This is a genomic window from Bacteroides sp. PHL 2737 (genome assembly GCF_004115325.2).
Classification (GTDB): domain Bacteria; phylum Bacteroidota; class Bacteroidia; order Bacteroidales; family Bacteroidaceae; genus Bacteroides; species Bacteroides hominis.
Genome location: NZ_CP040630.1, coordinates 4671389 through 4729059, shown reverse-complemented (window position 1 = coordinate 4729059; position 57671 = coordinate 4671389). Strand labels below are relative to the sequence as shown.

The 57671-nt window shown below is 46.2% G+C and carries 48 protein-coding genes and 1 tRNA gene (2 of these 49 running past the window's edge); 18 read left to right on the top strand and 31 right to left on the bottom strand.

Translation table 11 applies throughout. From position 1 onward, the window contains the following. On the bottom strand, positions 1-1243 hold the 5' portion of the coding sequence (locus DBK98_RS19615) for an SLC45 family MFS transporter (protein WP_032535718.1). 74 nt of this gene lie to the left of the window's left edge; only the first 1243 of its 1317 coding nucleotides appear in the window; the start codon lies at positions 1241-1243; its stop codon lies beyond the left edge, outside the window. Between the two features lie 142 nt (positions 1244-1385). Next, positions 1386-2396 (bottom strand): LacI family DNA-binding transcriptional regulator, encoded by a 1011-nt coding sequence (locus DBK98_RS19610; protein ID WP_005780657.1) that lies wholly within the window; start codon positions 2394-2396, stop codon positions 1386-1388. Positions 2397-2883: 487 nt separating this feature from the next. On the opposite strand from DBK98_RS19610, the gene DBK98_RS19605 reads away from it, so the two are divergent. The 4 genes from DBK98_RS19605 (at position 2884) to DBK98_RS19590 (ending at position 12189) form a co-directional block, all read left to right on the top strand. Further along, entirely contained in the window at positions 2884-5892 is a 3009-nt protein-coding gene (locus DBK98_RS19605) for a TonB-dependent receptor (RefSeq protein WP_032535719.1), read from the top strand. Positions 5893-5903: 11 nt separating this feature from the next. Continuing rightward, the gene (locus DBK98_RS19600) at positions 5904-7523 is read left to right on the top strand and encodes a RagB/SusD family nutrient uptake outer membrane protein (protein ID WP_032535720.1); all 1620 of its coding nucleotides are present in this window, start codon (positions 5904-5906) and stop codon (positions 7521-7523) included. A 34-nt stretch (positions 7524-7557) separates the two neighbouring features. Next, a complete protein-coding gene (locus DBK98_RS19595; protein ID WP_032535721.1) occupies positions 7558-9156 on the top strand; it encodes a SusF/SusE family outer membrane protein in 1599 nt (532 codons plus the stop codon). Positions 9157-9330: 174 nt separating this feature from the next. Continuing rightward, positions 9331-12189 (top strand): alpha-amylase family glycosyl hydrolase, encoded by a 2859-nt coding sequence (locus tag DBK98_RS19590; protein ID WP_032535722.1) that lies wholly within the window; start codon positions 9331-9333, stop codon positions 12187-12189. Positions 12190-12298: 109 nt separating this feature from the next. On the opposite strand, the gene DBK98_RS19585 is transcribed toward DBK98_RS19590, so the two are convergent. After that, the gene (locus DBK98_RS19585; protein WP_005780648.1) at positions 12299-13825 is read right to left on the bottom strand and encodes a M48 family metallopeptidase; all 1527 of its coding nucleotides are present in this window, start codon (positions 13823-13825) and stop codon (positions 12299-12301) included. A gap of 202 nt (positions 13826-14027) precedes the next feature. On the opposite strand from DBK98_RS19585, the gene DBK98_RS19580 reads away from it, so the two are divergent. Continuing rightward, positions 14028-16388: a HAMP domain-containing sensor histidine kinase gene (locus tag DBK98_RS19580; protein WP_032535723.1), complete on the top strand. Its 2361-nt coding sequence runs from the start codon at positions 14028-14030 to the stop codon at positions 16386-16388. Positions 16389-16478: 90 nt separating this feature from the next. Here DBK98_RS19580 and DBK98_RS19575 read toward each other — a convergent pair whose 3' ends face one another. Next, the gene (locus DBK98_RS19575) at positions 16479-16730 is read right to left on the bottom strand and encodes a type B 50S ribosomal protein L31 (protein WP_005780644.1); all 252 of its coding nucleotides are present in this window, start codon (positions 16728-16730) and stop codon (positions 16479-16481) included. A gap of 362 nt (positions 16731-17092) precedes the next feature. On the opposite strand from DBK98_RS19575, the gene DBK98_RS19570 reads away from it, so the two are divergent. Both DBK98_RS19570 and DBK98_RS19565 read left to right on the top strand, forming a co-directional pair. Continuing rightward, a complete protein-coding gene (locus DBK98_RS19570; protein WP_005780642.1) occupies positions 17093-18112 on the top strand; it encodes an endonuclease in 1020 nt (339 codons plus the stop codon). Between the two features lie 179 nt (positions 18113-18291). After that, on the top strand, positions 18292-19296 hold the full coding sequence (locus DBK98_RS19565; RefSeq protein WP_005807673.1) for a class II fructose-bisphosphate aldolase: 1005 nt from the start codon (positions 18292-18294) through the stop codon (positions 19294-19296). Between the two features lie 483 nt (positions 19297-19779). On the opposite strand, the gene DBK98_RS19560 is transcribed toward DBK98_RS19565, so the two are convergent. The 12 genes from DBK98_RS19560 to DBK98_RS19505 all read right to left on the bottom strand — a co-directional run bounded on the left by DBK98_RS19560 (position 19780) and on the right by DBK98_RS19505 (position 33681). Continuing rightward, the gene (locus tag DBK98_RS19560; protein ID WP_022012322.1) at positions 19780-21375 is read right to left on the bottom strand and encodes an MFS transporter; all 1596 of its coding nucleotides are present in this window, start codon (positions 21373-21375) and stop codon (positions 19780-19782) included. Between the two features lie 4 nt (positions 21376-21379). Next, positions 21380-22447, bottom strand: a complete 1068-nt coding sequence (locus DBK98_RS19555) for an HlyD family secretion protein (protein WP_005807672.1) — start codon at positions 22445-22447, stop codon at positions 21380-21382. A gap of 14 nt (positions 22448-22461) precedes the next feature. Further along, the gene (locus DBK98_RS19550; protein ID WP_005780636.1) at positions 22462-22902 is read right to left on the bottom strand and encodes a MarR family winged helix-turn-helix transcriptional regulator; all 441 of its coding nucleotides are present in this window, start codon (positions 22900-22902) and stop codon (positions 22462-22464) included. A 123-nt stretch (positions 22903-23025) separates the two neighbouring features. Beyond that, positions 23026-24876 carry a glycoside hydrolase family 13 protein gene (locus DBK98_RS19545; protein ID WP_032535724.1) on the bottom strand — a complete coding sequence of 617 codons (1851 nt, stop codon included), beginning with the start codon at positions 24874-24876 and terminating at the stop codon, positions 23026-23028. 166 nt (positions 24877-25042) lie between these two features. Beyond that, positions 25043-26341 carry a tetratricopeptide repeat protein gene (locus tag DBK98_RS19540; protein WP_005807669.1) on the bottom strand — a complete coding sequence of 433 codons (1299 nt, stop codon included), beginning with the start codon at positions 26339-26341 and terminating at the stop codon, positions 25043-25045. Between the two features lie 20 nt (positions 26342-26361). After that, on the bottom strand, positions 26362-27696 hold the full coding sequence (locus tag DBK98_RS19535) for a lipopolysaccharide assembly protein LapB (RefSeq protein ID WP_005807668.1): 1335 nt from the start codon (positions 27694-27696) through the stop codon (positions 26362-26364). A gap of 152 nt (positions 27697-27848) precedes the next feature. Then, positions 27849-29009: a sodium ion-translocating decarboxylase subunit beta gene (locus DBK98_RS19530; protein WP_005780630.1), complete on the bottom strand. Its 1161-nt coding sequence runs from the start codon at positions 29007-29009 to the stop codon at positions 27849-27851. Between the two features lie 2 nt (positions 29010-29011). Then, entirely contained in the window at positions 29012-29443 is a 432-nt protein-coding gene (locus tag DBK98_RS19525) for a biotin/lipoyl-containing protein (protein WP_005780629.1), read from the bottom strand. Positions 29444-29468: 25 nt separating this feature from the next. Beyond that, positions 29469-30383, bottom strand: coding sequence for an OadG family transporter subunit (locus tag DBK98_RS19520; protein ID WP_005780627.1), 915 nt, complete (start codon positions 30381-30383; stop codon positions 29469-29471). A gap of 19 nt (positions 30384-30402) precedes the next feature. After that, positions 30403-31956, bottom strand: a complete 1554-nt coding sequence (locus DBK98_RS19515; RefSeq protein ID WP_005780626.1) for an acyl-CoA carboxylase subunit beta — start codon at positions 31954-31956, stop codon at positions 30403-30405. 125 nt (positions 31957-32081) lie between these two features. Then, positions 32082-32486 (bottom strand): methylmalonyl-CoA epimerase, encoded by a 405-nt coding sequence (gene mce, locus DBK98_RS19510; RefSeq protein ID WP_005780623.1) that lies wholly within the window; start codon positions 32484-32486, stop codon positions 32082-32084. A gap of 211 nt (positions 32487-32697) precedes the next feature. Continuing rightward, the gene (locus tag DBK98_RS19505; protein WP_032535725.1) at positions 32698-33681 is read right to left on the bottom strand and encodes a GNAT family N-acetyltransferase; all 984 of its coding nucleotides are present in this window, start codon (positions 33679-33681) and stop codon (positions 32698-32700) included. A gap of 116 nt (positions 33682-33797) precedes the next feature. Here DBK98_RS19505 and DBK98_RS19500 point away from each other — a divergent pair, with 116 nt between their 5' ends. The 6 genes from DBK98_RS19500 (at position 33798) to DBK98_RS19475 (ending at position 37278) form a co-directional block, all read left to right on the top strand. Beyond that, a complete protein-coding gene (locus tag DBK98_RS19500) occupies positions 33798-34340 on the top strand; it encodes a carbonic anhydrase (protein WP_005780619.1) in 543 nt (180 codons plus the stop codon). Positions 34341-34465: 125 nt separating this feature from the next. Then, positions 34466-35002, top strand: a complete 537-nt coding sequence (locus DBK98_RS19495; protein WP_005780618.1) for a nitroreductase family protein — start codon at positions 34466-34468, stop codon at positions 35000-35002. A gap of 2 nt (positions 35003-35004) precedes the next feature. Continuing rightward, a complete protein-coding gene (locus DBK98_RS19490) occupies positions 35005-35337 on the top strand; it encodes a hypothetical protein (protein WP_005807662.1) in 333 nt (110 codons plus the stop codon). Beyond that, the gene (locus tag DBK98_RS19485; protein ID WP_005780614.1) at positions 35334-36125 is read left to right on the top strand and encodes a Rossmann-like and DUF2520 domain-containing protein; all 792 of its coding nucleotides are present in this window, start codon (positions 35334-35336) and stop codon (positions 36123-36125) included. Before DBK98_RS19490 ends, DBK98_RS19485 begins: the two co-directional genes overlap by 4 nt. Positions 36126-36143: 18 nt before the next feature. Further along, positions 36144-36665 carry an HAD family hydrolase gene (locus DBK98_RS19480; protein ID WP_005807661.1) on the top strand — a complete coding sequence of 174 codons (522 nt, stop codon included), beginning with the start codon at positions 36144-36146 and terminating at the stop codon, positions 36663-36665. 31 nt (positions 36666-36696) lie between these two features. After that, entirely contained in the window at positions 36697-37278 is a 582-nt protein-coding gene (locus tag DBK98_RS19475; RefSeq protein WP_005807660.1) for a Maf-like protein, read from the top strand. Positions 37279-37430: 152 nt separating this feature from the next. Here the strand turns inward: DBK98_RS19475 and DBK98_RS19470 are convergent, their stop codons facing one another. Genes DBK98_RS19470 through DBK98_RS19450 form a run of 5 tightly spaced genes read right to left on the bottom strand, consistent with a single transcriptional unit; the run spans position 37431 to position 42121 of the window. After that, on the bottom strand, positions 37431-37823 hold the full coding sequence (locus DBK98_RS19470; RefSeq protein WP_005807659.1) for a hypothetical protein: 393 nt from the start codon (positions 37821-37823) through the stop codon (positions 37431-37433). 43 nt (positions 37824-37866) lie between these two features. Beyond that, positions 37867-38937: a hypothetical protein gene (locus tag DBK98_RS19465; protein WP_005807658.1), complete on the bottom strand. Its 1071-nt coding sequence runs from the start codon at positions 38935-38937 to the stop codon at positions 37867-37869. Between the two features lie 18 nt (positions 38938-38955). Continuing rightward, positions 38956-40338 (bottom strand): MBOAT family protein, encoded by a 1383-nt coding sequence (locus tag DBK98_RS19460; protein WP_005807657.1) that lies wholly within the window; start codon positions 40336-40338, stop codon positions 38956-38958. A gap of 3 nt (positions 40339-40341) precedes the next feature. Then, positions 40342-40584, bottom strand: a complete 243-nt coding sequence (locus tag DBK98_RS19455) for an acyl carrier protein (protein WP_005807656.1) — start codon at positions 40582-40584, stop codon at positions 40342-40344. A gap of 13 nt (positions 40585-40597) precedes the next feature. Beyond that, positions 40598-42121 (bottom strand): amino acid adenylation domain-containing protein, encoded by a 1524-nt coding sequence (locus DBK98_RS19450; RefSeq protein ID WP_005807654.1) that lies wholly within the window; start codon positions 42119-42121, stop codon positions 40598-40600. Positions 42122-42337: 216 nt separating this feature from the next. Here DBK98_RS19450 and DBK98_RS19445 point away from each other — a divergent pair, with 216 nt between their 5' ends. Further along, the gene (locus DBK98_RS19445) at positions 42338-43255 is read left to right on the top strand and encodes a hypothetical protein (protein ID WP_005807652.1); all 918 of its coding nucleotides are present in this window, start codon (positions 42338-42340) and stop codon (positions 43253-43255) included. A 165-nt stretch (positions 43256-43420) separates the two neighbouring features. Further along, complete coding sequence (locus DBK98_RS19440) at positions 43421-44257, top strand: glycoside hydrolase family 16 protein (protein ID WP_005780598.1); 837 nt, start codon at positions 43421-43423, stop codon at positions 44255-44257. Between the two features lie 335 nt (positions 44258-44592). Here DBK98_RS19440 and DBK98_RS19435 read toward each other — a convergent pair whose 3' ends face one another. The 9 genes from DBK98_RS19435 to pheS form a co-directional block, all read right to left on the bottom strand. After that, complete coding sequence (locus DBK98_RS19435; protein ID WP_005780594.1) at positions 44593-45102, bottom strand: DUF3836 domain-containing protein; 510 nt, start codon at positions 45100-45102, stop codon at positions 44593-44595. A 218-nt stretch (positions 45103-45320) separates the two neighbouring features. Then, on the bottom strand, positions 45321-47519 hold the full coding sequence (locus tag DBK98_RS19430; protein WP_005807647.1) for a tetratricopeptide repeat protein: 2199 nt from the start codon (positions 47517-47519) through the stop codon (positions 45321-45323). Positions 47520-47522: 3 nt separating this feature from the next. Continuing rightward, positions 47523-48713, bottom strand: a complete 1191-nt coding sequence (locus DBK98_RS19425) for a DUF418 domain-containing protein (RefSeq protein WP_005807643.1) — start codon at positions 48711-48713, stop codon at positions 47523-47525. An 11-nt stretch (positions 48714-48724) separates the two neighbouring features. Continuing rightward, on the bottom strand, positions 48725-49759 hold the full coding sequence (locus DBK98_RS19420; protein WP_005807639.1) for a porin: 1035 nt from the start codon (positions 49757-49759) through the stop codon (positions 48725-48727). Positions 49760-49778: 19 nt separating this feature from the next. Continuing rightward, the gene (locus DBK98_RS19415; RefSeq protein ID WP_005807636.1) at positions 49779-50798 is read right to left on the bottom strand and encodes an ABC transporter substrate-binding protein; all 1020 of its coding nucleotides are present in this window, start codon (positions 50796-50798) and stop codon (positions 49779-49781) included. A 7-nt stretch (positions 50799-50805) separates the two neighbouring features. Then, entirely contained in the window at positions 50806-52065 is a 1260-nt protein-coding gene (gene pgk, locus DBK98_RS19410) for a phosphoglycerate kinase (protein ID WP_005807633.1), read from the bottom strand. Positions 52066-52154: 89 nt separating this feature from the next. Then, positions 52155-52832 (bottom strand): endonuclease III, encoded by a 678-nt coding sequence (gene nth, locus DBK98_RS19405; RefSeq protein ID WP_005780583.1) that lies wholly within the window; start codon positions 52830-52832, stop codon positions 52155-52157. Then, the gene (locus DBK98_RS19400) at positions 52829-54022 is read right to left on the bottom strand and encodes an MFS transporter (RefSeq protein ID WP_005780580.1); all 1194 of its coding nucleotides are present in this window, start codon (positions 54020-54022) and stop codon (positions 52829-52831) included. The genes nth and DBK98_RS19400 overlap by 4 nt, the downstream gene beginning before the upstream one ends. Positions 54023-54190: 168 nt before the next feature. Next, positions 54191-55210, bottom strand: a complete 1020-nt coding sequence (gene pheS, locus DBK98_RS19395; RefSeq protein ID WP_032535727.1) for a phenylalanine--tRNA ligase subunit alpha — start codon at positions 55208-55210, stop codon at positions 54191-54193. A gap of 540 nt (positions 55211-55750) precedes the next feature. Between pheS and DBK98_RS19390 the strand changes: the two genes are divergently transcribed. Next, positions 55751-56887: a hypothetical protein gene (locus tag DBK98_RS19390; RefSeq protein ID WP_229067016.1), complete on the top strand. Its 1137-nt coding sequence runs from the start codon at positions 55751-55753 to the stop codon at positions 56885-56887. Positions 56888-57106: 219 nt separating this feature from the next. On the opposite strand, the gene DBK98_RS19385 is transcribed toward DBK98_RS19390, so the two are convergent. Beyond that, a tRNA-Ala gene (locus DBK98_RS19385) sits at positions 57107-57180 on the bottom strand. Positions 57181-57294: 114 nt separating this feature from the next. Here DBK98_RS19385 and DBK98_RS19380 point away from each other — a divergent pair. After that, entirely contained in the window at positions 57295-57597 is a 303-nt protein-coding gene (locus DBK98_RS19380) for a DUF4286 family protein (RefSeq protein WP_005807616.1), read from the top strand. After that, on the top strand, positions 57594-57671 hold the 5' end (the start) of the coding sequence (gene ruvC / locus DBK98_RS19375; RefSeq protein ID WP_005780571.1) for a crossover junction endodeoxyribonuclease RuvC. 489 nt of this gene lie beyond the right edge of the window; the window shows 78 of its 567 coding nt (coding positions 1-78); its start codon is at positions 57594-57596; its stop codon lies beyond the right edge, outside the window. Before DBK98_RS19380 ends, ruvC begins: the two co-directional genes overlap by 4 nt.

Here is a 57671-nt window from a genome sequence, read left to right as displayed (position 1 = left end):
CCAATACCAGCATGTTCACCTGATGTCCGCCGACAAGGTGGAGGATGCCTCCGCCGACGAGTGCCGCTACAATTTGCGGAACGCAGATGGTCCCGTTGAACAATCCCAGGTAAGCGCCCATGTTCTTGCCCGAAACAGAATTGGTCAGGATGGTGAACGGCAGGGCGAGCATGGCTGCCCAGGCGCATCCGATCAGTAGGTAGGAGGCAAACAGCAGGTATTCGTTGTGGAAGAAGAGGGTGGATATAAATCCGGCGCCACCCAGCACGAGGCTCAGTGCGTAGGCCTGCTTGCGTGCCTTGAACAGGGGGAGCACCACTGCCCAGATGACCGAGCCGATGGCCTGTACGGCAAACAGCACGCCTACCCAGTTGCCCGCTTCCTGATAGCCTGCGCTCTGCACGTCGGTGGTGCCCCATACGGTGGCTGCGATGGCACCGTTGGTATACGTCCACATGTACATGAAGGCCGCCCAGCAGAAGAACTGTACCAGGCCTACCGTCCAGAATACTTTCGGGGCATGCTTCAGCAGAGAGATGAAGTCGGTTTTCTCTTTCTTTTCGTCGGCTGTGATACCGTGGAATTCTTCAAACTCTTTCGGGGGCATCTCTTTCACTTTTACCGTGGTGTAGATGACGCACAGGGTCAGGATGGCGGCACCGATGTAGAACGAGTAAATCACCGAATCGGGTACCGTCCCCTTGCCCGCCGTATTGCTGATGCCGATAAACGTGAAGATGAACGGGAACAGATAACCTACCAGGCTGCCGGCATTGCATAGGAAGCTCTGGATGGAGTAGGCCAGTCCCTTCTGTTTCTCGTTTACCATGTCGCCCACCAGCATTTTGAAAGGCTGCATGGCCATGTTGATCGAAGTATCGAGGAACATCAGCGACACCAGTCCGAAGGTCATCGCCGTGCCCACTGCCATGCCGAAACTGCCTGCGTTGGGCAGCAGGCACATCACGAGCACCGCGATCAGCGAACCTACAAAAAGGTAAGGGATGCGCCGCCCGAAGCGTGTCCAGGTTTTGTCGCTTGCCGAACCGATGATGGGCTGTACGATGATTCCCGCTAACGGAGGGAGTATCCAGAAATAGCTCAGACTGTGCGGATCGGCGCCTAATGTAGCAAATATGCGGCTGATGTTGGCGCTTTGCAGTGCGTATGCAATCTGTACGCCGAAAAAACCAAAGCTGATGTTCCACAGCTTCCAAAAACTTAAGTCAGGTTTTACTTTCATGATATTTATGATAAATGATTTCGTTAGAAATGGATTCACCACGGAGGACACGGAGGGCACAGAGTTTTAATCTCTTGTTTGTCGGATTATTTTAAGAGAAAATCTTCTCTGTGCCCTCTGTGTCCTCTGTGGTGAACCCGGTTTATTTCGTTGTTCCTCGTACCACCAGATTGGTCCGCACGATTTTGTTGCTGCTTTTTCCTTCATCGTTTCCCTCCAGTTTTTCTATCAGCAGCTTGATGGCACTTTTGCCTACCTCCTCGCCGTGCTGCTCTACCGTGGTCAGTTTCGGGTCTGTGCTTTGGGCAATGGCTCCGTCTGTGAACCCGCAGATGGACACTTCGTCCGGCACTTTCCGTCCCACCAGTTTGCAGGAATAGAGGATGCCCGATGCTGTTTCGTCGTTGATGGCAAAGAAACCGTCCGGACGGTCGGGGCCTTCCAGCAGGGCGGGAGTAATGGCAATTGCTTTCTCGCGGGTATCACACAGCTTGATCATGCTCTGGTCTACCGGAATCCGGTACTTCTTCATGGCATCCAGATAACCGTTCCGCCGGTTCTTGGAGATTTCGAGGTGAGGGGCGGCGCTGTAAAAAAAGATGCGTTTGCATCCGGTCTGTATCATATACTCCACCGCCGCAAACGAGCCCGCGTAATCGTCCACCACCACCCGTTCGGTATTGATTCCGGTACAGATACGGTCGTAAAACACGATGGGGATATTATTGTCCAGCAACTCCTGGTAATGGTCGTATTGGGAGGTGTCTTTGGCCAGGGAAGTGATGACCCCGCAAACCCGTGCCGCGAGAAAAGAGTGGACGATTTTCACTTCCCGTTCATACTCTTCGTTGCTCTGTGCCACCAGGATGTTGTATCCGGCTTTTGCCGCCGTCTCCTCGATGCCGCTCAGCACACACGAAAAAAAGTGGTGCACGAGTTGTGGAATGATGACCCCGATGGTGTTGGAACGGCTCGTGCGCAGGTTCAGTGCCAATACATTAGGCTTATAATTATGTTCGCGCGCGTACTTATGTATAGCGTCCCTTGTTTCCTGGCTGATGTCGGGATTGTCCTTCAAGGCTCTCGATACGGTGGAGGGGGAGACTCCCAGTTCGCGGGCGATGTCTTTGATCGTGATTTGCGGTTTATTCATGGTTGATTGGTTTTGAAATTCACCACAGAGGACACAGAGGGCACAGAGTTTTTTTTAGACATAAGAACCAAAGGACATACTATCCTTTATTTGTTCATCTGTTCTGTTGTCTGAAAACAAATAGAGCGCAGCTGATTAATCTCTGTGAAACTCTGTGTCCCTCTGTGGTGAATAATTCGTTTTTCACCCAAAGGTAAATGATTTTATATAAAAACAAAACCAATGTATTTACGGATTTGTTTAATATGATACAAAAATAGTGTAAAGGAGGCTAAAAAGTTCGGTGACAATGTGCTATAACCCCGCTTTTACGGTGCAATCGTTTGCGTAGTTGCAGGAGCGGATTTGTCGGATATTAAATAAGTGGCTGTCGCTTAATATACTATTTTTGCTACGTAATCAAGAACGGGAATGGAGTCGTTCATTCTCTATGTAAAGTTTAGAAATCATATTAATATTTATATTGTTAACTTTAATTTTTAAATGCATGAAGCAAGTTAATCTTAGAATCTGTCGTATGATTCTGCCCCTGTTGTTTGGGCTATTCTTGTCATTGAGCGCTTATGCACAGCAAGTCTCTGTCAAGGGACATGTGAAAGATTCAACGGGTGAACCCGTAATCGGCGCGAATGTGGTTGTGAAGGATAATTCTTCTATCGGTACGATTACCGATCTGAACGGAAACTTTGTTCTGAGTGTTCCTCAACATTCTACCCTCGTGATTTCTTTCATCGGTTACAAGCCGGTTGAAGTGAAAGCTGCTCCCAGTGTGACGGTGACCCTCCAAGATGACGCGGTGATGCTTCAGGAAGCGGTGGTGATCGGTTATGGTACCGTGAAGAAGAATGACGTGACCGGCTCGGTGATGGCAATCGATGCGGACAAGATGGTAAAAGGTATGGCTACTTCGGCTTCCGACCTGTTGGTGGGTAAGGCCGCAGGTGTCAGCGTGATTACCGACGGCGGCGCTCCGGGAGCCGGGGCTACGATCCGTGTGCGCGGAGGTTCGTCCATGTCGGCCAGCAACGACCCGCTGATCGTTATTGACGGGGTGCCTGTCGATAACACCGAAATCAAAGGTATGGGCAATCCGCTCTCTACCGTCCACCCCAATGACATCGAGACGTTTACGATTCTGAAAGATGCCTCTGCTACTGCTATTTACGGTTCGCGTGCCTCCAATGGTGTTATCATCATTACCACTAAGAAGGGACAGTCGGGACGCGTGAAGGTGGACTACAGCGGCACGTTTTCTATCAGTACGAAGTCGAATACGGTCGATGTGATGAAGGCAGACGATTTCCGTAATTTCGTGATCGAGAAGTTTGGCGAGAATAGTCTTCAGGCCAACGCTTTGGGCAAAACCTCTACCGACTGGCAGGATGAAATATTCCGCACGGCTTTCAGTACCGACCATAATGTAAGTGTATCCGGAGCCGTTCCGCATATGCCTTATCGTGTGTCTGTGGCGTATACAAACGAAAACGGTATCCTGAAGACTTCGAACATGCAACGTCTGACAGGTGCCATTAACCTGAACCCCAACTTCTTCGACAAGAAGCTCAACATCCAGCTGAATGTGAAGGGAGTGTACAACAAGAACCGTTTTGCCGACCGTGCAGCTATCGGTCTGGCTACCCAGTATGACCCCACACAGCCTGTCTATATGGAAGGCAACCCTTACGGAAACGGATACTTTATGTATATGAAGCAGGAGGGAGACAAGATTTCTCCGATTGATATCGGTCTGGCCAACCCTGTTGCCATGCTTGAAGAGAAAGATGATAAATCGACCGTTTACCGCAGTATCGGCAACGCGCAGATCGATTATAAATTCCACTTCTTGCCCGAACTGCGCGCTAACCTGAATTTAGGTTATGACGTATCGAAGAGTAAGGGTGACGTGATTATCGCCGACAATTCACCGCTGACTTACTGTACGGGTAACTTCAAAAGCGGTTTTGGCGAAAACAGCCATTATACACAGTTGAAACGCAACACCTTGCTCGATTTCTACCTGAACTATACCAATACGTTCGGAGTCAACTACATCGACGTCATGGCAGGTTACTCCTGGCAGCATTTCTATAATTCGACTACCAACTCTTATCCCTACTCGGCCGCTTATGTAGAGAAGACCGGGGAAGAATTCTATAAGAAGGGGGATGACTATGCGAGCGAAAGCTACCTGGTTTCTTTCTTCGGACGTCTCAACTATACATTGTTGAACCGTTATCTGGTGACATTCACCTTGCGTAACGACGGTTCTTCACGTTTCAGCCCGGACAACCGCTGGGGATTGTTCCCGTCCGTAGCACTGGCGTGGAAACTGAACGAGGAGTCATTCCTGAAGAATGTGAACGCTATCTCGGACCTGAAGCTGCGTTTGGGCTATGGTGTGACCGGACAGCAGAACCTGGGTAACGGAGACTATCCGTATATGGCCCGCTATATGTACTCCAAGGCAGGTGCCAACTATTATTTCGGTGACACCGAATACTCTCTGATTGCTCCGCAACCTTACGACCAGAACCTGAAGTGGGAAGAAACCACTACCTGGAACGTAGGTATCGATTATGGTTTCCTGAATGGACGCATCACGGGTACAATCGACTATTACTTCCGTAAAACGAAGGACTTGCTGAACACCGTTACGGCTCCTGCCGGAACCAACTTCAGCAATCAACTGCTGACCAATGTAGGTACATTGGAGAACAAGGGTTTTGAATTCAGCATCAATGCCCATGCCGTTTCAACCAAAGACTGGAACTGGAACATCGGCTACAACATCTCTTACAATAAGAACAAGATCACCAAGATGACCTTCAACGACGACCCCAACTATGCCGGTGTCATCCATGGCGGTATCGACGGTGGTACAGGATACAACGCCCTGATCCACCGGGTAGGCGAGGCATTCAACTCCTTCTACGTGTTCGAGCAGATTTACGGTCCCGACGGTAAACCTATCGAAGGTGCTTATGTAGACCAGAATGGCGATAACCAGATTAACGACGCCGACCTGATCTGCTTCAAGAAAGCTGCTCCCGACGTGTTCATGGGGCTGACCTCACAACTTTCTTATAAAAACTGGGACTTTTCATTTGCTTTGCGCGGCAGCTTTGGTAACTATGTTTACAACAACGTACAGTCCAACCGTGAAGCATACGAAGGCGCCAATATGTATGACCAGACCGGATTCCTGAAGAACCGTCTGACCTCTGCCCGCAGCACCGACTTCAAGAACGCTCAATACCGTTCGAGCTATTACGTTCAGAATGCTTCGTTCGTGCGTATGGACAACATCTCTTTGGGATATACGTTCAACAAGCTCTTCAATGATAAACAGAGTGCACGCGTATATGCTACGGTACAGAATCCGTTTGTCATCACTAAGTACAAGGGACTGGATCCGGAAATCAGTGGTGAAGGAATCGATAACAACATCTATCCTCGCCCCCGTGTATTCATGATCGGCCTTAATCTCAATTTTTAAATCTGTAAAACATGAAAACAATAAAATTTAAATATCTTCTTCCCTGTGCATTGCTGGGAATGATGTTAGGAGTAGCGTCTTGTGTGAACGACCTCGATACGGTTCCACTGGACAAAGACGAATTGGTTTCCGACGTTGTTTTCGGGAACGAGCCTTTAGCCTATGAACAGAGCCTCGCTAAGATTTATGCGGGTATGGCCATCGGTGGTAACAGCGGAGGTGACTCCGATCAGGATGTGGTAGGTATCGACGGCGGTAGCCAGGCTTCCTTCCTCCGTGTATTGTGGAATATGCAGGATCTGCCTTCGGACATCGCACACTGTGCATGGAACGACCCCGGTATCCCTGAATTCAACCACATCTCTTGGGGTGCATCCAGTCCGTGGATCAAGGGTTCATATTACCGCCTGTTCTATCAGATCAACGTAGCCAACGCCTATCTGCGCGAGACGACCGAAGATAAACTGGATGCCCGCGGTTGCGACGCTTCACTGAAAGCCTCGATCAAGACATGGCGTGCCGAAGCCCGTTTCCTGCGTGCACTGAGCTATGAGTATGCGCTCGACCTGTATCGCAATGTACCGTTTGTAGACGAAAACAGCCCGATCGGAAGCATTCCGCCGAAGCAGATCATGGCTGCCGACCTGTTCAACTGGATTGAGAAAGAGCTGACTGAGTGTGTGGAAGATATGTCGGAACCGGCAGTGGGATACAGCCAGGACTACGGACATGCCAACAAGGCTGCCGCATGGGCACTCTTGTCACGCTTGTACCTCAATGCGGAGACTTACGTCGGCCTGAACAAATACACCGAATGTATCACGTATGCAAAGAAGGTGATCGAAGTGGGCTATCAGTTGGAACCTGTTTATGTGGATATGTTCAAGGCAGACAATCACTTGTCTAACGAAATGATCTTCCCTGTACGCTATGAAGGCGACCAGACGATGACCTGGGGTGGTATGACCGCTTTCTTATGTTGGGGGGCTACGGCAACTCAGGATGAAGTCAACGCCAAAGGAGCATGGCAGGGTGTGAGGGCAAAATCTTCACTCTACAACCTGTTCCTTAAAGAGAGCGGCAGCGATGCGGATACCCGTAAGGCAATGCTTCGTACCGATCTGACAACCAGTATTGAAATTATTGACGAAAATACATTCCAGAATAATGGTATTCCTGTTACCAAATATTTCAATGTGAACAAGGACGGAACGCTGCCTCCTTCTAAGGAAGCTTACGTTGACTTCCCGCTCTTCCGTCTGGGTGAGATCTACTTGACGTATGCGGAAGCTGTGCTCAGAGGCGGTCAGGGTGGCGACAGAGCTACTGCTCTCCGTTATGTGAACGATCTGCGTAAAAGAGCTTACAGTGATAAAACGCTGGCTCCTATCTCCGATTCCGATTTGACATTGAACTTCATCATTGACGAGCGGGGCCGTGAATTCTTCTTCGAAGGACAACGCCGTACAGACCTGGTACGTTTCGGACTGTTTACTACTGCCGGTTATGTATGGCCCTGGAAGGGCGGTGCAGCCAAAGGTAAGGCTGTAGATAGCTTCTACAACGTGTTCCCGATTCCGTCAGACGATATCGGTTCTAACACCAATCTTAAGCAGAATGAAGGATACTAAAATCGAATGACCATTAAAAACAACGAATAAGATTATGAAAAAAATATATTTCTATACACTGTTGTTAGGGCTCCTGGCTTTTACGGCTTGCGAAGACGAGAAGTCGCCCGTCATGGAGTTGCAGAAAGCCTCTGCTTTTGAGCCTTTCTCTCAAAGCGACTTTACTTTCAACGATGAAAATGCTGCGGCGGAGTTCCCCGAGATTAAATGGACGCCGGCGGACTATGGAGTGAAGGCAGTGGTGAACTATGACGTTACGCTGACGAATGACGCGAATGCGAAAACCGTTTTATTAGGTGAAACCGGGGCTACCGTCCTGAAGTTTACCAATGCGCAGATGAACGCTATGATGGCCAAAGTGGGCGCTTATCCGGGACAGACTTATAACTTTACGATTACGCTGACTTCTAAGGCGTATGACGTGACAGCTGATCCGGCTTCGAACTCGATTACTTTCAAGGCTACTCCTTTTGATCCGAATGCGGTTGACTGGAAATTTGCTTATGTGGCCGTGGGGTATCCTGATTGGGACTATACGAATGCTTATCTGTTGGGCGACCCGGATGGCGACGGGGTGTATCAGGGATATGCCAACTTTGACGCGGACGGCGCTTCGTATGCCATTGTGGACGGAAGTGATCTTACCAAGGTTCTGGCAAAGGACCTGACGGTTGCGAAAAAAGGATTTTACGGAATCAAAGTAGATGCCGAAGGTAAGGTAGAACAGACCGAACCCCTTGTATGGGGAGTGGTGGGAGACGCTACTTCCGGTGGTTGGGATAAGGACACGCAAATGGATTATGATGCCACTACCCGCTTATGGACGGTGACTACTTCGTTGCTTGACAAAGAGTTTAAATTCAGGTCGAACAATAGCTGGGATTCCGATAACTACGGAGCGGTATCCGGTAAGGAGTCCGAACTTGAAGGCGAACTGGTGGCAGGACCTAATAATTTTAAGGTGTTGAAAGCCAGTCCATATGTGATCACTATGAATCTGACAAATGCCGGTAAATATTCTTATAGTATGGTAGAAACTACCATTGAATTGTCGAGTGCGGAAATGGCATTGCCGGGAAGCTATCAGGGATGGGACGCTACTAAAGATGATTGTTACAAAGTGCAATCTGCTGCCCGCGACTTTATCTATACCGGAACGCATTATTTTGATGCCAATACCGAATTTAAATTCTGGGATGCTGGTACATGGATCGGTATGGAAGGTTCTATCAGTTGGGATGGAGATAAGAATGTAGGGACATTTACCCTGAAACCTGAAGGTGGGGATAACATCAAGATTGAAACAGCCGGTTACTATCGGGTAGGGGCCGATATGAAGAAGCTGACAGCTTCGTTGACCAAGACCGGATGGGAAGTGATCGGTGACGCCACGCCCGGCGGATGGGATAAAGGAACCTTGATGAATTATGATCCGGCAACCAAACTCTGGTCGGTGGATGTTGTTCTGGTGGCCGGTGAGATGAAGTTCAGATGGGATGGTGCATGGACTGTCAATCTGGGCGGCGCTCTGGGAGCACTGACTCAGGATGGTGACAATATGAAGGTGACAGCCGGAACTTATACCATTGTGTTGAATCCGGATGCCAAAACGGCTACCATGACTAAGAAATAATCCTGTATTTTTTACCACAGGTAATTTTCTCACCATAGAGAACACAGGGTAACACAGAGTATTCATGTCGATAATCAGTGACATAAAAATCGACTCTGTGTTACGCTGTACCCTCTGTGGTGAATTTTTATATATCCCTCTCTTCTTTTTATATACAATAATACCTTTTAATCTATGAAATATTTATCTTTTCCGTTTCTGCTTCTCCTGCTTCCGCTGATTGGTTTCGGTTGTTCGTCGGATGAAGAAGAAACCGATTCTCTGATCCTTTCGTCTGATAGTGAAACTTATTTTGAGCAAGGCATTGACTTTCCCGCTGTTTCGGGAACACGGACTTTGTCGTTCTCGGCAGGGCGTCCGTGGCGGATCTCGCTGACCGGTGCGGATACACGTACGGCGGCAGACTGGTGTACGGTGACTCCGTCTTCGGGTGGGGCGGGCGACGCTTCCGTCACTGTCAGTACACAGGAAAACACCGGTTATGACAGCCGGAGCGTGAAACTGACCTTGGTGACAGGAGGAATTGAAAAGAGCTTTACCGTTTCACAAAAGCAGAAAGATGCGCTGACACTGACGGCCTCCCGCTTCGAAATAGGCAAAGAAGGAGGAAATGTGCAGGTGGAAGTAAAAGCCAATATCGCATTTGAGGTCGAAATCCCGGAAGCGGGCCGCAGTTGGATTTCTCAGGTCAATACCCGCGGATTGGTGTCTGCCAACCTGACTTTTGCGGTGGCTCCCAATCAGGGGCCGGCCGGGCGTGAAGGAGAGATTGTGATCAGGAGCGGCAGTCTTTCGGAAAAGCTCCGGATCACACAGGAGGGGAGCTGTGACGACGGGCTGAGTTTCCGGCCCGGGACTCCGGATGCCGATCTCCCACTGACCCTGTACTTTAAAGCAACGAAGGATTCTCCGCTTTATGACTATACGGGTGATGTTTATGTACATGCGGGAGTGGTGTCGGAAGGGAGCTGGATGCATGTGCCTGCGGACTGGAATACCAATGTGGACAAGTGCAAAATGAACCGGGTGGCAGATAATATCTGGAGCATTACGCTGGAGCCTTCGATACGCCAATGGTTCGGTTCGGGCGAGACTCCGGTCCGGCAGCTGGGCATCGTCATCCGCAGTGCCGACGGCAGCAAAAAGGGACTGGACGGGGACTCGTTTGTCACTGTTACCGATCGTTTGTACAAACCTTTTGAGCCGGCGGCTGTCAAATATGCCTCCATGCCCGGCGGTTTGCAGGAAGGCATCAATCCGGTGGACCCGTCGACTGTCACACTGGTGCTGTATGATAAAGACAAAAAGGGAGGACATAAGGACTTTGCACATGTCGTGGGCGACTTTAATGACTGGAAGCTGAGTAATGAAAGCAACAGCCAGATGAACCGGGATGACGCTGCGGGGTGCTGGTGGATTACGCTGACCGGACTTCAGCCCGCCCGTGAATATGCTTTTCAGTATTATGTAGGTACGAGGGAAGGGGAGACCCTTCGTCTGGCCGATGCTTACAGCCGTAAGATACTCGATCCGGATAATGATAAATACATATCCTCTTCTACCTATCCCGATGCGAAAGAGTATCCTTCGGGGGCTGTCGGCATTGCCTCTGTGTTCAAGATACGGGAGGATGCTTATGACTGGAAGGTCAAAAACTTCCGGATACCCGATAAAGAGAACCTGATGATCTACGAACTGTTGTTGCGCGACTTCACTGCTACAGGCGACCTGAACGGGGCGATGGAGAAGATAGGGTATCTGAAAAGTCTGGGCTTCAATGCCGTCGAGCTGATGCCGGTGCAGGAGTTCGACGGAAACGACAGTTGGGGATACAATCCTTGTTTCTATTTCGCTCTGGACAAGGCTTACGGTACGGACCGCATGTATAAGGCTTTCATCGATAAATGCCATGAAGCGGGTATGGCTGTCCTTTTTGATGTTGTCTACAACCATGCCAGTGGTTCGCATCCTTTTGCCCGTTTGTATTGGGATACCAAAAACAACCGTACGGCAGCCGATAACCCCTGGTTTAATGTGAAAGAGCCCCATCCTTACGGTGTCTTCCACGATTTCAACCATGAATCGCCCTTGGTGCGTGCATTTGTAAAACGGAATCTGAAGTTCCTGCTGGAAGAGTATCACATCGATGGTTTCCGTTTCGACATGACGAAAGGGTTCACGCAGAACAGCAGTACGGAGGCCACCGCCGGAAAATATGATGCTTCGCGTATTGCCATCCTGAAAGATTATAACGGGGCAATTCGTGAAGTGAATCCGCAGGCTGTCGTCATCCTTGAGCATTTCTGTGACGAAAAAGAGGAGAGCGAGTTGGCGGAAGAAGGCATGCAGCTTTGGCGCAACCTGAACAATGCTTATTGCCAGTCGGCAATGGGTTATCAGTCGGACAGTGATTTTACTCCGTTGGTCACTTTCGGAACTACCATGCCCTACGGAGGATGGGTTGGCTTTATGGAAAGCCATGACGAAGAACGGACAGCCTTCAAGCAGATTGCTTACAGCGGGGAGCCTTTAAAATCGGATCTGAATGCCCGTATGAAACAGCTTGCCACGAATGCTTCATTCTTTTTCACGGCACCCGGGCCTAAGATGGTCTGGCAGTTTGGTGAAATGGGATATGATGTATCGATTGAAGAGGGAGGGCGGACCGGTAAGAAACCCCTGCATTGGGAATATCTGGATAATGGAGCCCGGAAAGAATTGTGTGATACGTACGCAAAGCTGTTGAAACTGCGGCGGGAACATGCTGAACTCTTTGATCCCGGAGCCACGTTCTCCTGGCTGGTGAAGACGGCCAACTGGACCGGAGGACGTTTTCTCACCCTCGAGGCAGCCAACGGCAAGAAGTTGGTGGTGGTGGGCAATTTCACCGCTAAGCCGATAGAGGCAATCACTACCTTCCCGGCAACGGGAGTCTGGACGGAGTATCTGAATGGTACGAAACTCCATGTGACCTCGATGCAGACCGGCCTGACGATACCTGCCCATGGATGTCGCGTCTATACTAACTTCTGATTATAAAAAGGGCTACACCCTCTGTTCCGGAAGGTGTAGCCATACACAGCAAAGGGTGTAGCCACGGCGGTCGGATGGCTACACCCTTTGAAATATTGGTGACTGGGCTTTACAGCAGGCTGATCTTCGACAGCATCTTCTCTGTCCAGTTCATCTCTTCACCGATCCATCCGGATTCTTCCGAACCGAGCGCGTTCTGCTGTTGGTATTGCATCAGCAGATCCCTGTATTCCTTCAGCTTATCGGCAGCCTTTACCTGTTTGTTCATGCGCATCAGCAGCAGGATCTCCTGTTTGTTGATGTCCAGGTTGCGGGCGGTAGCGATCTCTTTGGCTTTCTCCAGCAGTTTCAGGCAGGATTCATTGCTTTCGGGAGTGTTTTCCTGTGCCATGCGTGCTTTCACCAGAATTACGTAATCGTGGTCCGAAGCCACCTTGTTGTCTATGTTCTTGCATACAAGCTGTTCGGCCATTTTGTAGCGTTTGTCTCCCTGGTACATGGCTGCGTTGAACGTCACGATATCCGATGTCGCTTTCTGATAAGCATGGCTGTGGATGCTTTCTTTTTCTCCCAGTTTGGCAAGTCGTTCTTTCAGTCGTGCATAGCTGTCATATCGTGTCAGGTTGTTGTAACGGTGCGTTGAACCATAGAAATCTTTTATTTTTGCGATAGCCGAGGATAATGCATCGGGGTTCAATCCTTTGAACGCCAGATAGTCTCTTGCAATCCGGTCGGCCTGTATCTCTTGTTTGCTGTTGTAATCCATTCCCAGGCGGTTTACTGTCCGTACGTTGACCAATGCCGCAATGGTTCCGATGCTGGCGGCCAGTTCAATGGCGCCCACCCGTTCGTCGTATCCGTACATCCAGTTGGTGTCATCGGCCGCCATGGCTACCGTACCGAGCACGTCTGCCCAGAAAGCGGCACGTTTGGCACGGGTTTCGGCACGTGACACGTTGTTCACCTGATGATCGAGGATGAAGTGAACCATTTCGTTGGCAATGACGGCTTCCAGCTCCTCTTCGGAGTCGAGTGTGCACAGTAAACCGGTACTTACCAGCATAGCGCCGTTGGGCAACATATAAGCATCCGGTTCGGGCGACTGGATGATGCGTACATTCAGGCGTTCCGGACGTTTGGAATCCACCTCTCCCGGATTGACTTTGGCAAAAATGGCTTGTACGTAATCCTCGATGTAAGCGTCTTTATAACTGATTTCGTTTAATTTGTCCAGATAGTCCAGGCACTCCTCGTCCAGCTCTTGCCGCATGTCATAGCGGTATCCTTTCCGGTCGTAGTAATCGTACATGCCTTGTGACAGGTAAATCCCCTGCCAGTACTCAAGGACCGTTTCCGGTTTCAATCGGATGATTTTGTTGGCTTCTTCCTCTCCGATAGGATATTGCAGTCCGTCGATTTCCACTCCATAAGTGATGCCCACCGCATCGTTGGGCGAAATTCTCATCTTTCGCACTCCGCGTATGACGACCGGAGTCCCTTTTGAGTAGTTTTGATATTTCTCCGTCAATTCGCCTTTCAGCGCGATAGGACCGCTGAGATTATCCCCTTTTCCACTTCTGGCATACAGGATGCACGATGTCAGAACAAGCACAAACAGAATAGCAAGTCGTTTCATAGTCGTATCTTTTTTAGTAAATTTATTATTTAGATGTTACGAAGATACAAAAGAAGTTCCCTCTGTCACAGCTTTTTTCCCTATTGTGCAATAGGATTTTCCCTATAAAGAATATGCCTCTTTGTATTTAGATATAAATAATATACTTTATATTTGTACATTTTAAAATTGAAAGGGAAAACAAACGTCAGCAAGAGTCTTAATGAAACGTTCCAGAATTCTATACATTGCCGTTATCGGCCTTATCCTGATTTTAGCCGCCGGTTGGGCATATTCTGTACAAAGTCACCAGACGGAACAGATGGAGAAGAATATACAATTGGTTTATTCGTTCGGTCCAAATGATATAGGATATGGTAAGTTCCGGCAAAATCTGGAAGAGGAACTGAAAGCAAAAGGGATTACTCCACGGATTACAGAATTTTATTTAAATTGTGAGTTTTACAACGAGCAGGAGGAAGTAGAACGCATGCGCGGTTATCTGGATTCTGTTGGTGACGAAAGTGTGGATATGCTGCTGGTTGTAGGAGATCAGGCTGCTTATTCGGTTTTGAAGTCGGCACACCCTTTGCTGCGGAAGCGTCCTGTTGTGCTGAGTAACATTCATTTTCCCAACGAAGAGCAGTTGAGGCAATACGAGGATGCACCGGTATATTTACTTTCCGATAGACCCGATTTCAAAACGAACATCGAATTCATGAAGCGGCTGTTTGGCCGTAACAATATCACTGTGGTATATAACCTGGATTTAACATTTTTGGGAAAATGTTCTATGAAGAGGTTACTGGAGGAGGAGGATAAAAAGAATATTGTTATATGGGGGAGACAGAAAGGTATTTTTGATTCGAACATCTATCAGACTCTTTATGGCCTGGCTCAGAAAGAAAATCTGGCCATAATGGACCGTTTTTCCCGAAATGAGGATACCAAGGATTTTACGATAAAGATGTTTCCTTTCCGTTATATGGCAGGGTTGTCTCTGCTTGTGATTACCGGCATGCCCGAAGAACGGCAACATGATACGGCTTTTTTGCTGGATAAATGGGATGTTTCGACCATGCCTGTTTCCCGCGTGCTGAATATTCCTTCATTCAGTTGCATCCGTGAGGGGTTTAATGAAAATATCGGCATTGTAGGTGGATATATGGCTACCGATGCAATATCGGCAGGGGCCGTAGCTTTGCTGGCAGAAGAACTTTGGGTGGGGAATGGAGTTAAAGGGCCTAAACGCCGCGAGCTTGCCAAGGAATATATCTTGGACTGGACCCCTTTTTCTGCTTTTAAAGTTTTTGATGTAGCCAATGTACCGGAGAATGTAAAAATACTCAATCGGCCTTTTTACGATAAATATCGTCGTGAAATATATGTCTCCGGAGCTGTCTTTGTCTGTTTGTTTATTGTCTTGTTTATTGCCCTGCTGCGCATCCGCCGCAAAGTCCGTTGTGAACATGAAGATATACAGGCTTTGAAGAGCGCACACGAGCATCTGTCTCTTTCCACCTCGGGAGGAAATATCTCTTTGTGGTATATACGCAGGGGAGAGCTGAACCTGGACGAGAACTTTGTACAACTCACCGGTATCAAGTGCCGGCGCTATGCTTTCAGGCAATTCTTAAAGTATCTGCATCCCGATGACATGCAGTGTATTGAGAAATTATTCAGGGAGACGAAAGAGTTGCAGGTGATGGCTCTGCAGCGGCTGCGGTTCTGCTTTGATGAGGCGAAAGGGTACGAGTGGTTTGAATGCCGTTGCGACAGCCTGAAGGATAATCAGGGAGAATTGGTGATAGCAGGTGTCATACAGAATGTACAGGAACTGGTACGAAGGGAGGACGAACTGATCAGGGCGAAAGAGATTGCGGAAAACGCTGAACTGAAGCAGTCGTTCCTGGCTAATATGAGCCATGAAATACGTACACCGCTAAATGCCATCGTCGGCTTCACCAACATCCTGGTAGACGAGACGGCCGGGGAGCTTGACGAGGAGGAGAAGAAGGATATGATCGGAATTGTGAATCATAACAGCGAGTTGTTGCTCAAGCTGATCAGTGATGTGCTGGATATTTCGCGACTGGACTCCAATAATCAGGAATTTGTCATAGAACGGTATGACCTGGCGAAGATTGTTTCTGAAATTTATCGTACCCATCAGGTGATCATTCATCCTCCTGTAGAGTTCCGGTTGAAGATGGACGATAGCTGGACTGTGTATGTGGCAGTGGATAAGCTCCGCCTGATACAGGTCATTTCCAACTTCCTCAGCAATGCGAACAAGTTTACTGTGGAGGGTAGCATTACGCTGGGATGTGAAGTGGATCCTGGGCGGGCCGAAGTAGGCTTTTATGTGGAAGATACCGGCAAAGGGATCGACACCGGACACCTGAACGCCATTTTCGACCGTTTTTATAAAGCGGATGAATTTGCGCAGGGCACCGGATTGGGATTGTCTATCTGCAAGGTGATTGCCACACGGCTGTCCGGACGTGTCGAAGTGCAGTCTCAGGTCGGAAAAGGCAGTCGTTTTACTCTGGTTCTTCCGTTAATAAGGAATTCGGAAGGATGATTTCCATAATCTCTTCTTCCATATAGGCAAAAAAATAAGCTGCCTCCTTTGCGGAGGCAGCTTATTTTTATCAATCGGAAGTCCGTTTGATTATTTCTTACGGTTACCGTAACGGCTCATGAACTTGTCAACACGTCCGGCTGTATCTACCAATGTAGATTTACCTGTGTAGAACGGGTGAGAAGTGCTTGAGATTTCGACTTTCAGCAACGGATAAGTTTCACCTTCGAATTCGATGGTCTCTTTAGTTGCCACAGTTGATTTAGACAAAAACATATCACCGTTTGACATATCTTTGAATACTACCGGACGGTATGATTCAGGATGAAGACCTTTTTTCATTTCAATATTTGTTTTTTAAATTATTATATCGTTTACTATTTGGTAAGAATAGTGTAATGGTCATTTTTCAGAGCGCAAAGATAATGCTTTTTTGTTTCTTAGGAAAAAAGTTTCGGAAAAAAAGTCGTATTCTCGCTTTTTTTTAAGACTTTTGCAGGGGTGACGGAGAAAATCCGTTGGTTTAAAGTCAAGGTCCCGCTGGTTTGAAATCCCAAAAGGACATTAAATAGTTAAGAAATGAACTAAATTCACCACAGGGCAACACAGAGTCTTATAGAGATTTTTTCTTCTTTCCAATATCCTGATAACAAGAACTTAAGGCTCTGTGTTGCTCTGTGGTGAATCAAACTTAAAACAAAATTATGAAGAAATTGATTATTGCATTCGGCTTTTTAGTGTTGCTGTCTGTCGGTGTCCGTGCGCAGGAGCACAAAGACGGGCTGTACAGCGTTGCCTTTTACAATCTTGAAAACCTGTTTGATACCATTCACGATGCCGGAAAAAACGATTATGAATATCTGCCGGATGCTGCTAAGGGATGGAACTCGGAGAAGTATCACTCCAAACTGAAAAAACTGTCCAAAGTGCTGGGTGAACTATCGCGCGATAAAGTACCTGCCGGACCTGCCGCCATTGGGGTGGCCGAGGTTGAAAACCGGAATGTACTTGAAGACCTGATTCGCCAACCGGAAATGGCTGCGGGAGGTTATCGCTACATACATTACGAAGGACCCGATAAACGGGGAATCGACTGTGCGTTGCTGTATGATCCCAAACAGTTTACTCCCCGTACGACGGCATTGGTTCTTTCCACTCCGTTCGAAGGAGATACGATTCACAAGACCCGTGGATTCCTGATCGTCGGTGGTGAACTGGCAGGCGATAAGGTATGTATGATTGTAAACCATTGGCCATCCCGTGGGGCGGAAGAGCCTGTGCGTATGCATGCCGCCATGCAGGTGAAGGCATTGAAGGATTCGTTAATGCGTTCGGACAAAGACCTGAAACTGATTATTATGGGCGATCTTAACGACGACCCGATGGATCAGAGCCTTGCCGTGCTGGGAGCTAAGAAACACGTCGAAGATATGACGGAGGATGACCTCTATAATCCTTGGTGGGTGACGCTGGAAGATAAAGGAGTCGGCACTTTGCTGTATCGCGGCAAATGGAATCTGTTCGATCAGATTATTATTTCACCCAGTCTGCTTCAGGCTGCAAAAGGACTGAAATATGATCATAACGAAGTCTTTCTGCGTGAATACCTGTTCCAGCAGGAGGGCAGATACAAGGGTTCACCGTTGCGCACCTACGGCGGTAAGGTATGGTTGGACGGTTACAGTGACCACTTGCCTACCATAATATATATGAGGAAACAATAAAACCCTTTATTTGCTACGTAGACATTACAAACGGCTCTTAAAGGATGGGAAATAAATTGAAATAGGATTGAATTGCACCCGTCGGGCGGATATTTCCGTCCGACGGTTTCTCTATTCAAAGGATTATTCTTACTTTTGCGTAGAATTTTTGATTCACTAACAATAAACTTTTAAACAAAATGGTTAATTACAAAGATTTAGGTCTGGTAAACACTAGAGATATGTTTGCTAAGGCTATCAAGGGTGGATATGCAATCCCTGCATTCAACTTCAACAATATGGAACAGATGCAGGCTATCATCAAGGCTGCTGTAGAAACTAAGTCTCCGGTTATTTTGCAGGTATCAAAAGGTGCTCGTCAGTATGCTAACGCTACACTGTTGCGTTACATGGCTCAGGGTGCTGTAGAATATGCAAAAGAATTGGGCTGCAAAAATCCTGAAATCGTTTTGCACCTCGACCACGGAGATACTTTCGAAACTTGCAAAAGCTGTATCGACTCAGGCTTCTCTTCTGTAATGATCGACGGTTCTCACCTTCCTTATGATGAAAACGTTGCTCTGACTAAGAAAGTTGTTGACTACGCTCACCAGTTCGATGTAACTGTAGAAGGTGAACTCGGCGTATTGGCCGGTGTAGAAGATGAAGTTTCTTCAGACCACCACACATATACTGAACCGGATGAAGTAGTTGATTTCGTAACTAAAACAGGTTGCGATTCATTGGCTATCTCTATCGGTACTTCTCACGGTGCTTATAAATTTACTCCGGAACAGTGCCACATCGATCCGAAAACCGGCCGTATGGTTCCTCCTCCGTTGGCATTCAACGTATTGGATGGCGTAATGAAAGAACTTCCGGGATTCCCTATCGTTCTTCACGGATCATCTTCAGTTCCTGAAGAAGAAGTTGCAACCATTAACCAATTTGGTGGTGCACTGAAAGCTGCTATCGGTATTCCTGAAGACGAGTTGCGTAAAGCTGCTGCTTCTGCTGTTTGCAAAATCAACATCGACTCAGACTCTCGTTTGGCTATGACTGCTGCTATCCGTAAGGTATTTGCAGAAAAACCGGCTGAGTTCGACCCACGTAAATACCTGGGACCGGCTCGCGACAACATGGAAAAACTCTACAAGCACAAAATCATCAATGTGCTGGGTTCAGACAATAAATTGGCTGAATAAAAAAACATGATGTTGTTCATGTTTATTTAATTTACATTTTTGGAAGGCCACTCAAGCGATTGAGTGGCTTTTTTAGGTCGGTCCGAAAATCCGGTTGCCATTCGGTTCGGGTTTTGATTCACTACGAGGGGTACAAAAGGCACAGAGTTTTCATCTTTTGTTTATGAAAGGTTCCGGAGAGAAATTCTCTTCTGTGAGACGTTATTCTCTTCTGTGGTGAATAATCAAATTCACCGGGTTTTCGGGACTGGCTTATCAAAGTTTTACATGCCGGGATAAATGGTTTTACGTACCGGGGTAAATGGTTTTACATGCCGGGATAAAAGCCTTTACATACCGGAGATAATGTCTTTACATACCGGGATAAATGGATTTACATTGAAAGAAAAATATTGGTAAATATAATCTGTTGATTATCAAATTTATCGGGACGGTTGTCAAACTACATATTTGCCGGAGGAATCTTTATTCTTTCCTCGTTCGTTATACCATATCGTCTCCCGTCTTTACGACAGCCACTTTCAATGTCTTATGGAAAGGGATAAAAGCTGCAACGACTGCAACCACCAGTGCCAGTATCAGCACATAACCGATCAGTGTTTTCAGAGCCAGCAAGAGAGATTGCTGTTGCAAAATGGAGTACAGGCTGTTGGTTGCCAACTGGCCGGCTTCGCTGAATTCGTGCCCCTGTGCCAGGGCGCTGTTCAGTGCCTGGTTATATTTCTGTTCGGCTATTGGATTGGTCAGCGTCATATTTTCCGAAAGAACATTCATGCCTTTCACCTGAAGATAATAGAGCATGTTATTGAAAAACGAGGCCGACAGGACCGGTGCCAGTGCCGACCGGAAGGAAATCAGGAAGAAAGCGTTGGACAGTGTCAGGCGCGGGTCTAAATCTTCGACGACAAAAACGCCGAATGCGATAAACAGGACCATCATGCCCACTCCTCGGAATAAGATAGGAAGGTAGAGCATTTCGTAAGTGCCATACGGGGTTATGCCAAAGTAGAGAATTGCCAGATAAATGACGTAACAGAACATGCCGCCTGAAATCAGAAAGCGAAACCGCCACCGTTGCCATCGGAACCACCAGAAACAAATAATCGCTCCCACGACATAGCCGGGCAACAGCCACAGGCTGAGTGAATTGGCATGAATGCTGTCTACCCGGATAATACTGTTCATGTAGTTGGTCACCAGTGAACTGGTGGCTGTCAGAAACATGGCGAGTACCATGAAGCCGTATCCGATGATGGATTTATGCAGAGTAAGTGGTTTCAGACTGACGAAAGGCTTCGGCTGTGTCCGTTGCCGGTAGATGAAAAGAGCTATCAGGAGAGGGATGATGAATACGTATACTCTTATTTTAGGGGATGCGAACCAGTCGAGTGTTTTGCCATAAGTGAAGGTATAGAGTGTCAGCAGATAGGCAGCGGCAATGATGAACATGCTCTTTCCGTCCATCTCCTTGAACGGGATGTGGACGGGACGTTGTGCGTAACGGAAAAAACACAATACAAACAGAATGGCAACCAGTAGAAGGATGGTGACGAAATAGTACATGTGCTGCCATTGATAATGATAGGCCAATTGTGCCGTGATAGCCATTGACAACTGTCCTCCGGAGAAGACAATGGGATAGAAGTAGGCGTAAAATTCACTTCGTATGTTTTTGGGACTGAAAAGTGGACGGATCAGGATGATGAACTCGAGCATGACGAAACCTTTGAGGAATCCCATGAAGAAACAGCATCCCATGATGACGTCCATGCTGCCTGTCTGTGCACAGATCAGGCTGAAGAAAACCTGTAGCAATAAGTCTGTGAGCAACAAGGTCTTCGAAGTGGCTATAGCACGTATTTTCGGTACGATGGGGTAGGCTACAGCCATCCCCACCGAAGCTGAATAATAGGCCATCGTGATATCTTCGCTCATCACTCCCAGCGTGTTCGACACTTCGATCATACTGCCTGTGTAAGCTCCGTTGAGCAGGGTGATGGGAAAAATGACGATGAACATCGTTACGATGCCCAACCATTGGGGCACCCAGGGGCGGGTAGGGAGGTTGAGCTTTACCATAGGCTTATGGGCGGACCGCCTCCGTTTCTACCATCATTCCGGCACGGAGGCATTCCATCTCTTTGGGTGAGGCATCGTTGAGGTCAATGCGGACAGGAATGCGCTGCTGTACTTTGACGAAGTTCCCGGCCGAATTGTCGGTAGGCACCAGGGAGTATTTTGACCCGGTAGCTTCGGAAATGGCCGTGACGGTTCCATGAAAAGTCCGGCCGCTGAAAGCATCTACTTTAATGCGAACCTTTTGTCCGATGTAGATGTGGGCTATCTGAGTCTCTTTATAGTTGGCAGTTACCCATTTATCATTGCCTCGTACCAGATACGAGAGAGTCTGTCCCCCTTGTACGAACTGTCCCGGTTCAAGGGTGCGCCGTCCCATGTATCCGTCATAAGGTGCGGTGACGACGGTATATGACAGGTTCAGTTTAGCCATATCCACTTCGGCCTCTTTACGGAGGATATTGGCTTCGGCACTGGTACTGCGTTTACTGGTTTCAGAGTACTGCGATTGGGCGGCTTCTTTCTGGCGCAGGAGGGCATTGTAACGTGCCCGGGTCGCTTCAAAATTTGCTTTTGCCAGTTCGTAATCCTGTTGGCTGATGGCCTGTTTTTTCAGGAGCCGGGTGTATCGGTTCAGTTCGGCTTCCTGCTGTGAAAGCCGTGCTTGGGTTTCGGCTATGTTGGCGTCCTGTACGGCAATGTTTACCCCTGAGGTCCGGATGCCGGAGTTCAAAACCTCTCTGGAGCCTAAGGCATCCATCAAAGCGGCTTCCGCATCTTTGAGTCGGATCCGGTATTCACGGTCATCCAGAATCAGGAGCGTGTCGCCGGCATGTACATACTGGTGCTCGGTGAAACGTACTTCTTTGATATATCCCGGTATCCGGATGTTGAGCGGAGCGATGTATTGGTCCACTACGGCATCATTGGTTATTTCGTAGCGGGCATATTTCCAGAAATAGTTTACTGTCCACGAGATACCTGCCAGTGCTAATAATATGCATACCGTGTTGAGAAAGATGTTTCTGTACTTCAGCTTTCTTAATTCTTTTTGTTTCGCTTGATGGGTGGACATGGCCTGAGTTGATTTTAGATTTCGTTGAGAACTTCGTACAGTCTTTTTAAATCTTCGGTACATTCGTTTATCCGGCTGACCTCCATCTCTATTCCTGTTTGGGTATAGATATCGTTGATCAGCGGTTTCACTGTAAGGGCAAGTTCCTCGCCCTGTGCTGTAAGAAAAATCAGCCGGTTTCTCCGGTCGGATGAATCTTCTTTCCGTATCACCCAATTCTTCTTCTCCAGGTTATTGATTAGGTTAGTCAGGCAAGCTTTGTCTTTTGCCGTTTTCTCTGCCAGAGATTGCTGGCTGATGCCTTGTTCGTTCCACAGGCAATTCATTACTTGCAGCATTTCGAAGGTCATATCTACGTTGTGCCGTTTGAGCACCCGTTGAAGGGTTTGACGGAAAGCCATCCGGGTTCGCAGGATTTGTAGAATAAGCTCGCGTGCCGATTCGTTGTTTGTCATCGTTGTATTCTTTTAGTCGGTGCAAAGGTAGCGATATTCTTCGATAATAGTCAAATGTTTGACTATTATTATTCGTGACAAAAAGACTTTTGACACCCCGAGCCTGCTTTGGGGTGAACGGGGCTAAAGCTCTATGACCATTGACTGGCGTGGGGCCATTGTCAGTTCCTCGTTCAGCATTATCATTTTTCCGCTAATGACGTCTTTGCCTTGAGTTTTATCTTTCAGTACTTCAGCGTAATATTTCAGAGGGAGTTTCACCTCCTTATCCGTACCGTTCAACAGGACAAATACTGTTTTTCCGTTATATTCGCGTGCATAGGCATATACACCGTGCTGAACCATGAACTGTTTCATGCTGCCTTTGGCAATCACATCGTTGCCTTTGCGCCAGTTCAGCAGATTGCGGTAGAAGTTATAGCTTTCGTTCTGTAGTTTGGTACGTCCCTCCGGAGTAAGAGCGTTTTCTTTATCATTAGCCCATCCGCCGGGGAAATCTTTTCTGACATAACCGTCGCTTTTGCTCTTTACTCCGTTCATCATGACTTCGGTTCCGTAATAAAGCTGCGGAATGCGCCGGGTGGTCAGCAAAAGGGTAGAGGCCTGTTTCAGCATGTTGAGATTTTCACCTTCACCCAGAAAGCGGTCGGTATCGTGATTCTCTATGAAAGCCAGTACGGATGCGGGATCGGGATACAGATAATCGTATACAAAGTTGTTGTATACCCGATCCAGACCTTTGAACCAGGTGTCGGTCTCTTCATTCTTGGCTGTGTTGATTTTGTCGAAGAAACTGAAGTCCATCACAGTTTTCAGGTTACTGTTGCGTGGGGCGGAGAGTTTGGAATCTTTTTGCCACCAGGCCGTGTAGGCAGGTTCGGTTACCCAGGTTTCGCCTACCGTGTTATAGTTGGGATATTCTTCATTCAGTTCCTTCATCCAGTTGCTCATGGCATCGTAGTCGGCATACGGGTAAGTATCCATCCGGATGCCGTCGATATCGGCATATTCAATCCACCACAAACTGTTTTGCAGGAGATATTTGTATACGTGAGGGTTCTTCTGGTTCAAGTCGGGCATGGCTTCCACAAACCAACCGTCATTCATCTGGTCGAAGTCATACTGTGAGGCGTACGGATCTACGTGAGGAGTCAGTTTGTAAGATGTCTGTACGAAGTTGTCTTTAAAATCGGAGTGGTTGAACCAGTCCTTCGAAGGCATATCCTTGATCCAGGGGTGTTCTACTCCGCAATGGTTGAAGATCATATCCATTACGACTTTAATGCCCCGGTTGTGAGCTTTGTCTATCAGCGAGCGATATTCTTCGTTGGTACCGAAACGTGGGTCTACCTTGTAATAATCGGTCGTGGCATAGCCGTGGTACGAACCGCCTTTCATATTGTTCTCAAGTACCGGGGTGAACCAGAGTGCGGTTACTCCCAGGTCGGTAAAGTAGTCCAGGTTTTGTTCAATACCGGCGAGGTCACCGCCGTGGCGGGCGTTCGGGTCATTGCGGTCTACTTTATATTCTGCCATGCCTTCTATCTGGTCGTTGTCCGGGTTTCCATTGGCAAAGCGATCCGGCATTAACAGATATAGGGCATCCGATGCGTCAAAGCCTTTGTGGTCGGCTCCTGCTTTGCTACGTGCTCTCAATTCGTAATCCTTAACCAGCTTTTTCTTTCCGAGAGTGAATGTAATAGGCATTTTCCCCGGTTTAACATCTTTATCGAGATGAAGATAGACAAGCAGATAATTGTTGCTTTCCAGCTTCACGACGCTGCTGAGTGATACTCCGGGATAGTTTACTGATACGGATGCCTGGCCGATGCCTTCGCCGTATACCATTAACTGGAGTTCCGGATTGTTCATGCCGGTGAACCAGAAGGGCGGATCGATTTTTGATACGTTCATGGCTGCATAAGTACTTAATGAAAGTAAGAGAGAACCTAAGAAGAACAATAATTTTTTCATGATATTAGCTCGTTATTATTTAGATGCTGCTAATATAGGATAAATCATCGGATTGGTTCCTGTTTTCTTCCTTACTGTCCGCCATCTATTTATGCAAACGTTTTCATAGGAGATGCTTAAACCTGAATCGGGCATTTGTAATGTGCACAAAAGCCACTTTGGATACCTACTTTTCTCCTTTGAAGAATTTTTCCTTTCGGATACTTTCCAGTTTATTGGCGGCACTTTTATAATAGTCTATGCGAGGTGCGGGCTCCTCCTCTTCGACGTCGCTATCTTGTTGCAGCTCTATTGCCTTCTGTTGGGACTTTGTTCGTAAAAAAGCTTGCAAGTAGCGCTCTGTGGCTTTTGTATCTTTGATTTTATCGGATAGAAAGGCCATGTTATAAAGCAATATATGCCTGTCGGGGGCATACTTATATTGTTCTTTGATTGCTTTTATCTGCTCGCGGGTCTGTTTGGCCTCTTTATAACAATCCGCAAGTCCGAAATAGAGACGTTCCATTATACTGTCGGTGGGGATAGTCTGGTCGATGGCCTGATTCAGATACTCAATCCCATCTTGTTTCCACAAAGTCTTGGAGCAGGAGCGTCCCAAGTAGTAGAGCAGGTTGGCGCTGGGGGACTGGCGGGATTTTGCTTTAAGCAGCCAATCGCGTGCTTTAAAGTATTCTTTCGTGGCATAATAGCTGACTCCCAGATAATAACATGTCAGCAGGGTACTGTCTCCCTGGCTTGTCAGATCTTGATAACGTTTGATTGCCATGGGGTAGTTTTTGTGCAGACAATAAGCCAAGGCGTTCTGTCGGTTTACCTCTACATTGGTACTATCCATTTGGCGATATCCTTCTGTCAGGGAGATTGCCCCTTCATAATCCTGCATCGTATTGAGTATGCTGCCCAATCTGGCAACAGACAGATAGTCGGAAGGATATTTTCTGATGATGGAAATGTAACATAACATGCTTTCTATCGGCATGTTAAGTCCTTCCATACTTTCTGCCATTAATCGTAATACGGTAGCGGAACTGTCTTTCTTGGCCAATGTGACGCTTTCGTGCAGTGCATCTCCATATCGCTGCTGGTTGTATAGTAGACGGGTGTATTGCAGGTGTGCGTAAGTATGTTCCGGATTTAACTTCAAAACTTTCCGATAGTATTCCAAGGCCTCGTTGTACTTGCTCAGTTGCCTGCAACATTCAGCGGCTTCTATCAATGCCTGCTGGTTTTCGGGTAATTCGGAAATGATATGTTGTAAAGTGGACAAGGCTTCGGCAGTGTGTCCCAATCCCTTTAAAGCCTTGGCTTTTTGTAACAATAATTGCGATGAAGCAGTTTCTCCATCGATCAGTCTGATGGCCGTTTTGTAGTCATAGTTTGCCATTGCTTCCTGGATAGAAGTTACGTTCTGAGCGGACAATGCTACATTGAAGCCCAGACAGAGGAGGATCAGGAGGTATTTCATATGAGTAAATATAGGTTCTGTTATTTCGGGCTTTGTTCCGGTATTCCCTCGTTGAAGAATTTTTCTTTCTGTAAGTCCTTCAGCCACTTATCGGCAGCGTTGTAGTAGTTTTCAAGTCCCAGAACGAGTTCTCCTGTTTCGGCGGTGGCTTCCTCCTTTTTGGCATCTTTGTTCCGGGTCTTTAAGAAGGCCTGCAAATAACGTTCGGCTGATTTGTGGTCTTTTAGCTGATATGAATAATTCCAGGCGATGTCATAAAGTAGTTTATGGTTCGTCTTATCATATTTATACAGCTCTTTGAGGGCCTGGATTTGTTTGGGTGTGTCTCTTGCCAGTTTACAGCAATCGACCAAGCCTTTGTAAAGACGGATCATGGTACTGTCTTTGGGGATGGTAAGTTCGATGGCTTTCTCCAGATGTTCTATGCCTTCCTTTTTCCAGGAAGTCTTGGCGCAACATCGTCCCAGATAATAGAGCAGGTTCGGATCTTCTTCCATATCTTTGTACAGTTTGCTGAAGCATGCGTGTGCTTCATAATAATATTCATCGGCATAATAGCTGATTCCCAGATAGTATAATGTTTGTGTACTGCTGTCTCCCTGCTGGCATAGATTTTCGTAACGCTTGATGGCCATCGGGTATTGTTGGGCACGACAATAGGCAAGTGCGTTTTGCTGGTTTACGATCAGGTTGGTTGAATCCCGTTCTCTGTAGCGTTCGGTTGCTTTGATCGCGTATTCGGGATATCCTGCCGCTATGTTCAGATTTCCCAGTTTGGCCGCTGCTAAATAGTCGTCCGGGTATTTGTCCTGAATGATTTCATAACAGCCGATGGCAGGCAGTATTTGTTGCATTCCTTCAAGGCTCTGTGCCTGTAGGTGGAGTACCACGGCCGAACTGTCTGTTTCGGACATCATTGAGCTCTCTCCAAAAGCTTCGGCATAATTTTTCGTATTGCAAAGCAAGTTGATAAATTGCAAGCGGGCATACTTGTTCTTGGGATTCAAGGTGATGGTTTTCCGGTAATAGTCCAATGCATCGTTATATTTAGCCATTGCTTTGCAACATTCCGCGGCTTCGATGTGTGCCTGTTGGTTGGTAGAATCTGCCGTAATTACTTGGCGGATGACACGGAGAGCCTCGGCGTTGTTGCCGATTCCTTTCAGGGCTTTGGCTTGCTGCATCAATAGCGGGATGGTAGGCTTCTCTTTGTTGATCAGTTCAATGGCAGTCTCGTAATCATAGTTTGCCATTGCTTCCTGAATCTTGTTTTGATTCGTGTTCTGTGCCGTTAGTATGGGGCTAAGACACAAGCAAAAGATAAAGATGAGTGGTTTCATAGCTTTTGTTTTCATAGGACGTATGTTTTATTGCCTGCAAGTTAGTAAAAATATCGTTTCTACGAAGGGTTCGTAACGTCTTTTAGATAGATTAACGTAAAATGCAAGGCGCCTCTCTTTTCGCAAAGAGAGACGCCCCGGTTCTATTTTATGAAAAAGCTTTTAAACTACATAAGGAATCCGAGCAGGATACCGGCAGCTACGGCTGAACCGATTACTCCCGCCACGTTCGGACCCATAGCGTGCATCAGCAGATAGTTGGTCGGATCGTATTCCAAACCGACCACTTGTGAGATGCGCGCCGAGTCGGGTACGGCAGATACACCTGCATTACCGATCAGCGGATTGATCTTGTTGCCTTTCTTCAGGAAGAGATTGAAGAACTTCACAAACAAGACGCCCGAGGTAGTGGCAATGATGAAAGAGAATGCACCGAGGATGAAGATCAGGATAGAATCCCAGGTGAGGAATTGTGAGGCTTGGGTAGAAGCTCCCACAGTCAGTCCCAACAGGATAGTGATGACATCGATCAACGGACCGCTGGCAGTATTTGCCAAGCGACGGGTTACACCGCTTTCTTTCAATAAATTACCAAAGAACAGCATACCCAGCAAAGGCAGACCCGACGGAACCAGGAAGCAAGTGAGCAACAGACCCACGATGGGGAAAATCACTTTTTCGGTATGCGATACGATTCTTGGTGGTTTCATGCGGATCAGGCGTTCGTGTTTAGTGGTCAGCGCACGCATGATGGGCGGTTGTATCACCGGTACCAGTGCCATGTAAGAATAGGCTGATACGGCGATGGCACCCATCAGGTTCGGAGCCAGTTTAGACGAAAGGAAGATCGCCGTCGGTCCGTCGGCACCACCGATGATACCGATAGCACCGGCTTGGTTAGGCTCAAATCCGATGAGGAGGGCAATGATGTAAGCGCCGAAGATACCGAACTGTGCGGCAGCTCCGATCAGCATCAGTTTGGGGTTGGAGATCAGTGCCGAGAAGTCCGTCATGGCCCCGATGCCTAAGAAAATAAGCGGCGGATACCAACCGGAGGTTACACCTTGATAAAGGATGTTCAGTACCGAACCTTCTTCGTAAATACCCACTTTTAATCCGGCTTCCATATTGAATGGAATATTACCGATCAGAATACCGAAGCCAATGGGGATCAGCAGCATCGGTTCAAATTCTTTGGCTACGGCAAGGTAGATAAAGAAAAGACCGATTAGCAACATGAAAAGATGTCCGGGTGTCGCGTTTGCGAAACCAGTGTATCCCCAGAAGTCAACAAGGTTATTCCCTAAGAATGATACGAAATCTCCCATAATTATTCAATGATTACGAGGTCTGTACCTTCAAGTACAGAATCTCCTTTATTAACTTTAATTTCTGCTACTTTTCCATCTTTATTGGCATTGATGTTGTTTTCCATCTTCATAGCCTCAAGGATGATGATAGTCTGGCCTTTCTTGACAGTGTCTCCTGCTTTCACCTTGATGTCGAGGATGACACCCGGCAGCGGAGATTTCACGCCGTCTCTCTTGGAAGCTGTCGGCTGTTTGGTCACTACCGGAGCTCCCGATTCGGTTTTCGGAGCGGCTGCCGGACGGGTAACCGGTTTCGGAGCAGCTTTGACGGGAGTATCCAACTCTACTTTGTAAGAGGTTCCGTTTACTTCAACATTGGCTATGTTATCTTCTACATCGTTCACTGTAACGTTGTAAAGGTTGCCGTTGATTTTATATTTATATTGTTTCATTGCTTCATTTTATTAGGGTTAGTAATTATCTTCTCGGAGTCTGACGCAGTGTGTAGATCTTCGAACTCCACGGTGAGTAGGTGCGTTTCACTTTGTTGATAGTCAGAATCATGTCTTCAACGTCGTGAGCGTCATTCAGGTATTCGTGCAAAGCCATGGCGATAGCGGCGGTCTCTTCACCTGTGTGGCTACCCAGGTTCTTCTCCTTCGCTTCCGTCTTGTCGGTGATACCGGTGGCTTTCATTGCGTTTTTCTTACCCAGTCTGACAGCGATATTACCTACCGCCTTGAATGAAAGATACAAAAGTACCAAACCAATGAATACGACTGACATGGCAATGATGGCCATACCAATACCGATAGAGTCGTGCTTTTTGAAGTTCTCGATCTTCGGGTTTTTGTCGATAGTCATATTGTTGGTGCTTGGAGTGACATAGCTATGTTCTCCACCACCTTTTACTACCCAGTTAGCACTTCCGTCTTTTTCACGGGCGTATGAACGGTCGGCAAGCTGACCGGCAGGGATGGTTACCTCGTCAATCAAAGTTTTACCGTTGGAATCATACAGAGCAATGTAGTTCTCTTTGTCCGGATCGAGCGTAAAGTTTACATGAAACGTACCCCGGTTAGGCATCCCGTCTGCCCAGAACAAAGCATGTTGGCGTGGCTTGATTAACGTCAGCACGTCGCCTTTGGGAATAGGATATTTGGTCGGATTGTTTTTATCGTTCGTCAGAAAGCAACCTTCCAGATTTACCGAAGCGAAAGAGGTATTGAATATCTCTATCCACGCATTGTGCAGTCCGTAATCATCCTGATAGTTCTGGTCGTTGATGACCAAAACTTCATTGATTTTCAGACTGGTGGCACTTTGCGCCCTGAGCCCCATGCAAACCATTGCCAGCAGAGCGATAAATATCCCGATTCTTTTCTTATTCATAACAATCGATTTTTATTTGTTACAATGGAATATTACCGTGCTTTTTAGCAGGGTTGGTTAATTTCTTAGTTTGCAGCTGTTGCAAAGCGCGGATCACGCGGAAACGAGTGTTTCTCGGTTCGATAACGTCGTCGATGTAGCCGTATTTGGCCGCATTGTACGGGTTTGCGAAGAGTTTGGTATACTCGGCTTCCTTGTCTGCCAGGAATTGAGCAGGGTTTTCCTGATCTTTGGCTTCCTTGGCATACAATACCGCTACTGCACCGGCACCACCCATTACGGCGATTTCGGCTGTCGGCCATGCATAGTTCATGTCACCGCGGAGTTGCTTGCAACTCATTACGATGTGTGAACCGCCGTAAGACTTACGCAGGGTTACGGTCACTTTAGGTACAGTGGCTTCGCCGTAAGCATACAGCAATTTGGCTCCGTGCAGGATCACACCATTGTACTCCTGACCTGTGCCCGGAAGGAATCCCGGAACGTCTACCAATGTTACCAGCGGGATGTTGAATGCATCGCAGAAACGAACGAAACGGGCGCCTTTGCGTGATGCGTTGCTGTCGAGCACGCCTGCCAGATATTTAGGTTGGTTGGCAACCACACCTACCGACTGTCCGTTCATGCGGGCAAAACCGATGATAAGATTTTTGGCGTAGTCTTTCTGTACTTCCAGAAATTCACCGTTGTCGATGATGGCACCGATCACTTCGTACATATCGTACGGTTTGTTCGGGCTGTCGGGGATAATTTCGTTCAACAGGTCATCCATACGGTCGATCGGGTCGGTACAGTTCACCAATGGGGCTTCTTCCAGATTGTTTTGCGGGATAAAGCTGAGAAGTTTGCGGATGATCGCCAGACCTTCTTCTCCGGTTTCGGCTGTGAAGTGGGTTACACCCGACTTGCTGGCATGTACGCTTGCACCTCCCAGGTCTTCCTGAGATACGTCTTCACCTGTTACTGTTTTTACTACAGCAGGTCCGGTGAGGAACATGTAAGATGTACCTTCGGTCATCAGCGTGAAGTCTGTCAGGGCAGGAGAGTAAACCGCACCTCCGGCACACGGACCGAAAATACCCGAAATCTGTGGAATAACACCCGATGCCATGATATTACGCTGGAAAATTTCAGCATAACCGGACAGAGCGTTGATACCTTCCTGAATACGTGCGCCACCCGAGTCGTTGATACCGATAACAGGAGCACCCATCTTCATGGCCATGTCCATTACTTTACAGATCTTCTGTGCCATGGTTTCCGACAGTGAACCACCGAATACGGTGAAATCTTGTGCGAAAACATATACTAATCTACCTTCTATTGTTCCATAACCGGTTACTACACCGTCGCCGAGGAAATGTTTCTTTTCTTGTCCGAAGTTAGTACATCTGTGTTGAACAAACATATCCAGTTCTTCGAAACTACCTTCGTCAAGCAACTGTGCAATACGCTCGCGGGCCGTATATTTGCCTTTGGCGTGTTGTTTTTCAATAGCCTTTTCGCCACCACCTAAACGAGCCTGAGCGCGAAGTTCAATAAGCTCTTTTACTTTTTCAAGCTGGTTACTCATGAGTTTTTCTTAATTTAAAGGGTTATAATATTTACGATTAGACGATTTGCGATGTACGGTTGAAAATTGATAACCAAAGGTGTTTTCAATCATACATTCTGTGCTTGTCAAGTCGTATCTCTTTTTTAGTGTTCACAGAGTTCGGTCAGTACGCCCAAAGTTGATTTCGGGTGAAGGAAAGCGATATTTAAGCCTTCGGCTCCTTTGCGCGGGGCTTTGTCGATCAGGCGGATTTCCTTGCTTTCGGCTTCTGCCAGAGCGTTAGCCACACCGTCTTCAACGGCAAATGCAACGTGATGAACACCTGCGCCTTTGTTTTCGATGAATTTGGCGATGGTACTTTCCGGACATGTCGGTTCCAGTAATTCGATTTTGGTATCACCTACCTTCAGGAAGGCTGTTCTTACTTTTTGATCTTCTACAGTTTCGATGTTGTAGCATTTCAAACCTAATACGTTTTCATAATACGGAAGGGCTTCCTCGATACTTTTTACGGCAATGCCCAAGTGTTCAATGTGTGAAATCTTCATAACTATATTTTTTAATTTTGGTTTTAATCGTCTTTTTGGAATGGTATAAAACAGCACAAAGAAAATCAATTCTTGTTTAATAAAGAAATTTTTCTGCAATTAATTATGGTGAAAATAGGTTTAAAACCCAAGGGGCGTTACTTTAAAAGGTAGGCATTGTTGGTTTCAAGCCAATTCTTCTTTGGTTTTAAACCCAGAGGATGCTTGATTTTTAGACATATATTTTGATCAGCAGATTGTTCAGCCACTGCCAGCGGAAGCGGAACCAGCGTCGGGTACTGCTTTGTTTGCCGCCGAAGCGGAGTACGAAGTCGCGGTAACCGTGTTTCTTGAAGGGGAGTCCGGCATCCATGAATTCCATGTGACGGAACCCGTTTTGATGTGCGTCTTGTAAAGCTTTCCATACAGCCAGTATACCCGGGTATTGCAGAGCATAGGTTTTCCGCATACTTCCCGAGAACCACAGGTAGGCATCGTTGCCTGAATAGATACAGGCAGATCCTCCGATGATTTTTCCTTTGTAGCGGACAATGAAAATTTTACCTTGCTTCCTGTGGATCAGCCGTGTGTCCATGTGCTGGAAAAAGATGATATTGGGAAAGTGCTTACGGATGCGGGACGAGTAGAGATGTCGCAGCATGTTCGAGAATTCGCGGATTTCTTCTATCGTGTGTGCTTCGTCTACCGATGCGCCATTTTTCAGCCCTTTCTTGATTTGGCGGATACGGGAAGGGCTGAAACGCTGTTCCGCACTTTCGGTGCCGTGTAGTGAATTGCGTACCCGCAGCCAGTTGACAGGGAAGTATTTGTTCGACCGGAAGTATTTGTAACCGAACATGGCATTTTCAAGATTGCGAAATTCTATCAGGAACGAACTCCGCAATACTTCTGTGGTGAGATGCTCCAGCATTTCACCGAATATTTTTTCCTTATCGGCTTCTGCTGTCAGATATTCGCCGGTGCCATAAACTTCACATCGCTTGATAAGGGAAGGAGGAAACATGCGTATGCTTTTGCGGATGGCGGCAAGCAGCCGGGCAATTGGTTTTCCATCTTCCGAAGCCATGATCAGGAGCGGAGTGTAGCCCGGAGTTTCTTCATAAATCTGAAATAACTCCTTTGAATGAAATGTATTGGTTCCGGGAAAATCCGGAATTTCACTCCCTCGGTAATATGTAGTCAGTTTTAATGGCATATCGGGACAAATTTACATTTTTTATTTCTCTTTACAACATTTGCGGGGCTTATTTTGTTGACCTGTTATTTTGTGATTATCTTTGTAGATATACTACAATAAAATCCGTTTCGATTATGTTAGAAGAAATTCTTGAATTCAACAAAAAGTTCGTTGAGAACAAGGGATACGAAAAGTATATTACTAACAAGTACCCCGATAAGAAGATCGCCATCCTTTCATGCATGGATACCCGTCTGACTGAGTTGCTGCCTGCTGCTTTGGGAATCCACAACGGAGACGTGAAGATTATAAAGAATGCCGGTGCCGTCATTTCCCATCCTTTCGGCAGTGTCATCCGTAGCTTGCTGGTAGCCATCATCGAACTGGGGGTGGAAGAAATTATGGTCATTGCCCATTCGGATTGCGGTGCTTGCCACATGAACAGTGATGAAATGATTGCCCACATGAAAGAGCGGGGAATCAAATCTGAAACGATCGACATGATACGCTACTGCGGTGTCGACTTCAGTTCGTGGCTGGGAGGTTTCGACGATCCGGTTGAGTCTGTCAGGGGGACGGTCCGTTCTATCGAGAACCATCCGCTGATCCCGAAAGACGTCCGGGTGCATGGTTTTATCATCGATTCACTGACCGGTGAATTGACGAGAGTGGAATAAATTGCCTATCTTTGCAGGGAAATCATTACCGGTTATGCAGATTCATACAGATCGGGCTTTTTATTATGGTTCTGTATAAGTCTGCGGTAAATGTTCGTTTATTAAAAACAATGCATTTATAGTATATGGAAAATTTCAGTGAACTGATAAAGAAACGCCGCAGTATGCGGAAATTTACAGGAGAAGAACTTTCTCAGGAGGAGGTAGTCGCTTTGCTGAAAGCGGCTCTGATGGCTCCCACTTCTAAACGTAGCAATAGTTGGCAGTTTATCGCGGTCGATGATAAAAAGCTGCTTGGCGAACTCTCGCACTGTAAAGAGCAGGCTTCTGCTTTCATTGCCGATGCCGCGCTGGCAATTGTGGTTACTGCCGATCCTTTGGCAAGCGATGTTTGGATTGAAGATGCTTCCATTGCTTCCATCATGATTCAGCTTCAGGCCGAAGACTTGGGATTGGGCAGTTGCTGGGTGCAGGTACGCGAGCGTTATACTGCTGCCGGAATGCCTTCCGATGAGTTTGTGCGTGGTGTGCTCGACATTCCTTTGCAGTTACAGGTGTTGTCCATCATTGCGATCGGGCACAAAGGCATGGAGCGTAAGCCCTTCAATGAAGATAATCTGCAATGGGAGAAAATCCATATTAATAAGTTTGGAGGCAAGTAGCGGTGAGTGCGGTAAAAGCAAACAATAAAGATACATATAAAGCCACGGCAGTCACCCTTATTGTGATAGGGATACTCTATCTGATAGACAAACTGATACACTTTTCTGCATTGGGTATACCCTGGGTGATGAATAAAGATAATCTTTTGCTCTACACTGCGGTTATTTTCCTGTTTATCAAGCGGGACAAATCCGTCGGCCTGGTGCTGCTCGGATTGTGGCTGGTGCTGAATATCGGCTTGATTGTCTCACTGCTTGGTTCGATGTCCGGTTACCTGCTGCCCTTGGCTTTATTGATAATCGGAGGTATATTGTATTTGATTTCAACACGATGAAAAGAAGTATAGAAGATACACCGATTGTGTTTATCGGTGCCGGGAATCTTGCCACAAATCTGGCAAAGGTTCTTTATCGGAAAGGATTCCGTATCGTACAGGTATATAGCCGTACGGAAGAGTCGGCCCGTGAGCTGGCGCAGAAAGTAGAAGCTGAGTATACGACGAGCCTTGAAGAGGTGAATCCATATGCAAAGTTGTATATCATTTCGCTCAAAGATTCCGCCTTTGCCGAACTTCTTCCCGCTATCGTAGCCGGTAAACGGAAAGAGGCATTGATGGTGCATACGGCAGGCAGCATTCCGATGAGTATTTGGGAAGGACATGCGTCACATTATGGGGTGTTCTATCCCATGCAGACTTTCAGTAAGCAACGGGAAGTCGATTTTAAGGAGATTCCTTTCTTTATAGAAGCTTCGTCGACCGAAGATGCCGCATTTCTGAAAGCTATTGCGTCTACCTTGTCGAACCGTGTATATGATGCCGATTCGGAACAACGCAAGAGCCTTCATCTGGCTGCTGTGTTCACATGCAATTTCACTAATCACATGTATGCCCTTGCCGCCGAACTGCTTAAGAAATATAACTTGCCGTTCGACGTGATGTTGCCGCTAATTGATGAAACGGCTCGTAAAGTGCACGAATTGGAACCTAAAGCAGCACAGACGGGACCTGCGATCCGTTATGACGAGAACGTCATCGGCAATCATTTGCGGATGCTTGCCGATGATCCCGGGATGCAACAATTATATGAATTACTTAGCCGAAGTATCCACGAAAGACATTAACCCCAAATATAAATAAGAATGAGTACTATCAATTACGACCTCACCCGGATTAAAGCACTTGCTTTTGATGTAGACGGAGTGTTGAGTGCAGATGTGATTCCACTCCATCCGTCGGGTGAACCGATGCGTACGGTAAATATAAAAGACGGCTATGCGATCCAGCTGGCTGTGAAAAAAGGTCTTCATATTGCCATTATCACAGGTGGACGGACCGATGCGGTGCGGAAGCGCTTTGCCGGATTGGGGGTATCCGATCTCTATTTAGGCTCTGCCATAAAGATACACGATTATCGTGATTTCCGTGACAAGCATGGACTCGCGGACGAGGAGATACTCTACATGGGCGATGACGTTCCCGATATGGAAGTGATGCGTGAGTGCGGATTGCCCTGTTGTCCCAAAGATGCCGCTCCCGAGGTGAAAGCCGTTGCCCGCTACATTTCATATGCCGACGGCGGATACGGTTGCGGACGTGATGTGGTGGAGCAAGTACTTAAAGCGCAAGGCAAGTGGTTGTCGGATGATGCTTTCGGGTGGTGATTTTTAGTATATAACTCTTTAATTTATTAGTATGCTTGCTAACTTGAATCGTTATAAAATCGTATTGGCATCTAATTCTCCACGGCGGAAAGAGTTGATGACCGGCTTGGGGGTAGATTATGTGGTAAAAACATTGCCTGATGTCGATGAGTCTTATCCCGACTCTCTGCAAGGCGAAGAGATTCCGCTGTTCATAGCCCGTGAGAAAGCGGCCGCTTATCAGTCTGTGATGCACCCGGAGGAACTTTTGATAACTGCCGATACCATAGTCTGGCACGAAGGTAAGGCACTTGGGAAACCTTCCGGACGTGAAGATGCCATAGAGATGTTGCGAAATCTTTCCGGTAAGTCTCATCAGGTGATCACTGGGGTATGCCTCACCACCTGTGAGTGGCAAAAGAGTTTCGCTGCTGTGACAGATGTCCGTTTCGCAACACTTGATGAAGACGAAATTATTTATTATGTCGATCACTATCAGCCAATGGACAAAGCCGGTTCGTATGGCGTGCAGGAGTGGATCGGTTTTGTCGGGGTTGAATCCATTTCCGGCAGTTACTTCAATGTAATGGGGCTTCCTATCCAGAGGCTATACCGGGAGTTGAAACAACTGTAGGAGGCTGTTTCTGACGCTAACTTCATATCGCTTGATTTCGTATGGCATTTTCCTCGTTCATCGGAAGGAGGAGAATGCCATACGTGTTTATTGCCTTGGAGGGATCAGGATGGTAACTTGAGTTGTGTAACGGTCACTATCCTGAGAGTTGATTATTTGTTTTCTGTATTCTCTTTCTCCATTTCGATGTTGATAATCGTGTTGTCCCATTTGTTCATCTTTTGCGTGCCCAGGTCGACTAAGAAGCCGGGCCAGAATAAAATATTCCACAGGCAGGCATTGTTGAAAGTAGATTCCAAGACAAAGGGAGTGGTTTGGTATCCTTCCTTTTTGGCCAATAACTGTTTGTCTTCTCTTTTCTTTTTGATCTGGACGGTAACACTGTTGTCTTCTTTGATTTCCGCTATTTTCTGTTTGGTCGATGCTTCGTAGATTTTAGTTCCATTCATTCCCGTAAAAGTGATGTCTTGTTTGGAACTGCTGAATAGTGTACAGCAAGATGAACATGAAATGCAGATGGATACTAATAATAAAATCTTTTTCATAAATTAAGTTTTTGATGTTATATAATTATTTTCTCTGATATATTTATCTGTTTTGTGTAAAAGACGTTTTGGGGTTGTTTTCATTGCCGGCAGGTGCCGAATCTTGATAAATAACTTTCAGCAGGCGTGCCCCCAGCAGAGGACGATAATGACCGGGATCATAGTAATGATGTATATCGGCTGTATATTCATTAGTTCCCGTGAAATCCCATACGGCAGAAGCACCCAGTATCTCTTTCATTCTTTTGATGTCTTCCCGGTTCGTTTTTTTCTGAAAATAATCCGGGCCGATGATGAATTTCAGGTTTGTATGATGCTTATCACAAATTTTTTTAATGGCACGAAGTACTTGAATCTGGCTGACAGACACAGCCGGCAGTTCTTCTTTGCCTGCATCCGTTCGTTTTTTGAATTCTTTTTCATGACGGGTCCAGTACAATTCGCCATCCTGTCCGATCTCTTTTTCTCTGGGATTGATAAAGTTGTTCGTGTAAGGTTCCCGAATGGGATCTCCCGGGTTTATGACCCCTTTCATATAAGGAGCATACTTATGTCCGATCAGGTAGCCTATGTAAGGAATCGTTTTGTCAGGATAGAGGAATTCCTGCAAAAATCTCAGATGGAATCCCAACTGGCTGATACCGGCTGCCTCAGCCGAAAACAGATGGTCGTTGCCCGACAGGGGCTTACTTCTGTCCAGTGCTTTTTTATCCAAAACGACTAATACATTTTTCAGAGGGGCACCTACGGAATCGAGTGCTTGAAGCTTCTGGCGCACACCGCCCAGGCTTTCCCAGTTGTCATAAAAGCGCACGGCATGATCGTCCTTATCCAGATACTTCTCCCATTCTCCTGTCAGGAATGCCATGGTACAGGAGTTGCCGAGTATAAACGAGTTATAGGCTATCGAATCACGATTCTGAAGATAATTCTGCCATCCCACATGCGCTTCGTTGAGCAGCACGGGAGAGTTATCGAATCGTTTGTAGGAGTGCAGCACCATATAAGGGTCGAAAATGAAATAGATGGCCACTATCGGGAAAAGCGGTAATGCCAATAACAGGAGTTTCAGGCAGAAACGTGTTTTGGGAGAGATTTTCGGTGAATGTAGCATGGGTGTAATTGGTTTCGGTTAAAATTGTAAATAGATAAAAGTTTCCGTATCGAACTTACCTAACATCAGCAGGGCGAATACCAGCAGATAGTAAACACTCCACCGTAGCCATGCGGGCTGGCGTTCGAGTGTTTCCATCAGGTTATATTTAGATGCATAATATTCATAGATCAATACCAGTAACAGGGCCGAACCTGCTACAATGCAATTGTGGTCGCGTATGCCGATGTTCATTTCCTTCCAGGAAGAATGTACTTCGAACGAGATGTTCCGTAAAAAATACCAGGCATCGCTCAATGATTGTACACGGAAGAAAATAAGTGACAGCGCAAACAACAGATAGGTACGGATTATCAACAGGCTGTCGGATGCATATTTCCCGATATATTGGGGCAACTTATTGCGAAAAGCAGAGGTTTTCATTTCCCAGCAGATCAATATGCCCTGAATCAGTCCGTATATGGCGAAGGTTAATCCGGAGCCATGCCATAATCCCAATGCCAGAAAGGTGATGATAAGGCTGAAGTAGACTCCCCACTGTCCCCAGTTACGGGTACCGGCGGTTAACGGCACATAGAGATAATCGCGTACCCAAAAAGAGAGTGACATGTGCCAACGGCGCCAGAAATCGGCGGTGGAACGTGCGGCAAACGGGCGGTTGAAGTTTGGCGATAGCTTGATGCCGAACAGGTAGGCTCCTCCGATGGCAATGTCCGTATAGCCGGAGAAATCGGCATACAGTTCGATAGGATAGAGCAGGCAGGTCATCAGTAGTTGGACACCCGAAAGGTCATGGATCGAATGAAACATGATATCCGTCTGCGGGGCTATCTGATTGGCTATAAGCAGTTTCTTTATCAGTCCCAGCAAAATATATTTCAGTCCGGTCACTGCGTTCGAGTAGATGAACGGGCGAGGATCTTTCAGCTGTGGCAACAAGTCTCCACCCCGTTCGATGGGACCGGAGAGGAATTTCATGAAGAAAAGCATATAGATCAGGAAATCTACCCAGTTTTTTTCGGCACGTTGCTCCTGCCAGTACACATCTGTCAGATAACCGATGGCCTGGAATGTGTAGAATGACATTCCAAGTGGAAAGATGATGTCATCTATCACTGTGCCATGGAGTAGGAGCCATCCGCCTATCAGACCGATGATTCCTGCGATATAGATTACTTTGGTCTTTTTCCCGGATTTCGCCCTGTTTTCCATCCATTGTGCCCAGAAGAAGGTGAACAGTGCCACCACTACTGCTGTCAACAGGAATGGCAGATAATACCATCCGATGAAGATGCAACTGGCTGCCAGTAGTATGAAGTTGCGGGCACGTCCTTTGACTGCATAGTAGAGAAAGAAACAGAGAGTAATCAGAGCCAGGAAACTAAAGGAGAGAAACTGCATGATTTATTCCATTTTGGTTAATAAGGCACTGCATAGGTCGCCGACATTCTTGAATTTAATTACTTCCCGAAAGTTGAAACGTACTCCGAAACGTTTCTCGATTTGGGCTATAATTTGCATATGGGTCAGTGAGTCCCAGCCATCTACGTCTTGAGAGGTGGATGATTCGCTGATACAGACGTTGTCCTTCTTTAAAATATCACGGAAAATGCTTTGTAGTTGTTTTAATACTTCTTCTCGGTTCATATTTATATTGTTTTTAGAGTTCCTTCTCTCTTATCAGTTCAACAATTTTTTTTCGGTCTGTTTTATTGCTATTGGTTACCGGAAACTGAGGGATACAATGAATTTGTTTCGGCAACATGTATTGTGGCAGCTTTTCTTTCAGATATTCTATCAATGTGTTTTGGTCACATTCGGTCGTTTCGACTGCCAGATGCAGTTCGTTGCAAATTCCGTCACAGATTAACGGAAGGGCAGCCACGTTGCAAGGAGTCTTGAAAAACGACTGGGCAGTGTATTCTATTTCGCTTAGTTCTATTCTGAAGCCCTGTATTTTCACTTGATAGTCCTTACGGCCGCAATAAATGATATCTCCATCGTTGTCTAAAATACACAGGTCTCCGGTCCGGTAATAAATTTGTCCGTCAGGACGGTGTATTAGAGCCGATGCCGATTTTTCCGGATCATCCAGATAGCCTTTCATTACTTGCCGACCGGATACCCAAAGTTCTCCCGTCTCTCCCTGAGGCAGATCATTTCCTTCTTCGTCAACAATGATGACGCGGATACCGGGAAATGGTTTTCCGATAGCCACCATTCCGTTGTAATGCTTGCATGTGCCGGAAGCCGGAATACGGTAACAGGTACAGTAAATCGTAGCCTCTGTCGGGCCGTACAGGTTGACGAACTCTGCGTTGGGTGCCGATTTTCTGAATCGTTCCAACAGTTCGGTTTGCGACGCCTCTGCCGATACTCCCAGATATTTCAGAGCAGGCAGGCTGATTTCATCGAAATAGGGTGAAAGAAGTTGTAATAGAGAGGGGGTGACCGTGGCGAAGGTCAGTTCGTACTTCTCCAGAAGTTCGAACACCTTGAAATGCTTTACATCCTGATGGGCCACTGTATAAACGGAAGCTCCTAAAGTCAGGGGATAAAGTAATGATACGACGGATACGTCAAATGTCAGCTCAAACATTTGTAACATGCGGTCGTGTTCATCCAGGTTCCAGTTAAGAGAATCGTATGCCTGATAAAAAGTGTTCAGATTGGCACGTGTGATGGGGACTCCTTTGGGTTCGCCTGTGCTTCCCGATGTAAAAATGATATAAGCGTTTCTTTCTTCTTCCGGCGGGTAGAATTGCAGCCTTGACAATTCCGACGGTGCTTTTTCCGACAGCTTGTCTGTGTTGATTACTCTGAAGAGGTCGGTTCCGAATGCCGGGCGTTCGACATGGCTTGTGCAGAGCAAAGTATGCAATCCGGCCAGTCCGGCTATTTTGAGATTACGTTCTTCCGGGTAAGCAGGATGCAGAATGACATATGTTTTTCCACTGGCCAGTACCGCCAGAATGGCTGCGTAGGTTTCAATCCGGTTTTCCGCAATGATCCCGATTCTTTCATCTTCTATCTCTGATAGCGAATGGGCGACGGAGGCTGTTATTTTGCCAAGTTGGGCATAAGTATAATGTTTATCGTCAATGATAAATGCTTCGTTTTCGGGATAACGTTGCATGGCGGAAAGAATATCATTGGTAATATCCTTCCGGGGAGATGTTGTCATATCCATTAGTTTTTATTCATGTTTTGGGTTTAGGAATTCCTTCTATCTTCTTGAGATTATTTATTAAAAAGACAGGGAAATGAACTGATCTCCCTACGGGCAATGAATTAAAGAACGTTAATTGTGTGATAACGCATTCTTAACCTTGCTTTCCTTCTTTAATTCGTTATATTTGCATTTTATCCGAATAGGGATTTTACTAAAACTGAAAATAATATGAAACCTGTAACCTTACCCTTACTTAAAAGTCTGTACTATGTTCTCTTTGCTATGGTAGTTGTGATAGTGCTTGGCGGTTGTGAGAAAGATGATGAAAATGAAATTCGTTTTTATACCGGTAATGGCTCTGAAGAGCGTCTCCTGGGAGAAGAGGGGCTCTTGATGGATGTTTTGCAAACACCGGCTATGATTTTTCTGAAAGCTGCATCCGGAGATCAGATAAAAGTCCGTTCGGAAGATACTGCGGTGGTCGACGCTACGTATAATCCGGATTACTTAGGAAAAAGATGCATTGAAGTTCGTGTGGCTGGGGTTGGAAAAACTCATATCTGTGTATCTTATCGGGGAGAAGAGCATATTATTCCGGTGGTTGTTGCGTCCCGGTCTGTGGCTTATAGCGGACAATGCCGACTTGAAGGTTTCAGATGCTATCAAGGCAGTAGTAAAGGAGGCGTAGAAATCTTTCCGGAGATAGACAGTTATTGGGAAAGCCGTTTCAATAGTTCGGATGGATTTATTAAGGGTTTTCCAAATGATAAGATTGAGTTTATATCTGTTGATAAGTTGAGATTCTCTTCCGACTTTGAAGATGGTACTTCACTTTCATACGAAAAGTATTTTCAGATGCGGAATGATTCTCTTTTCATGCGTTCCCATGCCGAAAATCGTTGGGAATTTTATGGTAAGGTAAATCATAATGTCAATAGTGATCAATTACAGCTGACCTACTCAATTCATTTCTGGACTTACAGTTCAACCGGGCATTTCACTTCTTTTGGGAGGGGACATGATGGCGGCTTTATAGCCAACTATTCTGATTTTTTTTATTATTATCCTGTATTTGAAGATCTTAATCAGATGACATCTGAGAATGATGAAATAGCTTGGTGTAATGTTTCTTATAGTTTTGAATGACATAAACGACGCTCTCTTTATTGATACCTTTTATGGATTCTGGTAAGTCAGATTAGATTGTCCCTATTAAATCGTATAAAAAATCACAGAGAGTTGATGAACTAAATAAATATACAGTTTGTTATTTATCAGTAATTTTATGTTTAACTCTAAAACCTTAGTATTATGAAAAGATCTCTTGTCTTATCATGCGGTGCTGTCATGTCGGTACTTTCTTTCTATGCTTGTTCGTCTTCTGATGATTCGATGGTTACACCTCTGACAAGGTCAGATGCTGTTTCGGAGAAGATAGTTTTTCAAGATGACTTCAACCAGACAGATAGTATTCCCGACAAAACAAAATGGGGCTTGTGCAAAAAAGGCAGTCCTGCCTGGAGCAAATATTTATCCGAAAGTTATGATCAGGCTTATGTACACGATGGGAAGTTAGTACTGATTGCCGAGAAAGTGAATGGAGTATATAAGACGGGAGGGGTGCAGTCATTAGGTAAAGCAGAATTTCAATATGGTAAAATAGAGATATGTGCCCGTTTCACCAAGACGGCAAAGGGGGGATGGCCTGCCATCTGGATGATGCCTGCCAAACCCGTTTACAGTGGATGGCCTGCTTGTGGTGAAATAGATATTATGGAGCAGTTGAATCATGACGGCATTGTATATCAAACAATTCACAGCCACTACAAAAATGACTTGGGATTCACTAAGCCTGTTCCAACAAAAACAGTTCCTTACAATAAAGGGCAATTCAATGTATTTGGTATCGAATGGACTCCCGAGTCTCTTACTTTTAAAGTGAATGGAGCTACCACTTTAGTCTATCCTAACTTGCATTTGGCCGATGAGAGCGTCAAAAAGCAATGGCCGTTTGATACTTCTTTTTATTTGATTTTAAATTATGCTTTGGGCGGTGCAGGTACTTGGCCTGGTACCATAACGGATAGTGAACTGCCTGCGAAGATGGAGATAGACTGGGTAAAAGTAAGTCAACCTGTGGATCGTTAACATTGTTAATGTATAATTTCCGTTTTTACTTTCCCGAATATAAACAACAAGTCTTTTGCATGCAAAAGACTTGTTGTCTGTGTTTGAAGAACAAACTTTAATACAGTGTTAAAACTAACTTTCTATATTCAGATACCAAGTGTATTTATCTGTTTGGTTATAAATGCTTTGTCTTGATTCGATGTTTTGAACTCCCAAGAGAGTCTTGGCAAAGAGGAGATGGGGATAACTACTTTTTTATCAACTTCCGGATTTTAAATTCTTTCTCTTTGATGTCCCGGTTTCTTTGATTATGTTACCTGATTTTTCCGTATCTGTGAAATCCGGAATCTCCATTAACGGGTTGTTGCATAAATGTTCTCGTAAATGGGTACTAAGGCGTCTTTCTCCAATATCCATTGGTTGGTGCGGGAGTTCATTTTGTATGCGTATTGGGCTATCAGTTGGTTATCACTGTTGGTGATGTATATATATTTTTCTGATGGGCTAAATGATTCTTTTTCTTTATTCCATACAGAATACTCTACCGAAGTTTCTGTTTCATATCGGGAGACAACCGTCAAAGATTCTTTTTCCCATGCGTTTTTAAATACATTCCATGTATAGGTGGATTTCACCGTTTTCTGATGGTCGGTATCGTAGCTGTATTTATGCATTTTTACCGGACTGAGTATGCCTGAAACGGGATTATCCATAGAATATATTTCACGGCAGACGAGTCTTCCCTTCTCCATCGTATCGTTATGGACAAACTGTTTACCGTTGTTTGTTGCACAAGCAAATCCACATACCGAAACTAATGCTGCAGAGGCTAATACTCTTTTGAAAAATGTAATTGTTTTCATATCCTTTATTATTTAATTAGTTTATATCTTTCTTTGTTTATTAGACGTTGCTACTTGAATTTAAGTTGCACGGGTATACAATCTTTTTTCAGATTATTTTCTGTAGAGTAAGAATCAATAGGTATGCCAGAATTTAGAAGCTTCATTATTAATAGATTATAAAAAGAACAGGGTGCCCACAATCGGACACCCTGTTCGTTTTTTCTTTCTTGTTTGTTTTAAATCAGATCAAGAACCAATGGAATATCATCGGGGGTAATACCTTTTCCTATGATGATATCCTCGTCTTTGCGGAACATCTCAAGGAACTGCTCTTTACTGCCATAGAGTTCTGCGGCTTTGGAGTAGAAAGGCACGGCTTTCTCTATATCTCCCAATGACCATGCCACATGACCGGCATTCAGGTAGTCTACCGGCATCGGCTTTTGGGCAATCACTTTATCATAGTACTTCATGGCTTGTTCGCGTTTTCCTGTCATGAACGAACACCAACCGATGGCACGCCATGCTTTGATGCAATCACTTTCCAGGAAATCGAGTTTGAAGAAGTAGTTCAGTGCTTCTTCGTAATTCCATGTCTCTGCCAGGCAGTTGCCAATATAGAAAATTACTTTTGTGTCTTCCGGCAATACTTCTTCCACTTTTCGGTAATATTCCAAAGCTTTGCGGAATTGTCGGTCGAGACGATAACAAATGGCTAAATGGCGATTAGTCCATAAGTTGTTCGGTTTGAGGGTATCTGCTTTCCGATAGGCTTCGATGGCTTGTGCATATCGTTTCAGTTTTTGCAGGGAGTAGCCCTGCTTTTGGTAAACTTCAGCTTCATTCTCTCGTGGGACCATGTAGGCGACTTTGTCATAGGCTTCGGCTGCTTTTTCCCAGTGCTCTTTTCTGAAGTGAAAGTTGGCTAAAGCCAGCAAGGCATCCGGGTTGAACAAGATGTCTTCCAATGCCGGATTGCTGTACAGGCAGATGGCCTCTTTGAACAAGTCGCGGAATTCCTGTCTTCGCATATTCAATTTGAAGAAGCGGTATAAGTCGTGCAGATATTGGTTACTTACCGTATCGGGGCGTTCGGAAAATTTCTTCAGTGTTTCGGCTTTCGACTGATCTGCCAATTCTTCCATTTGTTGTTCCGTGAGCTGGCTCAACATCATGTCACGCTGTGATTGCGGCAATTGCTGCATGGTGAAGAACAGCGAATACTTGTCACTGTTACAGAAGAAACCCGACTGCAGGATGATTTCCAACAGACTTCCTCCTTCTGTTTCCCGGTTACGAAACTCTTTAATGACAGTCGATTGTTGCCTGTCGAAAGGATAGAACCAATTGGAGATTTCCCTGAAGAACGGATAGCTTTTGAGTTGTGCAAATGTGCTCATATATACATCGGCACCTTCCAGTTGCAATTCGTTCATTTCACGCAACTTGTCACCCAGTCCGGATTTCTCTATAGCATCGGCCCAGTCGGGATTGGTGTCATCTTTCTCTTCATCGGACTCTTCGAAACCAAACTTCATGTTGCGCATGGGAGACATGCTTTTCAGCATTTCGGGAATGATTTCCTCACGCATTTTTTTGTCGATTTTTTCCGTTTCCTGACTGAGAAGTATTTGGATATGTACGCGTAGCAGTTCTTTTTCGAACGCGGTTTCTTCCATCAGTGCCGTGATACGTAAATTGATTTCCGGATAGAAATCGATACGTGGTGAATAGGCATGGAGAATAAAAGCGATTCCTACCAGAGCCCGCTGGCTGATCTGTACATTGGGGTGACGGTAAGCATCTATCAGCCACAGAAGTTTTCGGAGATCGAAACATTCCATCAGACTAAGGGTAACGGCACTTGTAAAAAGGCAAAGATCGTTCACCGGAAGTAACTCGGACTGAAGCATGGATTGTGCAGTTGTACTTTCTTCCGTACTCCAGTTGCTATTGGTCCAGGTTTGCAAGAACAGAATCCGCAGATTATCTTCGTGACGTTTCAAAACTTCATCCATGTTTTGATCCGAAATGAATCCGCTTACGGCCAGGTCATCATTGAACGATTCAAGCGTGTGTATCAGCATCTCCAGGGTAAGGGGAGAAAGTTCCTCAGTACGTCGCGTACGATATTGATGATAATAATGGCTTGATACGCTGTCGAGTAGTGTAATACGTGCCTGATCGGTGATTTCAAGAGTATCGGCCAGCAATCTTTGATATAATTTCTTACGCTCCGGGTCTTCTATCCCCTGGCGCATGTATTGCAGCATATAGTTGTACGAAGTCTGTATCTGCTCCAGGCGGGTACGGAGCGACCATTCCGGACACTTCCAGAGGAATGATTCCAGTTGAGTCAGCGCCTCCTTCAGTCGTTTTTGTCCGATCAGGCGGAGGATGTATTGATATTGTTCGTTGATAAGTTGTTCGTTCATAATTTACTTTCGTTTATTGTTTCCAATCCAAGTGAGGCGTTTCCATAGGCCTTCGAAGGGACCATGTTTGAAGTGACCGAGCCACCAGGAACAGAAGGTCATTTGAAGAAGTACAAAAAGAATGCCAAAAAAGAAACTGTAAGTAATTCCTAAGAAACGTCCCAATTCAAACCCCCAGTGGTAGAAAAGAAGTGAGCCAATGACGGATTGTCCGATGTAGTTTGTCAGACTCATCTTGCCATACGAGGTGAAACGCATCAGGAATCTGCGGTCTTTGACACGGTAGAAAGTGATAAGCAGTCCGCTGACCAGCAATACCATGAAGCTGAGGTTGCTCAAAGAGCTTATGATCAGTTGCAAGGGAATCAGGAGGGCATCGCGCGTGATGAATCCCGGCAGCATGTTATTCAGACCATATAATGGAAAGAAACATAAGAGTGACATACCTAATGCTTTGAGCCAGCGTTGTTCGTTCTGTTCGCTATAAAGGAATAGTCCCTTACGTCCCACCAGCATACCGAAGAGGAAGAGGGCAGGCGTTTGCAGAATGCGTCCGTGCTCCAATGCCCAAGTCAGGTTGGCAAGTTGCCCTTCCCAGAGGTTCATGCAGATCGTTTCAAGGAAGGTACCGTTTTTCTGCACGTCGAAAGCAATCCCGAAGTAGTGGGAAGCCAGGCTGGGACCGGGTACATAATCCGGGTTGCAGAGAGCATAGATGACTTTGAACCAATCTATCGGTTGCAGGATAAGCAGGGTAGCGAAGATGGTTACACTGCGGCTACCGAGGCGACAGAACAGAGGGAGTATCAGACCGAGCATGGCATACATCGTCAGTATTTCACCTGTAAAAAAAGCAGCGTTGAACTGTCCGATGATGAACAGTAGCACCATCCGCCAGATGAACCGGAGGCGAAAATCTTTACCACGGCGTTGTTGGTTGTTATCCTGAATATAGAAACTGAAGCCGAACAGCAGGGCAAATACGGCATAAGCTTTGTTGCTGAAGACAAAAAAGAGCCCGTTCCAGATAGCTCTGTCGGTAAACTTCATCCATTCGCCGGGGATGGCATCCGGAAAGGAGTAGAAATTAAAATGTTCGATACTATGCAGGATGATGATCCCCATCACAGCCAGTCCTCTCAGTACATCGGCCACGTCTACACGGGCATTGGGTTCGCTGATTTTATGTTCCATTGATTATCGTTTTAGAATCTTACCTGTACCTGCGCCTGAAACAGGTTACTGTCTTTTCCCTTATTCCGGTCGCAAAAAGTATATTGTGCTTGCAGTCTGCATTTGGGATAGAACCAATATTGCAGTCCGGCTATGTAATTCGTCTGTTTTCGGCCGATGGCTTTATCTGCGTTGAAATAGTCATATGAAACTACGAGGTCGAAGTTGCGTAGGAGCCGGCAACTTCCGGTGGCATAAAAACCGTCACTTTTCACAGTTCCGTCCTTTCCCGCCAGATATTCGGAACGGAGGCTGAACGGGCTTGTCGTGATGATACCTCCTATACTCCAGCGATTTTTGGTGTAGTTTTCCCCTGCCGGGATACCGGTTATTTCCGAATCGGCGACGGCATGTCCTGTTCCTTTTATAAACGAACCGCCTACCGACAGCCATTTCAGTGGATTTACCATCAGATTGCCGATGATATCTTTTTGATTGTTTTTATCTTTGATATTGAGTCCTTGTCCGTTCATCACCGCCAGTTTGTAGTATAGCAGGTCGTTCAGTAGTCCTCCGTGGATCATCGCACCGATGTCGCGTCCCGATGTCATGCCACAAGCTACGTCACTGCCGCTTACCCCTGCCAGATAACACACAGACTGTGAGTAGCAGTTAATCAGTTCCACTGTCGTGGGTGATAATTCGTTCTCGATCGTATAAGGGACTTTAAATTCTCCGATGCGGGCTTTCAGTCCGGGTAGAATCTGATAATCGGTATAAACCTCGAGCAGCATACCTCCATTGTAAAAGTCGTACATGAAATCGCAGGTCCAACGGTCGGTGATTCGTCCGTGAGCCATGAAAATGATTCGTTTGATGTCGAATGTATTGGTTTTCTTCGCTGCATCGTCATAAGTATATCCCAGCTGCGCATATCCGGCAAGGGTGATCCGTTCTTTTAGCGTATTGACGACTTTGTTTACCGTCATACCCTCTTTTTTTTCCTGTGCATTCAGGTTGCCGCTTGCCAGTAGCAGCACAAGTGTTAATAGGAATGTGTTTTTCATCTTTACTTTGTTGTATTTATTATGGTTTGAATTGGCCGGGAATGAAGGTCGTATCTACTAAGTTTTCACCCTGATAGTTACCGGGGATTGCTCCTTTGTTCTTCAGCCAGGCAATAGCTTTTTTTATGTCGTGAGAAGACGGACACATGGCAGGTCGATAATCGGGCAAGTCCACCTGGGCAGCCACTGTTTCCGGCAGTCCGAATTCTTGTGTTAATATCTCCCCCCATTTATCCCGGGGATAAGTTTGCAGGTATTTCACGCCGAGATTGTATCCGGTGATAAACCTCCTTATTTCTTCGTTTTTTTCTTTGATGGTCTCTTCTGTGAAAGCCGTTCCGGCGGAATGTATCCCCATTTGGATTGTATTCAGCAATACTGTGTGTCCGTCGTTTACCGCGATTGCCGTTGCCGGACCGGGCAAGAAAGATGCTGTGATCTGTCCGTTTTCCAACATCATCAGCCTCAAAAAAATGTTGTTGATTTCGGGTTTGTTCGCTTCACCGGGAGTAAGACGGGCCTGTTTCATTACTTCGTCGGTGGCATACTCTATCAGGGTATTGCAAGAGATGGCAATGTTTTTCCCTTTTAGGTCTTCCGGATTCCTGACATCATATTTTTTGCTTGTTATCAGGCTAAGGCAGCCATCATTTTCCATAACCAGACGCAAACGGACTCCTTTGGTCTGTAAAAGGGCGGCACACGGATAGTCGGTGAGCATACCATCCAGTTTGCCCGATAAGAAAGCAGCGTCACGATCGGTTGCCGAGGCATAAGTGATGAAGTTGACTTTTATATCCAGCGAATCATAAACACCGTAACGGGCGGCAATCAGATGAGGCAGTCCGTCGAAAGAAGGCATTAGTCCGAAAGTCAGAGGCTGAAGTTCGGATGACAGCGTATGTCCCTCTTTTTTGTCTGCACAGGCTGATAAAAGAAGCAGTAATATGATGCTGAAAAAGGGTTTCACTCTTGACTTTTTCCTTTTAAAAAAGGCAACTCCGTGAGGGGCTGCCTTTTCTGTTTTATAGTGATTCACTTTAGTCTTATTCCTGAATAGCGGCAATACCCGGAAGAACTTTTCCTTCGATTGCTTCAAGCAATGCTCCACCACCGGTAGAAACATAAGATACACCGTTTGCCAGGCCGAACTTGTTGACACAAGCTACAGAGTCGCCACCGCCAACGAGTGAGAAAGCTCCGTTCTTAGTAGCTTCTACGATAGCTTCGCCTACCGAGCGTGAACCGTGAGTGAAGTTTTCGAATTCGAATACGCCTGTCGGGCCGTTCCAAAGGATAGTCTTGGAATTCTTGATCACTTCGGCAAAGATTTCTTCTGATTTAGGACCGATGTCAAGACCTTCCCATCCGTCAGGAATTTCATTCACAGGACAGAATTTAGTGTTGGCATCGTTAGAGAAAGAGTCGGCGATCTTAGCGTCAACAGCCAATACCAGATTTACACCTTTGTCTTTAGCCTTTTGCATCAGTTCGCGGGCGAGATCCAGTTTGTCATCTTCGCAGATAGACAGACCGATCTGTCCACCCATAGCTTTGGTGAAAGTATATGTCATACCGCCTGTGATGATCAGGTTGTCTACCTTGTTCAGCAGGTTTTCGATGATTTCGATCTTAGAAGACACTTTAGAACCACCCATGATGGCTGTAAACGGACGTTTGATATCGTTCAATATCTTGTCAACGGCCTTCACTTCTTTCTCCATCAAGTAACCGAACATCTTATTGTTCACATCGAAGTATTTGGCGATCAATGCCGTAGAAGCGTGTGCACGGTGAGCCGTACCGAATGCGTCGTTTACGTAGCAGTCAGCGTATGAAGCCAGTTTCTTTGTAAATTCTTTCTGGCTTTCTTTCACGGCTTTCTTGGCAGCGGCTTTTTCTTCGTCGGTTGCGTCTTCAGCCAGTCCTCTCGGTTTGCCTTCTTCCTCAGCGTAGAAACGGAGATTTTCGAGCAACAGCACTTCGCCCGGTTGTAAAGCGGCAGCTTTCACGGCAGCTTCTTCGCCCATGCAGTCGTTAGCAAACTGAACTTCAACGCCCAGCAGTTCTGACACGTGCTTAACGATATGTTTCAGAGAGAATTTGTCGGCAACGCCTTTCGGACGGCCCAGGTGAGAGCCGATGATGATGCTGCCACCGTCTGCCAGAATCTTCTTTAGCGTAGGAAGTGCAGCACGGATACGAGTGTCGTCTGTAATGTTGAAGTTTTCGTCCAAGGGTACATTGAAGTCCACGCGAACGAATGCCTTTTTACCGGCAAAATTGAAATTGTCAATTGTCTGCATAATACTTTATTTATTTACTTTAAAAGTGTTAGTTTCTTTTATGATGACCGCAAAGTTAGTATTAATTTCTCTTTTTTGCTATGAAATCGTTATTTATTCTTCCTCTTCGGTGTGTCTTTGCTAACTTTATACTTCTCACAGTAATATTTACACATTAATTGCAAACCACAGGTTTCACATTTGGGTGTACGTGCCTGGCAGACATAACGTCCGTGTAGAATAAGCCAGTGGTGAGCGATGGGAATCAATTCGTTGGGGATGTTTTTCGTCAGTTCTTTTTCTACACTGAAAGGAGTCGTGCAGGCATCACCCACGAGTCCGATGCGGTGGCTCACTCGGAATACATGTGTGTCTACAGCCATGGCCGCCTTGTTGAATACGACAGACTGGATGACGTTGGCTGTTTTGCGTCCCACTCCGGGCAGTTTGATCAGTTCTTCAAGGGTACCGGGCACTTCGCTGTTAAAGTCACTCACCAGCATTCGTGCCATGCCTACCAGGTGTTTTGACTTATTGTTAGGGTAAGAGACACTGCGGATGTACTCGAATATCACTTCCGGAGTAGTAGCGGCCAGTGCTTCCGGGGTGGGGAAGTCCTGATAGATTTTCGGGGTGATCATGTTCACCCGCTTGTCAGTACATTGTGCGGAGAGGATAACGGCAATCAGCAGTTCGTACGGGTTGTTGTAATGCAGTTCCGTTTCGGCTACGGGTACATTCTCCTGAAACCAGGCGATTACTTTTTCATAACGTTCTTTCTTTGTCATCTTAATTTGTTCTTATGATAATGAGGTGCGACTTTCAAGTTAAAATAGAAGGTGGAGATCACTGTCAGGCAGGCTCCGAAGAGATAGGCCATGTCAAACGAGGTAAATTGGGCGATATAGCCGCCCAGAACCAGACCGATTCCGATGCCTACATCCCACGAGGTGAGATAGGTGGAAGTGGCTGTGCCGCGTTGGCTGTTCGGAGCCAAGTTGACAAACAGCGTGTTGAAGGCTGGAAACATGGTGCCAAACCCGACTCCCAGCAGCAGTGCTACCATGAAGAAAAGCACATCGGTTAGTTCTGGATTTATCTGCATCAGTTTGTCACAGGCAGAAAGAGTGAAGAAACAAATGCACACCAGATAAAGTCCCAGAGTGATAACCTGCGTGATGTGTCCCTTGTCCACCTGCCGTCCGGAGAACATACGTGAGACGGCCATGCCTATTGCCATGAACGTAAAGAACAGACCGGAGCTGAGTGTGATTCCTATTTCTTTGGCATACATGGCTATGTAAGTGCTTGTCATGCCATAGGGGATAGATAGCAAGAGCAGGGCAACGCCGGCCGGTATACCTTTTATTAAAACGAAGCGGTCAAGTGAGATTGGCTCCCGCTTGACCGGTTGCTTGACAGGAGTCTTCACCAGACATGCAGCTACAAAACCGGCTGTGCCGGAGAGGAGTGAGCAGAGGAAGATGGTTTCGAATGAACAAGTGTCGTGCATGAAAAGCCCGATCATCGGTCCGAAACTCATGGCGGTGTTGTTCATCAGTCCGTAGTAGCCTACTGCTTCTCCTCGTCGTGAAGAAGGAGTGATGTCGATTACAATGGTGTTTCCTGCTACGGTCACCATACCGAAGGCCAGTCCGTGCACTACACGGAGCATAATGAATAATGACAGTACTCCCGCCAGGATGTATCCCGCGAACACGGTTATGAACACGAAATAAGCGATCAGATAGAGCGGTTTGCGTGCCAGTGTGTCCAGTAGATAGCCTGAAAAGGGGCGAATACAGAGCGAGGCCACAGTGTAGCATGATAAAATAACGCCTACTGCCGCATTTCCGGTTTGGAAAACTTCAGTCAGATAGAAAGGCAGTACAGGCAGAATCAAGTAGAAGGCAAAGTATAAAAGGAAGTTTGCTGCCAGTATCAAGACATAACCGGGAGTGACAAGCCTATCTTTCATTATGGTTTCATAATTAACAGTTGGACGATTTGCGATTGAAGCCACTTCATCCTGTGAAGAACACGAAGTTTGAAGCGAATTAGACGATTTACTCTCTACACATCTTTCTTACCTCCTTCATGTCGGGAGGTAATTTCAATTGTAAATTGTAAATCGCCTGATCGTAAATCAATATGCCGCTTCGAATTCCTTTAGGAAACGGGTATCGTTTTCGGAGAACATCCGGAGGTCCTTCACCTGATATTTCAAGTTTGTGATACGTTCGATACCCATACCTAAGGCATAGCCACTGTAGACTTTGCTGTCAATTCCGTTGGCATCAAGCACATTGGGGTCTACCATGCCGCATCCCAGGATTTCCACCCATCCGGTATGTTTGCAGAAAGGGCAACCTTTTCCGCCGCAGATGTTACAGCTGATGTCCATTTCAGCACTGGGTTCTGTGAACGGGAAGTAGGATGGACGCAGGCGGATTTTCGTATCGGCACCGAACATCTCCTGGGCGAAGAGAAGCAACACCTGTTTCAGTTCGGTGAAAGAAACGTCTTTGTCCACATACAGCGCCTCCACCTGGTGGAAGAAGCAGTGTGCACGATAGCTGATGGCTTCGTTACGGTAAACGCGTCCCGGGCAGATGATGCGGATAGGTGGTTGTGAAACTTCCATTACGCGACTCTGCACCGACGAAGTGTGTGTGCGTAGTAGCACGTCGGGGTGTGATTCGATGAAGAATGTATCCTGCATGTCGCGTGCCGGATGATCTTCGGCAAAGTTAAGTGCCGAGAACACGTGCCAGTCATCTTCGATTTCCGGACCCTCGGCGATGTTGAATCCCAGACGGGCAAAGATATCGATGATTTCATTGCGTACAATGGAGAGCGGGTGACGTGTGCCCAGTTCCACAGGGTAAGCCGAACGGGTCAGGTCCAGATCGTCCTGTCCGTTGTCTTGGTTGTCGAACTGTTCTTTCAGTGCGTTGATTTTCTCTTGTGCTTTAGTTTTCAGCTCGTTGAGCCTCATGCCGACTTCTTTTTTCTGTTCGGCAGCCACGTTACGGAAATCTGCCATCAAGTCGTTGATGGCTCCTTTCTTGCTAAGGTATTTGATGCGGAGAGCTTCGAGTTCTTCGGCATTGGCAGCCTTCAAGGCTGCTACCTCTTCAAGAAGTTGATTAATCTTAGCTATCATATCTTGCGATTTATTGTTATTCGGTTTTTCTTTAAATTGCTGCAAAAGTAACAATAATATTGCAATCAAAGGAGATAGAAAGAAATAAAATGTGTCAGTCGGCTGAATTCATCACAGAGTACTTGGGGTACACAAAGGAGAAACAAAGAAGTGAAACTCTATGATAAAGGAAAAAGATGTTTCTTTGGTAATTACTTTATGACTTCTGTGGCTTTTCAGTTTTTCATTGGTGTATAATAATCAGAAGGGTAGAGATGTTTTTCTTTCTTTTTTCGGTTTGTTGATACTTCAAGATAAGTTCGGGCAGTGAGTCGGTAACGTGCATGCCTTTCAATGGTTTTCCAACCGCTACCATATTGACATATATAAGAGATAAAATAAAAATAACTTTCTCTTTTTACAAATAATAGGTTGTTCTGTGAAAAATGATTATTTTAGCCGATGCGGGGGAGTGATTGGGCACGATAGCTATTCTTTTCGTCATAAGGTGAATTACGGATGCTTCGGATCTTATGTACAATCTTGCAGACCTTAAATTGTATGGATATGGCCGATTGGATGTCAGTAAAAAGTATATCTGATAAGTATGGGATCAGCGAATCGCGGGTGCTCGGATGGATACGGGAGTGTGAGATAACCTCTTCGACTGTGGGCAGCGTGGTGTTGATTGACGACGAGAGTGTGCAGAGATTGATCGGAAACGAGAAGCGGTTGGCGCGCCTGACCACTAATTACGAACAACTTTGTGGGAAGTTTGAACGGCGCATCGAGGCGGAACTTGAGAAGGACGAAGATGCCGCGCTTAAGATGCGCCTCTTTGATGACTTTGCGCCCATCGTGCGCCGGATATTGTCTATGGTGGTGGGTGGCTTGAGTACCGAAGAGCAAAAACTGTTTAATAGTGCCTTTGCCGCCTCTCCTCTTTCAAAGGTGGCCGCCAGAATGGGATTCGATTCTGTATGCGAATACATCAAGGAATTCAGGAAGACGTTGAGTGATCTGCCCGCAAGTACAAACGAAATCATCAATGGGCTTCAATCAGAACTTTCCAGAAGTCGGAAGAGCGTTGAGTGGTTCAAGAAGCAACAGATGGAAGAGTGGCAAATGATAGAAGCTGCGCGCAGACGTAATACTGATTTGTGGAACAGAAATGAGAGTCTGTCCAAGCAGAATAGATGCTTGGAAAAAGAGAAAGATGAATTGTCGAATCGTCTAAAAACACTGGAAGAGGTACTTGGCGGACGGGAGCGTATAAAAATAGTCGGGCCGGAAAAGGACGAAGATGCCGCAAGCTCCGGAGAAGCGCTTGTAGAGACATCGGAGGTGCCGACAGACCTGCGCGGTCAACGTTCTGAAGTGGGGAAATTGCAATGCTGCAAATCAAAGCTGTATGACCGGATCATTAGTTTGCGTGAAGAGGTAAGAAAAATCGAGTGGGAGATACAGCTATTGGAAAATCATTTGAAAATTATACGCAGTTGGGATTATGCCGGAATAGTACTTGAAGTTTGGATTAAAAGGAATTTTGAGAAAAAGGTGAAGGTCTCTATACAAGAAGTGGTAACAGAAGTGGAAGCAGAGACCACGACACATACAGACTCTGAGGTTGCATCGGTGGAAGGAAAAAAGAAAGAAGATGGCTTTTGGCATAAACTTCGTTTCCGGTTTGGTCATTAATTGTGTAGTTGCTCTTTTTTCCCCTTGATCCTCAGTTCCGAATAAAACGAAAACTTTTCGTGTTGTAGAGATAGGGGAGAGGCTATCGAGTGTGGAAGGAACATTGGTCCATGATCTGTGGCAAACTGATGTAGAACCGGATAAAAAACAAAGTGGAGAAGTCCTCACGGATTTCCCCACTTTAATGATGAAATATTTACTATTTTTATTAATTGGGTGTGGAGAGTATCGGACTCGAACCGATCACCTTAACACTGCCAGTGTTACGCTCTAGCCAGATGAGCTAACCCCCCGTTGTTTTCATGATAACGTTTGCGAACGTTTATCTGTTTTGATGCGGCAAATATAATGCATTATTCTGAAATAATTGCTATGTTTGCGGAAATAATCATCAAAAGATAAAAAATATGCTGATATACAATACCACTTTTCAGGTGGATGACGAGGTTCATGACAATTTCCTGATCTGGATCAAAGAAAGTTATATCTCTGAAGTAGAGAAACACGGAGCACTCCGTGCACCACGTATCTGCCGTGTGTTGAGCCATCGTGACGAGGGCACTTCTTATTCACTCCAATGGGAGGTGGATAATTCCAGCCTTTTGCATCGCTGGCATCAGGAACAAGGTGCACGGCTTAACCAAGAGTTGGTAAAGATATTCAAGGATAAAGTAGTCGGATTTCCGACATTGATGGAGGTATTGGAGTGATTCAGCCGGTTAAAGAGAAGATTATTCTGGGCATCGATCCCGGTACAACGATCATGGGATACGGAGTGCTGCGT

Bases quoted from the DNA above. Each gene is read 5' to 3' on its own strand.
- pgk (WP_005807633.1), bottom strand. From the start codon at position 52,065: ATGCAGACAATTGACAATTTCAATTTTGCCGGTAAAAAGGCATTCGTT.
- mce (WP_005780623.1), bottom strand. From the start codon at position 32,486: ATGAAGATTTCACACATTGAACACTTGGGCATTGCCGTAAAAAGTATC.
- DBK98_RS19435 (WP_005780594.1), bottom strand. From the start codon at position 45,102: ATGAAAACAATTACATTTTTCAAAAGAGTATTAGCCTCTGCAGCATTA.
- DBK98_RS19575 (WP_005780644.1), bottom strand. From the start codon at position 16,730: ATGAAAAAAGGTCTTCATCCTGAATCATACCGTCCGGTAGTATTCAAA.
- DBK98_RS19595 (WP_032535721.1), top strand. From the start codon at position 7,558: ATGAAAAAAATATATTTCTATACACTGTTGTTAGGGCTCCTGGCTTTT.
- DBK98_RS19580 (WP_032535723.1), top strand. From the start codon at position 14,028: ATGAAACGTTCCAGAATTCTATACATTGCCGTTATCGGCCTTATCCTG.
- DBK98_RS19505 (WP_032535725.1), bottom strand. From the start codon at position 33,681: ATGCCATTAAAACTGACTACATATTACCGAGGGAGTGAAATTCCGGAT.
- DBK98_RS19535 (WP_005807668.1), bottom strand. From the start codon at position 27,696: ATGAAAACAAAAGCTATGAAACCACTCATCTTTATCTTTTGCTTGTGT.
- DBK98_RS19460 (WP_005807657.1), bottom strand. From the start codon at position 40,338: ATGCAGTTTCTCTCCTTTAGTTTCCTGGCTCTGATTACTCTCTGTTTC.
- nth (WP_005780583.1), bottom strand. From the start codon at position 52,832: ATGACAAAGAAAGAACGTTATGAAAAAGTAATCGCCTGGTTTCAGGAG.
- DBK98_RS19485 (WP_005780614.1), top strand. From the start codon at position 35,334: ATGAAAAGAAGTATAGAAGATACACCGATTGTGTTTATCGGTGCCGGG.
- DBK98_RS19570 (WP_005780642.1), top strand. From the start codon at position 17,093: ATGAAGAAATTGATTATTGCATTCGGCTTTTTAGTGTTGCTGTCTGTC.
- DBK98_RS19495 (WP_005780618.1), top strand. From the start codon at position 34,466: ATGGAAAATTTCAGTGAACTGATAAAGAAACGCCGCAGTATGCGGAAA.
- DBK98_RS19470 (WP_005807659.1), bottom strand. From the start codon at position 37,823: ATGAAAAAGATTTTATTATTAGTATCCATCTGCATTTCATGTTCATCT.
- DBK98_RS19515 (WP_005780626.1), bottom strand. From the start codon at position 31,956: ATGAGTAACCAGCTTGAAAAAGTAAAAGAGCTTATTGAACTTCGCGCT.
- DBK98_RS19560 (WP_022012322.1), bottom strand. From the start codon at position 21,375: ATGGTAAAGCTCAACCTCCCTACCCGCCCCTGGGTGCCCCAATGGTTG.
- DBK98_RS19585 (WP_005780648.1), bottom strand. From the start codon at position 13,825: ATGAAACGACTTGCTATTCTGTTTGTGCTTGTTCTGACATCGTGCATC.
- DBK98_RS19445 (WP_005807652.1), top strand. From the start codon at position 42,338: ATGAAACCTGTAACCTTACCCTTACTTAAAAGTCTGTACTATGTTCTC.
- DBK98_RS19400 (WP_005780580.1), bottom strand. From the start codon at position 54,022: ATGAAAGATAGGCTTGTCACTCCCGGTTATGTCTTGATACTGGCAGCA.
- DBK98_RS19520 (WP_005780627.1), bottom strand. From the start codon at position 30,383: ATGAATAAGAAAAGAATCGGGATATTTATCGCTCTGCTGGCAATGGTT.
- DBK98_RS19525 (WP_005780629.1), bottom strand. From the start codon at position 29,443: ATGAAACAATATAAATATAAAATCAACGGCAACCTTTACAACGTTACA.
- DBK98_RS19610 (WP_005780657.1), bottom strand. From the start codon at position 2,396: ATGAATAAACCGCAAATCACGATCAAAGACATCGCCCGCGAACTGGGA.
- DBK98_RS19550 (WP_005780636.1), bottom strand. From the start codon at position 22,902: ATGACAAACAACGAATCGGCACGCGAGCTTATTCTACAAATCCTGCGA.
- DBK98_RS19465 (WP_005807658.1), bottom strand. From the start codon at position 38,937: ATGCTACATTCACCGAAAATCTCTCCCAAAACACGTTTCTGCCTGAAA.
- DBK98_RS19500 (WP_005780619.1), top strand. From the start codon at position 33,798: ATGTTAGAAGAAATTCTTGAATTCAACAAAAAGTTCGTTGAGAACAAG.
- DBK98_RS19530 (WP_005780630.1), bottom strand. From the start codon at position 29,009: ATGGGAGATTTCGTATCATTCTTAGGGAATAACCTTGTTGACTTCTGG.
- DBK98_RS19425 (WP_005807643.1), bottom strand. From the start codon at position 48,713: ATGGAACATAAAATCAGCGAACCCAATGCCCGTGTAGACGTGGCCGAT.
- DBK98_RS19600 (WP_032535720.1), top strand. From the start codon at position 5,904: ATGAAAACAATAAAATTTAAATATCTTCTTCCCTGTGCATTGCTGGGA.
- DBK98_RS19565 (WP_005807673.1), top strand. From the start codon at position 18,292: ATGGTTAATTACAAAGATTTAGGTCTGGTAAACACTAGAGATATGTTT.
- DBK98_RS19605 (WP_032535719.1), top strand. From the start codon at position 2,884: ATGAAGCAAGTTAATCTTAGAATCTGTCGTATGATTCTGCCCCTGTTG.
- DBK98_RS19430 (WP_005807647.1), bottom strand. From the start codon at position 47,519: ATGAACGAACAACTTATCAACGAACAATATCAATACATCCTCCGCCTG.
- DBK98_RS19590 (WP_032535722.1), top strand. From the start codon at position 9,331: ATGAAATATTTATCTTTTCCGTTTCTGCTTCTCCTGCTTCCGCTGATT.
- DBK98_RS19455 (WP_005807656.1), bottom strand. From the start codon at position 40,584: ATGAACCGAGAAGAAGTATTAAAACAACTACAAAGCATTTTCCGTGAT.
- DBK98_RS19545 (WP_032535724.1), bottom strand. From the start codon at position 24,876: ATGAAAAAATTATTGTTCTTCTTAGGTTCTCTCTTACTTTCATTAAGT.
- DBK98_RS19555 (WP_005807672.1), bottom strand. From the start codon at position 22,447: ATGTCCACCCATCAAGCGAAACAAAAAGAATTAAGAAAGCTGAAGTAC.
- DBK98_RS19380 (WP_005807616.1), top strand. From the start codon at position 57,295: ATGCTGATATACAATACCACTTTTCAGGTGGATGACGAGGTTCATGAC.
- DBK98_RS19450 (WP_005807654.1), bottom strand. From the start codon at position 42,121: ATGACAACATCTCCCCGGAAGGATATTACCAATGATATTCTTTCCGCC.
- pheS (WP_032535727.1), bottom strand. From the start codon at position 55,210: ATGATAGCTAAGATTAATCAACTTCTTGAAGAGGTAGCAGCCTTGAAG.
- DBK98_RS19480 (WP_005807661.1), top strand. From the start codon at position 36,144: ATGAGTACTATCAATTACGACCTCACCCGGATTAAAGCACTTGCTTTT.
- DBK98_RS19475 (WP_005807660.1), top strand. From the start codon at position 36,697: ATGCTTGCTAACTTGAATCGTTATAAAATCGTATTGGCATCTAATTCT.
- DBK98_RS19440 (WP_005780598.1), top strand. From the start codon at position 43,421: ATGAAAAGATCTCTTGTCTTATCATGCGGTGCTGTCATGTCGGTACTT.
- DBK98_RS19540 (WP_005807669.1), bottom strand. From the start codon at position 26,341: ATGAAATACCTCCTGATCCTCCTCTGTCTGGGCTTCAATGTAGCATTG.
- DBK98_RS19390 (WP_229067016.1), top strand. From the start codon at position 55,751: ATGGATATGGCCGATTGGATGTCAGTAAAAAGTATATCTGATAAGTAT.
- DBK98_RS19420 (WP_005807639.1), bottom strand. From the start codon at position 49,759: ATGAAAAACACATTCCTATTAACACTTGTGCTGCTACTGGCAAGCGGC.